At 68.7% G+C, this 44,900-nt stretch carries 51 protein-coding genes and 1 tRNA gene (1 of these 52 only partly in view); 24 read left to right on the top strand and 28 right to left on the bottom strand.

Annotation, left to right across the window (positions count from 1 at the left end; genetic code table 11):
* Positions 1 to 153: 153 nt before the first annotated feature.
* On the bottom strand, positions 154 to 978 hold the full coding sequence (locus tag PSV23_RS11230; RefSeq protein WP_300468927.1) for a sulfite exporter TauE/SafE family protein: 825 nt from the start codon (positions 976 to 978) through the stop codon (positions 154 to 156).
* A gap of 113 nt (positions 979 to 1,091) precedes the next feature.
* Between PSV23_RS11230 and PSV23_RS11225 the strand changes: the two genes are divergently transcribed.
* Positions 1,092 to 1,973: a hypothetical protein gene (locus PSV23_RS11225; RefSeq protein WP_300468925.1), complete on the top strand. Its 882-nt coding sequence runs from the start codon at positions 1,092 to 1,094 to the stop codon at positions 1,971 to 1,973.
* 20 nt (positions 1,974 to 1,993) lie between these two features.
* Here PSV23_RS11225 and PSV23_RS11220 read toward each other — a convergent pair whose 3' ends face one another.
* The 3 genes from PSV23_RS11220 to PSV23_RS11210 form a co-directional block, all read right to left on the bottom strand.
* Positions 1,994 to 2,515, bottom strand: coding sequence for a methylated-DNA--[protein]-cysteine S-methyltransferase (locus tag PSV23_RS11220; RefSeq protein WP_300468922.1), 522 nt, complete (start codon positions 2,513 to 2,515; stop codon positions 1,994 to 1,996).
* Positions 2,512 to 3,300, bottom strand: coding sequence for an isocitrate lyase/phosphoenolpyruvate mutase family protein (locus PSV23_RS11215; RefSeq protein ID WP_300468920.1), 789 nt, complete (start codon positions 3,298 to 3,300; stop codon positions 2,512 to 2,514). The genes PSV23_RS11220 and PSV23_RS11215 overlap by 4 nt, the downstream gene beginning before the upstream one ends.
* 70 nt (positions 3,301 to 3,370) lie before the next feature.
* Positions 3,371 to 4,156, bottom strand: coding sequence for a hypothetical protein (locus PSV23_RS11210; protein WP_300468918.1), 786 nt, complete (start codon positions 4,154 to 4,156; stop codon positions 3,371 to 3,373).
* A gap of 149 nt (positions 4,157 to 4,305) precedes the next feature.
* Here PSV23_RS11210 and PSV23_RS11205 point away from each other — a divergent pair, with 149 nt between their 5' ends.
* Positions 4,306 to 4,503, top strand: coding sequence for a hypothetical protein (locus tag PSV23_RS11205; RefSeq protein WP_300468915.1), 198 nt, complete (start codon positions 4,306 to 4,308; stop codon positions 4,501 to 4,503).
* A gap of 43 nt (positions 4,504 to 4,546) precedes the next feature.
* Positions 4,547 to 6,922 (top strand): excinuclease ABC subunit UvrB, encoded by a 2,376-nt coding sequence (gene uvrB, locus PSV23_RS11200; protein WP_300468912.1) that lies wholly within the window; start codon positions 4,547 to 4,549, stop codon positions 6,920 to 6,922.
* Between the two features lie 110 nt (positions 6,923 to 7,032).
* Here the strand turns inward: uvrB and PSV23_RS11195 are convergent, their stop codons facing one another.
* Positions 7,033 to 8,724, bottom strand: coding sequence for a hypothetical protein (locus PSV23_RS11195; protein WP_300468909.1), 1,692 nt, complete (start codon positions 8,722 to 8,724; stop codon positions 7,033 to 7,035).
* Positions 8,725 to 9,553: 829 nt separating this feature from the next.
* Between PSV23_RS11195 and PSV23_RS11190 the strand changes: the two genes are divergently transcribed.
* On the top strand, positions 9,554 to 9,997 hold the full coding sequence (locus PSV23_RS11190) for a DpnI domain-containing protein (RefSeq protein ID WP_300468906.1): 444 nt from the start codon (positions 9,554 to 9,556) through the stop codon (positions 9,995 to 9,997).
* An 81-nt stretch (positions 9,998 to 10,078) separates the two neighbouring features.
* Here the strand turns inward: PSV23_RS11190 and PSV23_RS11185 are convergent, their stop codons facing one another.
* The gene (locus tag PSV23_RS11185; RefSeq protein WP_300468904.1) at positions 10,079 to 10,375 is read right to left on the bottom strand and encodes a helix-turn-helix transcriptional regulator; all 297 of its coding nucleotides are present in this window, start codon (positions 10,373 to 10,375) and stop codon (positions 10,079 to 10,081) included.
* A 543-nt stretch (positions 10,376 to 10,918) separates the two neighbouring features.
* Here PSV23_RS11185 and PSV23_RS11180 point away from each other — a divergent pair.
* The 4 genes from PSV23_RS11180 (at position 10,919) to PSV23_RS11165 (ending at position 13,878) form a co-directional block, all read left to right on the top strand.
* Positions 10,919 to 11,488: a hypothetical protein gene (locus PSV23_RS11180; protein WP_300468902.1), complete on the top strand. Its 570-nt coding sequence runs from the start codon at positions 10,919 to 10,921 to the stop codon at positions 11,486 to 11,488.
* Between the two features lie 147 nt (positions 11,489 to 11,635).
* Positions 11,636 to 12,280 (top strand): hypothetical protein, encoded by a 645-nt coding sequence (locus tag PSV23_RS11175; protein ID WP_300468898.1) that lies wholly within the window; start codon positions 11,636 to 11,638, stop codon positions 12,278 to 12,280.
* A gap of 297 nt (positions 12,281 to 12,577) precedes the next feature.
* Entirely contained in the window at positions 12,578 to 12,769 is a 192-nt protein-coding gene (locus PSV23_RS11170) for a KGG domain-containing protein (protein WP_300468894.1), read from the top strand.
* Between the two features lie 158 nt (positions 12,770 to 12,927).
* Entirely contained in the window at positions 12,928 to 13,878 is a 951-nt protein-coding gene (locus PSV23_RS11165; RefSeq protein WP_300468892.1) for a DMT family transporter, read from the top strand.
* A gap of 16 nt (positions 13,879 to 13,894) precedes the next feature.
* Here the strand turns inward: PSV23_RS11165 and PSV23_RS11160 are convergent, their stop codons facing one another.
* From PSV23_RS11160 to PSV23_RS11150, 3 genes are all read right to left on the bottom strand, one after another.
* On the bottom strand, positions 13,895 to 14,098 hold the full coding sequence (locus PSV23_RS11160; protein WP_055830853.1) for a cold-shock protein: 204 nt from the start codon (positions 14,096 to 14,098) through the stop codon (positions 13,895 to 13,897).
* A 203-nt stretch (positions 14,099 to 14,301) separates the two neighbouring features.
* Positions 14,302 to 15,060 (bottom strand): extensin family protein, encoded by a 759-nt coding sequence (locus PSV23_RS11155; RefSeq protein ID WP_300468886.1) that lies wholly within the window; start codon positions 15,058 to 15,060, stop codon positions 14,302 to 14,304.
* 49 nt (positions 15,061 to 15,109) lie between these two features.
* Positions 15,110 to 16,204, bottom strand: coding sequence for a serine hydrolase domain-containing protein (locus PSV23_RS11150; protein WP_300468884.1), 1,095 nt, complete (start codon positions 16,202 to 16,204; stop codon positions 15,110 to 15,112).
* A gap of 129 nt (positions 16,205 to 16,333) precedes the next feature.
* Between PSV23_RS11150 and ppk2 the strand changes: the two genes are divergently transcribed.
* On the top strand, positions 16,334 to 17,077 hold the full coding sequence (gene ppk2 / locus PSV23_RS11145; RefSeq protein WP_300468951.1) for a polyphosphate kinase 2: 744 nt from the start codon (positions 16,334 to 16,336) through the stop codon (positions 17,075 to 17,077).
* On the opposite strand, the gene gluQRS is transcribed toward ppk2, so the two are convergent.
* Both gluQRS and PSV23_RS11135 read right to left on the bottom strand, forming a co-directional pair.
* Positions 17,078 to 17,929 carry a tRNA glutamyl-Q(34) synthetase GluQRS gene (gluQRS, locus tag PSV23_RS11140; protein ID WP_300468948.1) on the bottom strand — a complete coding sequence of 284 codons (852 nt, stop codon included), beginning with the start codon at positions 17,927 to 17,929 and terminating at the stop codon, positions 17,078 to 17,080.
* Positions 17,926 to 19,059 (bottom strand): JmjC domain-containing protein, encoded by a 1,134-nt coding sequence (locus tag PSV23_RS11135; RefSeq protein ID WP_300468881.1) that lies wholly within the window; start codon positions 19,057 to 19,059, stop codon positions 17,926 to 17,928. The genes gluQRS and PSV23_RS11135 overlap by 4 nt, the downstream gene beginning before the upstream one ends.
* A 47-nt stretch (positions 19,060 to 19,106) precedes the next feature.
* Between PSV23_RS11135 and PSV23_RS11130 the strand changes: the two genes are divergently transcribed.
* From PSV23_RS11130 to PSV23_RS11120, 3 genes are all read left to right on the top strand, one after another.
* Positions 19,107 to 19,808, top strand: a complete 702-nt coding sequence (locus PSV23_RS11130; protein WP_300468879.1) for a DNA-3-methyladenine glycosylase — start codon at positions 19,107 to 19,109, stop codon at positions 19,806 to 19,808.
* Positions 19,805 to 20,455, top strand: coding sequence for a trimeric intracellular cation channel family protein (locus PSV23_RS11125; RefSeq protein ID WP_300468877.1), 651 nt, complete (start codon positions 19,805 to 19,807; stop codon positions 20,453 to 20,455). Before PSV23_RS11130 ends, PSV23_RS11125 begins: the two co-directional genes overlap by 4 nt.
* A gap of 133 nt (positions 20,456 to 20,588) precedes the next feature.
* Positions 20,589 to 21,149 (top strand): HNH endonuclease, encoded by a 561-nt coding sequence (locus PSV23_RS11120; RefSeq protein ID WP_300468875.1) that lies wholly within the window; start codon positions 20,589 to 20,591, stop codon positions 21,147 to 21,149.
* Positions 21,150 to 21,200: 51 nt separating this feature from the next.
* Here PSV23_RS11120 and PSV23_RS11115 read toward each other — a convergent pair whose 3' ends face one another.
* Positions 21,201 to 21,719, bottom strand: coding sequence for a hypothetical protein (locus PSV23_RS11115; protein WP_300468873.1), 519 nt, complete (start codon positions 21,717 to 21,719; stop codon positions 21,201 to 21,203).
* 115 nt (positions 21,720 to 21,834) lie between these two features.
* On the opposite strand from PSV23_RS11115, the gene PSV23_RS11110 reads away from it, so the two are divergent.
* Positions 21,835 to 22,611 (top strand): transglutaminase family protein, encoded by a 777-nt coding sequence (locus tag PSV23_RS11110; RefSeq protein ID WP_300468871.1) that lies wholly within the window; start codon positions 21,835 to 21,837, stop codon positions 22,609 to 22,611.
* 343 nt (positions 22,612 to 22,954) lie between these two features.
* On the opposite strand, the gene PSV23_RS11105 is transcribed toward PSV23_RS11110, so the two are convergent.
* The 3 genes from PSV23_RS11105 to rpmB form a co-directional block, all read right to left on the bottom strand.
* Positions 22,955 to 24,712: a M1 family aminopeptidase gene (locus PSV23_RS11105; RefSeq protein ID WP_300468869.1), complete on the bottom strand. Its 1,758-nt coding sequence runs from the start codon at positions 24,710 to 24,712 to the stop codon at positions 22,955 to 22,957.
* A gap of 296 nt (positions 24,713 to 25,008) precedes the next feature.
* Complete coding sequence (locus PSV23_RS11100) at positions 25,009 to 25,341, bottom strand: MmcQ/YjbR family DNA-binding protein (RefSeq protein WP_300468867.1); 333 nt, start codon at positions 25,339 to 25,341, stop codon at positions 25,009 to 25,011.
* An 82-nt stretch (positions 25,342 to 25,423) separates the two neighbouring features.
* A complete protein-coding gene (gene rpmB / locus PSV23_RS11095) occupies positions 25,424 to 25,720 on the bottom strand; it encodes a 50S ribosomal protein L28 (RefSeq protein WP_300468865.1) in 297 nt (98 codons plus the stop codon).
* A 217-nt stretch (positions 25,721 to 25,937) separates the two neighbouring features.
* Here rpmB and PSV23_RS11090 point away from each other — a divergent pair, with 217 nt between their 5' ends.
* Positions 25,938 to 26,399 carry a DUF3617 family protein gene (locus PSV23_RS11090; protein ID WP_300468863.1) on the top strand — a complete coding sequence of 154 codons (462 nt, stop codon included), beginning with the start codon at positions 25,938 to 25,940 and terminating at the stop codon, positions 26,397 to 26,399.
* Positions 26,400 to 26,403: 4 nt separating this feature from the next.
* Here PSV23_RS11090 and PSV23_RS11085 read toward each other — a convergent pair whose 3' ends face one another.
* Positions 26,404 to 26,772, bottom strand: coding sequence for a hypothetical protein (locus PSV23_RS11085; RefSeq protein ID WP_300468861.1), 369 nt, complete (start codon positions 26,770 to 26,772; stop codon positions 26,404 to 26,406).
* A 201-nt stretch (positions 26,773 to 26,973) separates the two neighbouring features.
* On the opposite strand from PSV23_RS11085, the gene PSV23_RS11080 reads away from it, so the two are divergent.
* A complete protein-coding gene (locus PSV23_RS11080; protein ID WP_300468859.1) occupies positions 26,974 to 27,273 on the top strand; it encodes a cytochrome c in 300 nt (99 codons plus the stop codon).
* A gap of 57 nt (positions 27,274 to 27,330) precedes the next feature.
* Here PSV23_RS11080 and PSV23_RS11075 read toward each other — a convergent pair whose 3' ends face one another.
* From PSV23_RS11075 to fdxA, 3 genes are all read right to left on the bottom strand, one after another.
* Positions 27,331 to 27,894 carry a CarD family transcriptional regulator gene (locus tag PSV23_RS11075; RefSeq protein WP_300468857.1) on the bottom strand — a complete coding sequence of 188 codons (564 nt, stop codon included), beginning with the start codon at positions 27,892 to 27,894 and terminating at the stop codon, positions 27,331 to 27,333.
* 255 nt (positions 27,895 to 28,149) lie between these two features.
* Positions 28,150 to 28,899, bottom strand: coding sequence for a DoxX family protein (locus tag PSV23_RS11070; RefSeq protein WP_300468855.1), 750 nt, complete (start codon positions 28,897 to 28,899; stop codon positions 28,150 to 28,152).
* 64 nt (positions 28,900 to 28,963) lie between these two features.
* Positions 28,964 to 29,305, bottom strand: a complete 342-nt coding sequence (fdxA, locus tag PSV23_RS11065; RefSeq protein ID WP_056619504.1) for a ferredoxin FdxA — start codon at positions 29,303 to 29,305, stop codon at positions 28,964 to 28,966.
* Positions 29,306 to 29,467: 162 nt separating this feature from the next.
* Here fdxA and PSV23_RS11060 point away from each other — a divergent pair, with 162 nt between their 5' ends.
* A complete protein-coding gene (locus tag PSV23_RS11060; RefSeq protein WP_300468851.1) occupies positions 29,468 to 30,094 on the top strand; it encodes a YceI family protein in 627 nt (208 codons plus the stop codon).
* A 3-nt stretch (positions 30,095 to 30,097) separates the two neighbouring features.
* Here the strand turns inward: PSV23_RS11060 and PSV23_RS11055 are convergent, their stop codons facing one another.
* Both PSV23_RS11055 and PSV23_RS11050 read right to left on the bottom strand, forming a co-directional pair.
* Entirely contained in the window at positions 30,098 to 30,379 is a 282-nt protein-coding gene (locus tag PSV23_RS11055; RefSeq protein ID WP_300468849.1) for an RNA-binding S4 domain-containing protein, read from the bottom strand.
* On the bottom strand, positions 30,376 to 32,877 hold the full coding sequence (locus PSV23_RS11050) for a helicase-related protein (protein ID WP_300468946.1): 2,502 nt from the start codon (positions 32,875 to 32,877) through the stop codon (positions 30,376 to 30,378). The genes PSV23_RS11055 and PSV23_RS11050 overlap by 4 nt, the downstream gene beginning before the upstream one ends.
* A gap of 297 nt (positions 32,878 to 33,174) precedes the next feature.
* Here PSV23_RS11050 and PSV23_RS11045 point away from each other — a divergent pair.
* A tRNA-Arg gene (locus PSV23_RS11045) sits at positions 33,175 to 33,251 on the top strand.
* 56 nt (positions 33,252 to 33,307) lie between these two features.
* Here the strand turns inward: PSV23_RS11045 and PSV23_RS11040 are convergent.
* Together PSV23_RS11040 and PSV23_RS11035 are read right to left on the bottom strand one after the other, a co-directional pair.
* Positions 33,308 to 34,720 carry a hypothetical protein gene (locus PSV23_RS11040; protein WP_300468846.1) on the bottom strand — a complete coding sequence of 471 codons (1,413 nt, stop codon included), beginning with the start codon at positions 34,718 to 34,720 and terminating at the stop codon, positions 33,308 to 33,310.
* The gene (locus PSV23_RS11035) at positions 34,717 to 35,397 is read right to left on the bottom strand and encodes an ATP-binding cassette domain-containing protein (RefSeq protein ID WP_300468844.1); all 681 of its coding nucleotides are present in this window, start codon (positions 35,395 to 35,397) and stop codon (positions 34,717 to 34,719) included. Before PSV23_RS11035 ends, PSV23_RS11040 begins: the two co-directional genes overlap by 4 nt.
* 617 nt (positions 35,398 to 36,014) lie before the next feature.
* On the opposite strand from PSV23_RS11035, the gene PSV23_RS11030 reads away from it, so the two are divergent.
* On the top strand, positions 36,015 to 36,797 hold the full coding sequence (locus tag PSV23_RS11030; RefSeq protein WP_300468842.1) for a hypothetical protein: 783 nt from the start codon (positions 36,015 to 36,017) through the stop codon (positions 36,795 to 36,797).
* Between the two features lie 170 nt (positions 36,798 to 36,967).
* Here PSV23_RS11030 and PSV23_RS11025 read toward each other — a convergent pair whose 3' ends face one another.
* On the bottom strand, positions 36,968 to 37,375 hold the full coding sequence (locus PSV23_RS11025; protein ID WP_300468840.1) for a DUF983 domain-containing protein: 408 nt from the start codon (positions 37,373 to 37,375) through the stop codon (positions 36,968 to 36,970).
* A 130-nt stretch (positions 37,376 to 37,505) separates the two neighbouring features.
* Between PSV23_RS11025 and PSV23_RS11020 the strand changes: the two genes are divergently transcribed.
* Complete coding sequence (locus PSV23_RS11020; protein ID WP_300468838.1) at positions 37,506 to 38,015, top strand: CinA family protein; 510 nt, start codon at positions 37,506 to 37,508, stop codon at positions 38,013 to 38,015.
* A gap of 62 nt (positions 38,016 to 38,077) precedes the next feature.
* Complete coding sequence (locus PSV23_RS11015) at positions 38,078 to 40,948, top strand: hypothetical protein (protein WP_300468836.1); 2,871 nt, start codon at positions 38,078 to 38,080, stop codon at positions 40,946 to 40,948.
* Between the two features lie 12 nt (positions 40,949 to 40,960).
* On the opposite strand, the gene PSV23_RS11010 is transcribed toward PSV23_RS11015, so the two are convergent.
* From PSV23_RS11010 to PSV23_RS11000, 3 genes are all read right to left on the bottom strand, one after another.
* Entirely contained in the window at positions 40,961 to 41,239 is a 279-nt protein-coding gene (locus PSV23_RS11010) for an HU family DNA-binding protein (RefSeq protein ID WP_055830800.1), read from the bottom strand.
* Between the two features lie 118 nt (positions 41,240 to 41,357).
* Positions 41,358 to 42,167 carry a flagellar type III secretion system pore protein FliP gene (gene fliP / locus PSV23_RS11005; RefSeq protein WP_300468943.1) on the bottom strand — a complete coding sequence of 270 codons (810 nt, stop codon included), beginning with the start codon at positions 42,165 to 42,167 and terminating at the stop codon, positions 41,358 to 41,360.
* 167 nt (positions 42,168 to 42,334) lie between these two features.
* Entirely contained in the window at positions 42,335 to 42,604 is a 270-nt protein-coding gene (locus PSV23_RS11000; RefSeq protein WP_300468941.1) for a flagellar biosynthetic protein FliO, read from the bottom strand.
* Between the two features lie 127 nt (positions 42,605 to 42,731).
* Here PSV23_RS11000 and flgB point away from each other — a divergent pair, with 127 nt between their 5' ends.
* The 3 genes from flgB to PSV23_RS10985 are packed head-to-tail and all read left to right on the top strand — an operon-like array spanning position 42,732 to position 43,880.
* On the top strand, positions 42,732 to 43,139 hold the full coding sequence (gene flgB, locus PSV23_RS10995) for a flagellar basal body rod protein FlgB (protein ID WP_300468832.1): 408 nt from the start codon (positions 42,732 to 42,734) through the stop codon (positions 43,137 to 43,139).
* A gap of 11 nt (positions 43,140 to 43,150) precedes the next feature.
* The gene (gene flgC, locus PSV23_RS10990) at positions 43,151 to 43,570 is read left to right on the top strand and encodes a flagellar basal body rod protein FlgC (protein ID WP_300468830.1); all 420 of its coding nucleotides are present in this window, start codon (positions 43,151 to 43,153) and stop codon (positions 43,568 to 43,570) included.
* A 10-nt stretch (positions 43,571 to 43,580) separates the two neighbouring features.
* Positions 43,581 to 43,880, top strand: coding sequence for a flagellar hook-basal body complex protein FliE (locus PSV23_RS10985; protein WP_300468828.1), 300 nt, complete (start codon positions 43,581 to 43,583; stop codon positions 43,878 to 43,880).
* Between the two features lie 6 nt (positions 43,881 to 43,886).
* Here PSV23_RS10985 and PSV23_RS10980 read toward each other — a convergent pair whose 3' ends face one another.
* Positions 43,887 to 44,762, bottom strand: coding sequence for a 2OG-Fe(II) oxygenase (locus PSV23_RS10980; RefSeq protein WP_300468826.1), 876 nt, complete (start codon positions 44,760 to 44,762; stop codon positions 43,887 to 43,889).
* A gap of 116 nt (positions 44,763 to 44,878) precedes the next feature.
* Between PSV23_RS10980 and PSV23_RS10975 the strand changes: the two genes are divergently transcribed.
* Positions 44,879 to 44,900 carry the beginning of an amidohydrolase family protein gene (locus PSV23_RS10975; RefSeq protein WP_300468824.1) on the top strand. 1,301 nt of this gene lie beyond the right edge of the window, so 22 of the gene's 1,323 nt are visible here — the first part of the coding sequence; its start codon is at positions 44,879 to 44,881; the stop codon falls past the right edge of the window.

The following is a 44,900-nucleotide window of genomic DNA, read 5'->3' as shown; positions in this document are numbered from 1 at the left end:
AGCCACCAGCCACCAGCCACCAGCCACCAGCCACCAGCCACCAGCCACCAGCCACTAGCCACTAGCCACTAGCCACTAGCCACTAGCCACCAGCCACCAGCCACCAGCCACCAGCCACCAGCCACCAGCCACCAGCCACTAGCCACTAGCCACTCAAACCGCCTTCACCACCACCGATAGCGCGGTCGCCAGCAGGTAGACCGCGAAGGCCTTGCGCAGGACCCGCTTGTCCAGGGAGTGAGCCAGTTTCGCTCCCCATGGCGCCACGGCGGTCGTCAACACCGCCATCACGATCGCCCCGGGCACGTTGATGTAGCCAAGCGAGAAGGGCGGCCGTCCCGCGGCGTCCCAGCCGAACGCCACGAAGCCCAGCGTCGCCGCCGCCCCAATGGCCACGCCGAAACCGGATGCAGTCGCCACCGCCTGATGGATGGGCCGTCCGCACAGGGTCATCATCATCCCGCCGAAACTGCCGCCGCCGATCCCCATCATCGCCGACAGGCCGCCGATCAGACTTCCCAGCCCGCGCCTCGCCCAGCCCGTGGGCAGGTCCGAAGCCAGGGTGAAGCGCTCGGGCATCAGCCCCAGCTGCGCCGCGATCAGGGCCAGGCAGACGCCATAGACGACGGCCAGCCCCTCCATGGAGGTCACGCCCGCCACCGCCGCCCCCATCAGGGCCCCGACCCCGACCCACGGCGTCCAGGTCCTCAGCACGTCCTCGTCCACCGCCCCATGCGACCGGTGCGCCCTCAGCGACCGCCAGCTGGTCGCCACGATGGTCAGCAGCGACGTCCCGATCGCCGTGTGCAGATTGCCCTCGCCCCCGACCCCCAGCACCTCGAAAGCGTAGAAGACCGCCGGCACGATCACGGTGCCGCCGCCCACCCCGAACAGGCCCGCGACGATCCCGCCCGCCAGCCCGGCCGCGATCAGGGCGGCGAGCAGCAGGAGAACGTCAGGGAGGGGGAGGGCTATCATGGGTTCTGTCTAGTCTGAATCGCGCTGAAGAGGACCGGCGACTCTCCGCAACCTTCACCGCCGAACTTCGTTCTCACCGCACAGGGACACACCCACCCGGAAAGACACCTCCCATGACCTCCATCAAGCTTCTCGCGGCCTCGGCCGCCGCCCTCACTCTGGTCGCGGGCGCCGCCTCCGCCCAGACTCCCTACAGCCAGACGCCGTACAGCCAGACCCCGTACGGCCAACAGCCCCAATCCGACCCGATCGGAGCCATTCTCGGCGCCCTGTTCGGCGACCGGCTCGGCGTGTCGACCACCCTCGACAGCGAGTGGTCGCGTGGCCGCCGTCCGCTCAACACCCAGCGCGCCCAGTTCGAAAGCCGGCTCGACGCCGACGTGCGCTCGGGCGCCATTTCGTCTTCGGCGGCCCGCAGTCTGAGCGCCGAATACGGCGATCTGGTCACGCTTGAGGCCCGCTACACGGCCGACGGCCGGGTCACGACCCAGGAACGCGCCGATCTGACGGAACGCTATCGCGCCTTCTCCACCCGCTATCAGGCCGGGGGCCAGGACGGTTATGACGACGGCTACGACAGCTGGCGTCCGCTGGCCGAGAGCCGCGCCTCGTTCGATGCTCGCGTCAACGCCGGCGTGCGCAACCGCACCCTGACCCGCGCCCAGGCTGCCCGTCTGTCGACCGACTTCGACGCCTTGGTCCGGCTTGAGGCCGGTTACGAACGCAATGGCCTCGACTCGCGCGAGCGTCAGGATCTCGAAGCGCGCTGGGCCGATCTGAACCGCCGCGTCGGCGACAACTATGACGACGGCTATGACTCGGGCGACGACTACCGCTCTGATCCGCACGCGCAGCAGATGGAGGCGCGCATCGCCGCCGGCCTGCGCAGCGGTGAGATCAGCCGCACCGAGGCCGCCAGCCTGCGTCTGGAACTGCGCGACCTGACGCGCCGCTGGGCCGACCTTGAGGCCCGCATCGAACAGGCGCGACGCTAGGCTGCAGGACAGGGCGCTGCTCAGATGAGCAGCGCCCCTTCGTGCCTCAGCAACCAGCCCTTGCGTTCCAGCCCGCCGCCGAAGCCGGTCAGGGAGCCGTCGGCGCCGACCACGCGATGGCAGGCGAGGATCAGCGGGATCGGATTGCGGTTCAGCGCCACGCCCGCCGCCTGGGCCGCGCCCGGCTCGCCCGCGCGTCTGGCCATCTCGCCATAGCTGATGGTCACGCCGGCCGGCACCTCGGCCAGCGCCTTCCACACCCGCGGCTGGAAGCTGTCGCCCGACGCCGCCCCCTCCAGCGACCACGGCACGCGATTCAGGGCCGCGCGATCGCCGCTGAAATAGGCCGCCAGATCACGCGCCACCGCCGCCGATGTTTCGCCATCCGACAAGGCCGCGCCCGGATATTCCCGCCGCATCGCCTTGATGAGTCCGTCGCCGAAGCTGACGCCCCGCACCACACCGGCTTCGTCGCAGGCCAGCGCCAGCGGCCCGATCGGGCTGTCGATCCACGACAGGATCAATCGGTCCGGCGCGCTCATTCCGACGCCGGCATCAGGGCGTTGACCTCGCCCCAGCCCAGGGCCCCTTCGCCCAGCGGCTCCGACCGACCGTCCGCCAGAAAACCCTCGGTCAGCGCCGCCGCCCGGCCCCAGATCGCCCCGACGATGCCCGATCCCGCGCTCAGCCGCCGCACGCCCAGACCCTCCAGCGTCTTCGCGTCGGGCAGGCCGGGATAGGCCAGCAGGTTCAGCGGCAGGGTGGTCGCCTGCACCATCGCCGCTATATCGGCCGCGTCCGTAAGCCCGGGCGTGAACAGGCCGTCCGCCCCCGCCGCCGCATAGATCGCCCCGCGCCGCGCCGCCTCGGCCACCCGCGTTCCGGGCTCGCCCACGCCCCTCAGCCACACGTCGCAGCGGGCGTTGATGAACAGCTCCGGTCCGACCGCCGCCCGGATCGCCGCGATCTTGGCCGCCAGCCGCTCCGGCGCGCCGCCGCCGTCCTCGATATTGATCCCCGCCGCCCCGGCCCCTACCAGCCGCTTCGCCTGCGCCGCCACCGCGGCCGGATCGTCGGAATAACCGCCCTCGAAATCGATCGAGACCGGCAGTCCCTGCGCCGCCCGCACGACGTCCACGCAGACCTGCACCACCCGATCAACCGGCAGGGCGTCCCCGTCCGGCCAGCCCAGCGCCCAGGCCACGCCCGCGCTGGTCGTGGCGATCGCCTTCGCCCCCTTCGCCCGCATCAGCGCCGCGGACCCTCCGTCCCAGGCGTTGGGCAGGATCAGCAGGCCGGAACGGTGCAGGTCGTGGAAGGCGGTCATGGCGTGTCTCCGTCAGGGCCGTCCACCTCACGCCGATGCGGCGGGATTGTCCGGCGGTTTTCGGACGCGCTCACCGGGGGGCGGCGTCCGCGGCGGCGTAGGCCGCGATCTCGATCATCCGATAGGTCGGCGTGGCGTTGATGCACGCGCCTCCAACGCTGCGGCGCGGTCGCCCGGCCTCCGCCATGTCGGCGATGATGGCCGAACTGTCCTGCGGGCACAGCCGCCGGCGCGAGCCGTCGATCCGACGGTTCAGCGGCAGGTCGTGCGGCCACCAGTCGGGGTCCCAGGCGCGGCAGGGGTCGCGCCACGCCGCCTCCATCTGCGCCGTCTTCTGCGCCGACAACCGGCCCTCGTGGGGCGGCCAGTATCGCTCATCGGCCGTGCGGCTGTCGTTCCGGGCCGCGTACCAGACGTCGATCTCTTCGCGGGTCAGCCCCGGCGGCGGCGGAGGCGGCGGGGCCGGCGGCCCCTCGTTGACGCTGTGTCGCCAGAACCACCAGGTCCCGTCCGCCTCGCGCCACACCACCGAGCGGTGGTCCGAGCTGTGGCCCCCGCCCGGCGGCATCCGTGCGCGGATCACCACCGCCGCGTCCTCCGGCGGCCGCCGCGCCGCCCAGTCGGGGATGCGCACCACGTCCAGCATATCCACGACAGGCCCCCCGATGGCGACCGGCAGCCGGGCCCGCTCGCGTTCCAGCGCGCGGAAGTCGACGTCGCGCACCGCCGCGCACTCGGCCTGGGCCGGCCGTCCGGCCGCCGCCGCCGCAGGCGGAACAGGCGTCCCCGCCGCGCAACCCGTCGTCGCCTGCAGCAGCCCCAGCGCCAGAACCGCCGCCCTCCTTCCCGTCCGCATACCCGTACCCCCCCCGTTGAGAGGCCAGCTTCGCCGACGATCGCCCCCGCGGCAACCATGGGTCTCCCGGCGGAACAGGCGCACCGGCTCGGCGTTACGGTGAAGCTCCGACCGGCCTCCCGCCGCGTCGCGCATCAGGACATCGCCCCATGCCCCTTCGCCGCGCCGGCCTTCCCCTCACGGCCCCGTCCGTGCCCCTGTTCGCCATCGCCGTGGTGCTCGCCGTCCTGGCCATGCTGGTCCAGTACGGCGGCGTCGCCATTCCGGTGATCAGCGAGCATGTGTTCAACACCTTGGCCGTCGCCTTCGCCGTCCTGACCGCCGGCGTCCTGCTGCGCAACGCCTGATCCGCCCCTAGCCGAGCCGGGTCTCGCCCCCTAAGTTCTGTTCATGGCCCGTTCCCCCCAGTCGCCCAGGACCGTTGGCGCGAAGTCCGGCAAGCCCGTCCACGTCCCCGGCCAGTCGGCGGAGATGTCGGCGGGCCTGTCCGAGGCCCACGCCCCCTTCATCTTCGACCCGGCGACGGCGAAGAACCGGGCGCCGATGTTCGCCCCCGTCACCGGCCCGCGCCTGACCCCGGAAGAGGCCCCCGGCAAGCCTTCCGACTGGACCCCGCACCGCCCCGACCGTCCCGCCGGCCGCAAGCACATCCCGTTCCGGCTGGAGACGAAATACACTCCCGCCGGCGACCAGCCCGCGGCCATCAGGGAGCTCGTCGCCACCGCTGAGACCGGCGAGCGCGATCAGGTCCTGCTGGGCGTCACCGGCTCGGGCAAGACCTTCACCATGGCCAAGGTCATCGAGGCCACCCAGCGCCCGGCCCTGATCCTGGCCCCCAACAAGACCCTCGCCGCCCAGCTCTATTCCGAGTTCAAGAGCTTCTTCCCCGACAACGCGGTCGAGTATTTCGTCAGCTACTACGACTACTACCAGCCCGAGGCCTACGTCCCGAAGTCGGACACCTACATCGAGAAGGACAGCTCCATAAACGAGCAGATCGACCGCATGCGCCACTCGGCGACGCGGGCGATTCTGGAGCGGGACGATGTGATCGTCGTCGCCAGCGTCTCCTGCATCTACGGCATCGGCTCGGTCGAGACCTACACCGCCATGACCTTCACCCTGAAGGTCGGCGACCAGATCGACGAGTCGAAGCTTCGCGCCGACCTGATCGCGCTGCAGTACAAGCGCAACGACGCCGCCTTCGAGCGGGGCATGTTCCGCAAGCGCGGCGACGTCATCGAGATCTTCCCCGTCCACATGGAAGACCGCGCCTGGCGCATCCAGCTGTTCGGCGACGAGCTGGAATCGATCCAGGAGTTCGACCCCCTGACCGGCAGGAAGACCGCCGACCTGACCGAGATCACCGTCTACGCCGCCAGCCACTACGTCACCCCGCGCCCGTCGCTGAACCAGGCCGTCACCGGCATCAAGGCCGAGCTCAAGGAGACGCTCGACTGGATGGTCGAGAACGGCAAGCTGCTCGAGGCCCAGCGCCTCGAACAACGCGTGCGCTTCGATCTGGAGATGATGGAGGCCACCGGCTCCTGCGCCGGCATCGAGAACTACAGCCGCTGGCTGACCGGCCGCGCGCCCGGCGAGCCGCCGCCCACCTTCTTCGAATACATCCCCGACAACGCCCTGCTGTTCGTCGACGAGAGCCACGTCACCGTCGGCCAGATCAGCGGCATGTACCGCGGCGACTACCGCCGCAAATCCACCCTGGCCGAATACGGCTTCCGCCTGCCCAGCTGCATCGACAACCGCCCGCTCAAGTTCGACGAATGGGACGCCATGCGGCCCCAGACCCTGTTCGTCACCGCCACCCCCGGCCCGTGGGAGATGGAGCGCACCGGCGGCGTCTTCACCGAACAGGTCATCCGCCCCACCGGCCTGATCGACCCCCCGGTCGAGATCCGCCCGGTCAGCGGCCAGACCCGCAACCAGGTCGACGACGTCATCGACGAGGTGAAGGCGGTCGCCCGCGCCGGCTACCGCTCGCTGGTCACCGTCCTGACCAAGAAGATGGCCGAGGACCTGACGGAATACATGCACGAACAGGGCGTCCGCGTCCGCTACATGCACTCCGACGTCGACACCATGGAGCGGATCGAGATCCTGCGCGACCTGCGCGTGGGCTCGTTCGACGTCCTGATCGGCATCAACCTGCTGCGCGAGGGCCTCGACATCCCCGAGTGCGGCCTGGTCGCCATCCTCGACGCCGACAAGGAGGGCTTCCTGCGCTCCGAGACCAGCCTGATCCAGACCATCGGCCGCGCCGCCCGCAACGTCGACGGCCGCGTCATCCTCTACGCCGACCGCATGACCGGCTCGATGGAGCGCGCCATCGCCGAGACCAACCGCCGCCGCGAAAAGCAGGAGGCGTACAACGTCGAGCACGGCATCACCCCGGAGTCGGTCAAGCGCGACATCCGCGAAATCCTCGCCAGCCCCTATGAGTCCCGCGCCCTCGACAAGCTGACCGCCCCGGGCATGAAGGAGGAGAGCAAACCCTTCACCGGCTCCAACTTCCAGGCCGCCCTCAAGGACATCGAAGGCCGCATGCGCAACGCCGCCGCCAACCTCGAATTCGAGGAGGCCGCCCGCCTGCGCGACGAGATCAAGCGCATGAAGCTGATGGACCTGGAGTTCGCCAATGAGGTCCTGACCGCCGAGGGCGAGACGGTCGACAAGACCGCGCCGAAGCGCTGGCGGGCCGACGCGGCGGCGGAGAAGGCGGAGGCGTTCCGGAAGGGGCGGCTTTAGTCAGGGCTGCGGTCGCGTGCATGGGCGGTGCGAGTGTGCGCATGAAGCCGATGCATTTGGGGTTCGCGATGCGCATGGTGGGAACGGAGTGAGGCGGCTTACATTGAGCTTCAGCCGCCGGTGTCGGTGTTGAGTGCTGTGATGAATGTCTTAAGCCAGGCAACGTTTCCTGCCTCGGCCAGAATTAACAGTTCGCTCTTGTTTTCAATCATCCAGCCACTCAACGAGCGGGCTTCATTAGTTTGAATTGCTCTTGCTAGGCGTCGGGATATGGGTTGTCCTGTTTCCCGGGCCCTCTGCGCGATGGCACTGGCCGCTTGGGCGGCAATGTTTTCAGCCGTTAGTAGGGCACCTACCTCCCCTTCAGCCGACCCGGTTTCGATGCCGCCGACGTAGGAACTAATTCGGTCTCTGGCCCTGCCAGACACGATGTCAGATCGCTCTTGCGAAAGTTCGAGGATTTCCACAGCAGCTTGAGTGCTCGCGGAACTTCCAGCCCGTGATTGGCTCTTGGTCTTGTATTCTCCCCAAATCCGAAACTGGAGAAGAAGTCCTTCAACCATTGGAAAGAACGTGGCCGCCTCAGCGGCCGCGCTTTCCGAAATAATGTCACTCGCGAGGGAGATTCTATTTTCGAGACTGTTTACCTCGGTGCCCAGTTGCACGACGAGGTCATCGTCAAAATTTCCTTCCCCCATCTCAGTGAGTATGTTCTTGATCCGAACGGCTCGATTGCTGAACGTGGGGATCGTGTTGCTGAAACCAGTGTAGCTGGTCAGGTCCTCTAGGGCTCCGAGGGCGCTGCGGACCGCGCCGAGAACGCGAGGTTCGTTCGGTTGCATCTCGGATTCGTCAAGTAGGTCGATACCGCCCTCCACCGTTTTGAACCGGAGAGGGGCGGGCTGCTGGTGAGGCACGATGATACCGAGGGTCGCGGTTTCATCCTCGGCGACAATCGGCGCGTATGCTTCTAGAAACGCGTCCGCCAAGACCTCCGAGATGACGCCGCGCTTTATTAGGGAGCGCCCTAGAGGGTCGACCCCCCGTTGCCAGATCCCGAATGCAGCATTCACTGATGCTTCCGACCGACTGAGATAGGCTGAGGCGCTTGAGATTAGTTCATCGAGTTTTATGTATGGACGCTCTTTTGCGTCGATAACTGAGTTGGAACCAATCCATCTAGGTTTGTTGCCCTCACTGGCGACCACCATCTTGATATTGTGTTTGCTGTGATAAAATAGCCAGAGCAAGATAAGGTCTTCGAAAGTGGGGGAGTGGCCCCAAATAGCTACAATGTTGTATTGTAGCTGAAGATTTCTAAAAGGCGTAAGATAGCTCTCAATGTCATCTTCAATGCCTGTCTTGACGCGTCGCGTGGCGGAATAAAATGGCTTCATAAGTGCCACTAGCTGTTGCCAAGTAGCAGCTGCGGCAAAATCAAAAATATCTTCGAAGACAATCGGTGAAGAATTCTGGATGTTGATTGTCGGTTTTGAAGGTACGCTGCGCCATAAAAATGACTCTACCTTGTATCTATTTCTAGCATACTGATAAGATAGGCGGGCGCTGTCAGCACGAACGGAATATCTAGTGCTCCCTACCAAAGCTCCGCCGTTATAAACAATAGCAAGAGAGTCGGCGTAATGGTGAATTTCCTCTCGTATTGCGTGCCCCCAAATCACGCCCAACCCCCTTACGGGGAGAGTGTTGATCATGTCTTGTATGCTGGAGAATGACGGCCGCGTCACTGGAATGGGCGTGTCACCATCCTCAATACGCAATGCTTCAATGATCAAGGGCATAGAGTATTACACGCTATCAATTATAGATATGTAGGTTACTAATGTGAGTGGGCGTCGGCATTGTTTTGCTAAAGCGTTCTTTAGGGATATTGCGGCGTTCTCGAAGTTCATGGCTCGGACGTCGCAATCTAATTGACTCGATCTAATTGAGTCCATCAAGGCATCTTTACTCTCGATAAACGCGATGATTCTCGCTGAGAGGTGAGGGAAATATATGTCGCAGCTGCAAGAAAGAGTGCTGTAGTCTGCGGCTGTCTTTGAATTGGACGCTTCTGTGGGTGTGCGTGGTTGGGTGCCGAGTTTCTTCCACAAGATATAGTCAGCGGAAATTTCCCGGTAAAATCGATCAAGAGCAAAATAGGTTTGCTCTGCTCGCTCTCTCAGAAACTGAGCGCGCTCCTTCCGATAGTTGAATGAGTACGTCAGGAACGCACCTAAGGATCCGCTCAGAATCCCTATAGCGATTGCCAGCCACCAAGGAGCTTGCACGATAACCTATCCCCCACAGAAACCGTACATCCATATCAGCGCCTATCGATCGAGCAACTGGGGATAGTGTTCGACGGGCGACTTCGCTGGAAGTGGCGGAGTTCGACGCTGCCGGCTGCGCGGGCGCGCTGACGTTTGGGGAGAGGAGGCGGTCGACCTCGCCTACTACGGTGGCCCCGACATCCACTGGAAGGAGCAGGGCGTGGTCGAGTTCGACGCCCGCCATGTCGTGGCGCTCAACGCTAACGGCGACGAGATCGAGAGTTACTCGCGCGGCAAGGGCTGACCCCTGACCCGCCACCCGCTACGGTGGGCGGATGGGACAGGACGACAATCACTGGTGCGAGCTCGGCTTCGCGAACCGGCCGTAGTCTTCAAGGGGCCGACCCAGACCGCGCGGTCGGTCACCGAGGCCTGGGTCGCGCTGCACGGCTTCTGTCCCAACTGCGCCGTCGACCGCCTGCCGCAACTGCCGAACAATTCGCCCGTCGCCGACTTCCGCTGCGACGCCTGCGGCGAGGAGTATGAGCTCAAGGCCAAGCGCGGCAGGCTGGGGCGCTCCATCCCGGACGGCGCCTTCAGCACGATGACCGCCCGGCTGGCGGCGGCGAACAATCCCAGCCTTTTCGCGATGAGCTACGACCGCGCCGCCGCGCGGGTGACGGACCTGATCCAACCTTTCGTCATCCTCCGGCAAGCCGCGCCTTCGCGGCGCAGACCGGGGGACCCAGCGGCGCGCGAGCGCGAACCTGTCGCGGACACCGGCCGCCACCAGCGTGCGTGAACAGGTCGCCTTCGGCGCCGCTGGGTCCCCCGGTCTCGCTCCGCTCGCCGGAGGATGACGAAAGGAGGGGATGGTACCGCCCTAAACCAGCTCCACCTTCAGCCCCCGCCCCACCACCTTCGCGGCGCGGCTCAGGGTTTCCAGCGTCACGTTGAATTCCTCCGGGTCCAGCACCCGGTTCAGCTGCGCCCGGCTGGTGTCCATTTCGGCGGCCATGGCGGACAGGGTCATCTTCCGCTCGGTCATGGCCTGACGCAGCTGGAGCGCGATCACGCTCTTGATGGCGCGCAGGGTGACCTCTTCCCGAATGCCTTCCTCGTCGAGGAAGTCGTCCAGGGTGTCGAGGTCGGACGGGTCGCGGAAATTCATCCCGGTCATGGGGCGACTGTACCACAAATGATGCGACGCGTCCCTTCTCCCCTTGCGGGAGAAGGTGGCAGGCGAAGCCTGACGGATGAGGGGTCACGCCGGCGGGGCCGGTGAGCGATCCACGGGCGGTCGATGACTCTCCGTCCGAGAGACCCCTCATCCGACCTCGCTCCGCTCGGCCACCTTCTCCCGCAAGGGGAGAAGGGACTCAGACGCCCCCCCTCCACCCGCCCGCGATTGACAAGCCGCCTGCACAGGCAGACCACATCACACGGGTCGGCGACCCTCTTCGCCCGCCCCTTCTCTCATGGCGGGAACGCCTTCAACGCTCCGCCAGGCAAGGCCGGGCCCGAGACCAGCCTTCAGTTCCTCCAGACAGGCGCCGCGACCCTCGCCGGCCTGACCCTGGATCGCCCTTGAGTGCGTGCCAGCGCGACCCGAGACCGCCTGTCCATCGCCGCCGTCATCGAGGGCGGGCGTCCGACGGGCGGACCTGTCTGAAGGAGGACTGACATCCCTCGCTCCCGAAACCCGTCCCGAAGGAGAATTGCGATGAAGACCTCTGTTGGCGCCCTCGTCCTGCTCGGCGCCGTCATGACCGCCGGCCTGGCCCTGGCCCAGACGCCTCCGCCGGCCCGCGGCGCCCCGGCCGCGGCTGAACCCGGCCAGACGCGGGCCACCGTCAGTCAATCGGGCGCCATCCTCGCCACGGAAAGGGCCGCGCCCGTCTGTACGCCGGACTCCGCCGGCGGGGCGCTTCGGTCGGGCGCCGCGGCGACGCCCGTCAACGGCGTCGGCGGTCAGGGCGGCGGCCGGTACGCCAGAGGCCGCATGATCAACAACAGCGAGACCGACAACAGCGCGACTCCGGACCGCGCCGGTGAGACCTCGAACCGTGATCACATCGACCAGGACGCCCAGGCCGAAATCCGGACGCGTCGATCCTCCCCCGCAAACCCGACGGGCCCGGGGGCAGGGGAGCCCGCCGCGGGTCTGAGCTACACCACCGGCGACTTCACCGCGCCGCAGATGCTGCGGGCCGGCGATCCCCGCGGGCCCGGCGCGGACGACCCCGCCCCCGCCGCGCCGGCCTGCGCGCCGACCCCGGGCGTCCGCCGCTGAGCACAGGGTGGAGGGGCGGGACTCCCACACCTCCCCCTCCACCCCTCCCGCCCCCGAATTCCGCCCCTTCCGCCCCCGCTACGTCCGTTCCTGACGCATCGCGCCCCCATAATCCGCGCTCACACACGGAAGGGGGACTGCAACATCATGCCGACACTGCAACATCCCGGGACCCGCTACGTCACCGTCAGCCCCGACTGCTGGAGCCTGATCCGCGGCGCCTATCTGTCCGGCCTCTCGGCCCGCACCGTAGCCGGCCGGTTCGGCGTCTCCGAGGGGGCCCTGCGCAAACGGGCCGCGCGCGAGGGCTGGACCAAGCGCGCCTTCGCCGCTCGCGCCACGCCCTGGCCGGGCGCGCCCGAACGGCCTCGAACGGCGGCCGGCGCCGGATCGGCCGGGACGGCTGCGCCTTTTGCGGCAAAGGCCGGCGAACCCGACGCCCCCCTGACCGAGGACGACATCGTCGCCGCCTGGACCGCGCCGATCCAGATCCGGCCCGGCGACCTCGCGCGGCGGGCGCTGGCCTCGGCCGCCGAGGCGGTGCGGGCGGGGCGCGGCCTGACGGCCCTGCGGCTGGCCCGGGCGGCGTCCGAGATCGCCCGTCTCGACGCCCTGTTCGAATGGGTCGAGCTGGACCCCGCCGAGGAGGAGGCCCGCGGCGCGGAGGGTCAGCAGATGGCCCGCCGCTTCCTGCGCGAACGGGCGCTGGGGCTGGCCCGCGACCTCGCCCTCGGCCGCCCCCTCCCGCCCGAATACGACGAGTTCGCCGCCCCGCCGGAGCTGGACGCATGAGGGTCGAATGTCTCGAGAAGGGCGGATTTCGCATTTTCGCGCGGGCCGGAGACATTGGCCCTGTCCGGGCCGGGCCTGCAATTTTCTCCGTGCATCCCCGCGAAGGCGGGGACCCAGGCTTGGGCCCCACCGCTGGCGTCGGCCCGGGCGCCGGTCAGCTCAACCCGCCTCGCTGTCGTTTAAACCTGGGTCCCCGCCTTCGCGGGGATGCACGGTGTTTGTACGGGAACAATCCGCAACTCCCATTGCGACGGAAGCGCGGCGGAGGGCCGTTCAACCGGACGGAGGTAGACGCCCATGACCGATGTGAAATCCACCGGCCGCCCGCGCGGCTTCGCGGCCATGTCGCCGGAGCTGCGGCGCTCGATCGCGGCCAAGGGCGGCGCCAGCGTCGCCCCCGAACGCCGGACCTTCTCGAAGGACTCGAACCTCGCCCGCGCCGCCGGGCAAAAGGGCGGCCGCAGCCGGGGCGACAAGAGCAGGGGCTGATCCCCGACAGACCTTCTCCCCTTGGGGGAGAAGGTGGCCCGGAGGGCCGGATGAGGGGTAAGGCGGCGTCAGACTGGCTGGCCGCAGGTCCGCGCCCGACACCCCCTCATCCGTCTCGCTTCGCGAGCCACCTTCTCCCCCGGAGGGGAGAAGGGACGATGACGGGGCCCGTTCGATCCCTCTATACCGACGCCATGCCTTCCTCCCGCGCCTCCGCCCTGATGGTTCTGATCGCCTCGGCGTGCGTGCTGGCGTTCGCGCCCATCCTCGTGCGGCTGACGGAAACGGGGCCCGCCGCCGCCGGCTTCTGGCGCTTCGTCTTCGCCCTGCCGTTGCTGCTGTTGCTCACCGCCAGACCCCAATCCCTGGGCGGGGGCGCGGAAGGCGTCGGCAAGCCGTCGAAATGGATGGCGCTGGCGGCCTTGTTCTTCGTGCTGGACCTGTCGTTCTGGCACTACGGCATCGTCATGACCTCGGTCGCCAACGCCACCGTGCTGTGCAACCTGACGCCGGTCGTGGTCACCCTGTTCGGCTGGGTGGTGTTCAGGGACCGGCCGCGGCGGCTGTTCGTGGCGGCCATCGGCCTGGCCATGGGCGGGGCCTTCGCCATGTCGGCCGGGGCGGACGGAAACCAGGGGACCAATCCGCCGCTGGGGGACCTGTTCTCCCTGTCGGTGGCGCTCTGGTACGCGGGCTATTTCCTCGCCGTGAAGGCGGCGCGGGCGACGGCGGGGGCCATGCGGATCATGCTGTGGTCGACGGCGCTGGGCACGCCGCTGCTGCTGGCCGTGGCCGTGGGGCTGGGCGAGGATCTGTGGCCGGCGACGGCGGCGGGCTGGGCCGCCTGCGCCGCCATGGGGGTGATGCATGTGCTGGGCCAGGGGGGCGTGGCCTGGTCGCTGGGCCGGCTGCCGGCCTCGCTGACGGCGGTGACCATCCTGATCCAGCCGGTGGTGGCCTCGGGGCTGGGCTGGCTGATCTTCCACGAGACCATGACGCCGGTGCAGATGGTCGGCGGGGCGGTGGTGCTGGCCGCCGTGGTGCTGGCGCAGTGGTCGGCCAGAACGAAAACGGGCGCGGGGGCCGAAGCCGCCACGCCCGTTCCGTAATGCTGTCAGTCGTGGATCAGAGGATTTTCAGGTCGATCGCCGACGTCTTGCCGCGCTGGGATTCCAGCTCGTATTCGACCTTGGCGTTTTCATCCAGGCCTTGCAGGCCCGCCTTCTGGACCGCGGTGATATGGACGAAAACGTCCTGTCCGCCGCCGTCAGGCTGGATGAAGCCGAAACCCTTGGTCGGGTTGAACCACTTGACCGTACCGGTCGCCATATTGCGTCTCCGTGAACGCGCTTGCCAGGCAGGCGTCCCGACGGGACACCCGTCAGCCCATCTGGACGAGCTCATTCAGCGAAGGAGCGGGCACGGGTGTGGAGGCCGCGCGAAATCCGGACTGCGGCGACTTTTTCTCGCGCAATTCCGGGGCGGTCAACCGCAAACACACCGTGGCGTTGCGCGAACGTCGTTACCCGCCCTTACGCGCAGAGGCTGCGCGGAGCCCCGTCCAGATGCAGGTGATTGCGGTGGGCCTCGTTGTAGTCTGGCGTCAGAACCGTCGAGAACGCCTTGCAGGCGCCGTCGCGGATCCGCTTCAGGAAGCCCTTGCCCTCCGCCCCCCGAGGACCGGTTCCGTCCCAGTCGGTCAGCACCGAAACCTTGCGGCCGTCGGCCAGGGTCATGCCGCCGATGTCCAGGGCGTTGGCCCGGGCATGCTCGCTGGGACGGGCGGCTGTGTCGGTCTGGCCGTAGATGCGGCGGCAGCTGTAGGTTCCCACGTCGTTCATCCGCGCCACCCGGCTGCCGAACGCCGCCTCGGCCGCAGGCTGCAGCACCTGACGCTCCCAGATGACGTACCGCACCGCCAGCGGGCACTGCATGACGGGATTGCCGGCCAGGGGGGTGACGTCGCCGCCCGTGATCCTGACCGCCCCGCGCACGACGCAGAAGCCGCCGTCGTCGCGGTCCTCGGCCCGCTCGACGGTGACCCCGGCCTCGCGCAGCACCTGGATGCAGGCGTCGGTGACGGCGGCGGTTTCCTCGGGGGCGGCGGTGCGGGCCAGTTCGAAATCGGCCACCTTGGCGCCGGTCGCCTGGCCAATGGGATCGCTGAGGTCCAGCGGCTTCCACGGCAGGTCCTGGCCCGGGGCGAAGGCGTTCAGCAGGGCGAACGCGGCGCACAGGCCGAGCATCAGCTCCCACAACAGATTCCAGAAATCGGCGAAGTCGCGCTTCATTGCCGGACCAGCCTTAGCGGTCCCCCGTGACGAGCGAAAGCGCGGCGGTTCAGCCCGGGGCGTAAAGCGTGGTCAGGGCCTCGACCATGGCGTGGTTGGCCGGCTGGCCCCGGCCGTGGTGGTTGGCGACCGACAGGACGGCGACGCCTCGCGCCGGCAGAACCCGCGCCGTCACGTGCCACAGGGTGTTGGACCCGTCATGGCCCAGCTGCGGCCCCGGCTGCACGCCCCAGCCGTATGCATAGGCCGGGGGCGCACCGGCGTGCGGCGTCGTCAGCCGCGCCATGGTCCCGGGCCGCAGCAGGCCGCCGCCCTCGGTCAGGTAAAGGCGCAGGAATTTGCCGTAGTCCGTCACCGTCATATGCATGCGACCGGCGGGGCCGAAGGGCGGCGGGTTGTCGGCGATGCCGGCGGGATCGACGGGAGCCGGCTGATCGCCCACCGATTGGTGACCCCAGGGATTGTCGCCCTTCGGCGCGCCGTGCCCGACCGAGGCCATGCCCAGCGGATCGAAGACCTCGGACTGAATCGTCGCTTCCCACGCCGCGTCCACCAGCCGTTCGACGGCGGCGCCGGCGAGGATGTAGTTGCCGTTGCCGTAGGCGAAGGCCCCGCGGGTTCCCGTCGGTGTCCTGCCCAGGGCCATGGCGGCGAGCTCCACCCGCTGGTCGCGGGTCGAACGGGTATCGGCATGGGCGGCCATCATGACCCCGCGGGTGATCAGGTCGCGGTCCGCCAGGCCCGAGCGGTGGCCCAGCAGGTCGTCGATGGTCACCGCCTGCAGCGCTGGATCGATCGCGACGCCGGGGAACAGCTCGGACAGGGTCGCGCCCCATTTCGCCCGGCCCTGTTCGACCAGCCGGGCGTACAGCACGGCTGTCATCGCCTTTCCGTTGGAGCCCAGGTGCCAGAGTTGATCCAGCGTCGCCGGCTCGTCGGCGCCCGCGCGCCGGACGCCGCGCACGCCCGACCAGATCGGGCCATCGCGGCCGACGACGGCTGCGGCCATGGCCGGCGGCGCGTGCCGGGCGAACTGCGCGTCAAGGGCCGCGTCGGCCTGGCCGTCCCGGTCGTCCCGCGCCAGGACGCCCGCCAACGGCAGGACGGCGAAACCCCCCAGAAGGGCGCGGCGCGTGGCGATCATGGTCGGAGTTCCCAAAGGCATCCCCATCATGGTCCCGGGCGCCGGTGCGGGCACGTGAGAAGCGTTTAATGATCACGATGCATGGGCCCCCGCTTGCTGAACCCGGGCCGACGGGTCCACGGTGAGGGCATGGGAAAATCAAAAGATTACGACGCCGAACTGCTGGAACTGCAGGTGCTGCTGGTCGAGACCCAGGCCTGGACGATCCAGGAGGGGCGAAAGACACTGATCGTGTTCGAGGGCCGCGACGCCGCGGGCAAGGACGGCGCCATCAAGCGGATCACGGAATTCGCCTCGCCGCGCCAGACGCGCGTGGTGGCCTTGCCGAAGCCGACGGACCGCGAGCTGACGCAGTGGTATTTCCAGCGCTATGTCGCCCATCTGCCCGCCGATGGCGAGACCGTTCTGTTCAACCGGTCCTGGTACAATCGCGCCGGCGTCGAGTCCGTCATGGGGTTCTGCAAACCCGAGCAATATGCCCAGTTCCTCAAGGACGCTCCGCGGTTCGAGCGCACGCTCGTTGATGACGGCGTCACCCTGATCAAGTTCTGGCTGGATATCAGCAAGGAAGAACAGGCCCGCCGTCTGGCCGAGCGTGTTCAGGACCCGTTGAAGCGTTTCAAGGTTTCAGCGCTGGACGCCGAAGCCCAGATCCGATGGGACGCCTACAGTGTCGCCCGCGACCGGATGCTGGAAGAGACGGACAGCCGCGGCGCCCCCTGGACTGTCGTCGCCACCGACGACAAGAAGTCGGCCCGGCTGAACATCATTCGCCATATCCTGCACACGCTGGGCGGGCCGGGCGCCAAGAGGAAGCCGGACTCCGATGTGGTCTTCCACCCCGCACGGGCCAAGGGTCGGCTGGCCCCCTGATCAGAAGCCCAGCCCGGCTCTCAGCGTGGCGGGGCTGACGCCTTCCGCCCGCAGTTCGCCCAGCGTCACCGACCGGTCGCGCTTTGCGTAGCGCCGGCCGTCTTCGCCAACCAGGAGGGAATGATGGCGGTACACGGGCGTGGGCCAGCCCATCAGCGTCTGGATCAGCACCTGGATATGGGTCGCCTCGAACAGGTCCTGGCCGCGGATGACATGAGTCACTCCCTGCAAGGCGTCATCGTGAGTGACCGCGACGTGATAGGCGGTCCCCGCATCCTTGCGGGCCAGGACCACATCGCCCGCCGTCCCGGGCCGCGCCGGGATCAGGCCGCGTTCGCCGGCCGGCCCGCGACCCTCCTCGACGAAGGTCAGGGCGTCCCAGGCGCGCGGGCCCAACAGATCGCGGGCGCGATCCAGCGACAGTCGCCAGGCGAAGGGACGACCCTCGGCGAGGAAGGCGGATTCCTCATCCGCGGGGTGCGGGCCTGGCCGCGCCGCTTCGGCGGGTCCGTGCGGCGCGTCGCCGATGGCGTCCAGGATGTCCTTGCGAGTGCGGAAGCAGCGGTACAGAAGACCGCGCCGGCCCAGTACGTCGACGACGGCCGCATAGTCGGTCAGATGATCCGACTGCCGTCGCACCGACTGCTCCCAATCCAGACCCAGCCAAGCCAGGTCGTCCAGTAACGCCGCTTCGAATTCGGGCCGGCAGCGTGTGGGATCGATGTCCTCTATCCGCAGCAGGAACCGCCCGCCCGCCGCCCGCGCCGCCGTCCAGGCCGTCAGGGCCGAAAAGGCGTGGCCCCGGTGAAGCCGGCCAGTCGGCGAGGGCGCGAAGCGGGTGGTGAACATCAGATCCGCTTCAACGCTCCCACGCGCTCCGCCTCGGCGAGGGCCTGTCTCAAGGCGTCTTCGGGCACGAAATCGAACTGGCCGATCATGTCTTCCAGAGCGACGGACGGCTGGGTCATCGCCCAGTCCAGGGCCACCGCCGCCGGTCCGGTGATCCGGGGGCTGGCCAGGCCGGTCCGCTGGAAACGCGTCACGATCATGCGATCCGGCAGGGCATAGGGCTCACCGCGCGGGAGCAGGCGCTCCTGGGCCATGGCGATCTCGTCCCGGAAGGCGACGGAGCCGGCCAGGGCCGCCAGCTTGCCGCCCAGGGCCGCGAGTTGCGCCTGCAGCGGACGGCCTCCGTCCTCGACGGCGGGGTGCAGCCAGGCGCGGAACTGCGGATCCTGCATCGCCGCCGATTCCAGCAGACGAAACAGGATGCGGCCGTACAGCGGCGTGATCGAGAAGGTCACGTGCAGCGAGGCCCCCTCGGCGGTGCGGGCGTCGTGATACCAGCCCCGCGGCAGATACAGGACGTCGCCGGGCCGCATATGCACCTCCTGCATCAGGGGCCCGCGCGTCCGGGCGAACCATCTCTGGGCCTCGACGCGATCCGTGGGGAGGTCGACCGGGGAATCCGCGCGGTTGCCGTAAAGCCGCCAGGTCTTCTCGCCCTCCACCTGGACGGCGAACACATGGTGCGGATCGAAGTGGGTCTCGAACGCGTGAACACCCCCGAAGGAGCAATAGACATTGGCGCCGACAAGCCCCGCGAAGGTCGAGGAAAGCGCGCGGGATACAGTCTTCAGCTCGGGCGTCAGTTCATGAACATCGCCGCAGATGAGGCTGGCTCCTATGGCGAGGAGCGGCTGCACCTTGGCGGGCGAGGGCCGCAGCGAGCGGCCTGACTGGGTGGTGACGTCGATGCAGTATTGTTCGGGCGGTATCGGCTCGCCGTTGTGGACCAGTTTCAGGGTCTGGGCGGTCCAGATCGAGGTCTGGTCCAGCAGCAGGTTGAAGCGGTCCCAGTCCAGAAGGCTCCGCTTCCCCGCACCCTCGCCGGCCGGAATGTGCAGCGGTTTCCGGTCGTCATAGTCCGCATGGAATTCTGCCGGGGTGATCGGATGCAGCAGTTCGTTCAGACTGGTCATGGCGAACACGAATAAATCGCGCCCAAGCCCCTGTCGATGAGGTCCGAATGGTCGCCGCTCCCACCGCTGAACAGATCGCCGGGGCGCGCGCCGCGCTGGCCGATCTGGATCCCGCCCTGGAACGCGCCCTGGCCCAGACGCCTGTCTTCGACTGGCGGCTGCGCACCGGCGGCTTCGAGGGCCTGTTCCGCATGATCGTGGAGCAACAGGTTTCGGTCGCCTCGGCCGCCGCCATATGGGCGCGCGTCGTGCAGGGGCTGGAAGGCGAGGTGACGCCCGAAAAGGTGCTGGCGACGGAAATCGAGGCCCTGCGCGGTCTCGGCCTGTCGATCCAGAAGGCGACCTATGGACACGAGATCGCCCGGGCGCACGCCGACGGCCGCATCGACTTCGATCACCTGGAGCGCCTGTCGGATGAGGAGGCGGTGGAGCGGCTGGTGGCCATCAAGGGCGTGGGCAAATGGACAGCCGAGACCTTTCTGATGTTCTGCGAAGGCCGGCGGGACGTCTTCCCCGCCGGCGACATTGCCCTGCAGGAGGCGATCCGCTGGGCCGACGGGGCGCCAAGCCGACCGCGTGAAAAGGACGCCTACGCCCGCGCGGAGATGTGGCGACCGCACCGCAGCGTTGCGGCGCATCTGCTTTGGGGATGGTATGGGGCGGTCAAGCGCGGCGAGGTCGTGCTGGAGGAAGGTCCGCCCTTCAACCCGGCGAGCCGCGCGCGCGAGACGAGAAAGCACCCAGAGTGACCCCGATCGTGGACCCCGCCCTCGCCAATCCCGAGACCGTGCTGGGCGCCCTCGACTTCGCGGGCGTCGCGGTCTTCGCGGCCACCGGAGCCCTGGCGGCGGCGCGGCAGCGACACGACCTTGTCACCTTCGCCTTCTTCGGCGCGATCACGGGCGTCGGCGGCGGCACCCTGCGGGACCTGCTGATCGGCGCTCCGGTCTTCTGGGTGCAGGACTGGCGCTATATCGCCGTCTGTCTCGCGGCTTCGCTGGTCGTCTGGATGCTGGGCGCGCGGACGTGGCGGTTCCGGGCCCTGCTGTGGCTCGACGCCCTGGGCCTGGCCGCCTACGGCGTGATGGGCGCAGCCAAGGCCGAGGCCTATGACGTCGCGCCCCTGATCTGCATCGTCATGGGCGCGTTGACGGCCTGTTTCGGCGGGGTGGTGCGCGACCTGCTGGCCGGCGAGCCCTCGATCCTGTTGAGGCGGGAGATCACCGTCTCGGCGGCGCTGCTGGCCGCGACCGTTTTCGTCGTCGCCCGGGTCGCCGGACTGGACGCCTGGCCCGCGGCCCTGATCGCCGCGCCCTGCGGGTTCGCCCTGCGCGCCGGGGCCCTGATCTGGGGCTGGAGTCTGCCCGCCTTTCCCGGGACCCCGTCGCGCGGCTGAGCGTTGCGAAACCGTCGCCGACCGGTCATCGCCAAGCCGTCGAATCAAGACTAGGCTTCAATCACAGCCATGGAAGGAGACACGTCTTCAGTCCGTTCGCGTTGATAATCGTCACTTGCAGGGCGAGGATCTGATGCAGGTCCTGAGCCGCCCTCCGTCCGGCTGGCCCGCGCTGGTGCTGAACGCCGACTTTCGCCCGCTGTCCTACTACCCGCTGTCGATCTGGCCGTGGGAGGAAGTGGTCAAGGCGGTGTATCAGGACCGCGTCGATGTGGTCTCCACCTACGACAAGGTCGTTCGCAGCCCGTCGATGGAATTCGTCCTGCCCAGCGTGATCGCGCTGAAGAACTATGTCGATCAGGACCGGCAGCCGGCCTTCACCCGTTTCAACGTCTTCCTGCGCGACGGCTTCACCTGCCAGTATTGCCACGCCACCGAACAGCTGACGTTCGACCATGTGGTGCCGCGGTCGCGGGGGGGGCGCACCACCTGGGAGAACATCGTCGCCGCCTGTTCGCCCTGCAATCTGCGCAAGGGCGGCCGCACGCCCCAGCAGGCCGGCATGCCGCTGCGCCGCGCGCCGCATCGTCCCAATGCGTGGCAGCTGCAGGAGTTCGGGCGCCGCTTCCCGCCCCACTATCTGCACCAGAGCTGGCTCGACTATCTGTACTGGGACATCGAGCTGGAGCCCTGATCGCAAGCGGAAGCCCGCGCCGATGGCGCGGGCTTCCTGTCTTTCGCTGGTCTAGCGGCGGCGGTTGAACTGGCTCTCGGTCCAGCCGGTCACCAGCACATCGCCATCCGCGGATACGCTGCCGGCCGGGACGGTGCGGGTGGCCCCGTCCGCCGAGCGGACCACGAAGGCGGTCGCCCGGCCCGCCGTGTTGCGCGTCACGTCCACGACCGAGCCCAGCATGGCGCCGTCCGAACTATGGACCATGGCTCCGGTCTGGATGGCGGCGTCGACGGCGGCTCCATCACGATTGGCGCGGGCGTCGGCGCGAGCATTGGCGTTGGCGTTCACCCGGGCGTTGGGCCGGGCGTCACGCGCGGTCTCACGCGCATCCCGCAGGGTGTCGCGGGTCGTGTGAGCGCCGTCGCGCGCGATGGAACCGACCCCATGGGTGATTGATCCGGTGTGCGGAACGCCGACGCCGACCGAGCCGCCGATCTGTCCGCCAAGACCGCCGGCGATCTGGGCGGAAGCGCCGCCGGCGACAAGCAGGGCGGCGGTGAACACGGTCGCTGATACAAGCGTTTTCATTGTGTTGGTCCTCACGTAATCAGGCCCCTGCCCATCCCGGAGAACGATCGGCCGCGCGGGGGGTTCCTGTCGTGGGGCTGTTCGCCTCCACCGCCGCTCCGATCACCGAGGCTTCATGAAAATCCGTGTCCGCGCCGATCTGGTCTACCGTTTCGACCCGCCGACGGACGCCATCTACAAGATTCAGGTGGCGCACTGGCCGGGTCAGACCGTGCTCGAGGAGAGCCTGACGACGACGCCCGCCATCGACTTCATCCAGGACGAGGACGAGGAGTTCGGGGCCCGCACCCTGCGCGCCCATCTGTCGGGCGAGGTGGCGCTGACCTATCAGGCGGTGGTCGACAACGGCGTCCTCAAGGGGCTTCCGCCGGTGACGGTGCAGCATGACTGGAACGAGCTGCCGGCCGAGGTCCTGACCTATCTCAATCCCAGCCGCTATTGCCCCTCGGACCAGTTCGGGCGGTTCGCCGAGCGGACCTTCGGCGGCACGGTCGGCGGCGATCGGGTGCTGAAGATCCTCGAGTGGATCAAGGCCGAGATCGACTATGAGCCGGGCGCCTCGGACAGCGAGACGACGGCGGCGCGGACCTTCATCGACCGGGCGGGCGTGTGCCGCGACTTCACCCATATGGGCATCACCCTGTGCCGGGCGTCGGGCATTCCGGCGCGGGCGGTCAGCGCCTTCGCGCATCAGCTGAGCCCGCCGGACTTCCACGCCATCTTCGAGGTCTGGCTGTCGAACGGCTGGTGGCTGGTCGACCCGACGGATCTGGCGCCGGTCGAGGGACTGGTGCGCATCGCCTGCGGGCGGGACGCGGCCGACATCGCCTTCCTGACCACCCAGGGGTCGTGCCAGCTGGTGCGCCAGTCGGTGACGGCGGAAGCGGTCTAGCCTCAAACGACAAACGGTCGAGCGGGGCTGGGGTGGCGCGGTTTCAAAATCCGGGGCGCCAGCCGCGCCAAGGCGCCAACAGCCAAAAGAACCGGGAAATCCGTCTGTTACCGGAAACGGGGGCCGTCATCTGAGCCAGGACCGTGCCAGATTATCGGAAATTTCCGCCCTGGGAGGCGGTTGAAGCCGCCGCGTTCCGTTGTTTCGATTTTCAAAGACCAGGGCGAGGATCGGGCGCTCCACGGTCTGACATGGGATGGACCGGCCGTCGGTCAAGACGGCAGGAGGAATAAATTCCTGGTCCGGACAGGTCCGGAGAAGGCGTCCTGACCGGCGACGGGGCCTAGCCCGGCGAGCCCGCGGCTTGCCAGGCCTCAATGAAGTCGAGCCGACGCAGGACCTTGTTGTCCGGGTCGATCAGCACATGGGCGTCGGCCGGGGCGGCGATGCGGCCGCGGCCGCCGGTCATGGCCACCGTCTGGCGGCGGCCGTCGATCTCGATCTCGACCGGCATGGGGAAGTCCCCGCCGTCGCCCGTAGTCCATTCCAGAACGAGGTCGCCCCCGTCCCGCGTCTGCCTCAGGTCGGGCAGGGCGGCGTTGTAGAGATAGCCGCGGAAGAACCAGGTCAGGTCGCGGCCCGCCTCCTCATTGACGATGGCCAGCAGTTCGTCGGTCGTGCCGTAGCGCGGCTGGAACTGGCCGGGCCGAGGCTCGGCCGTGCCGTAGACGATGCGCGTCACCGAGCGGAAAAAGGCCTCGTCGCCGATCAGCATCCGCAGCGAATGGGCGATCAGCGAGCCCTTGTTGTAGATGTCCAGGCCGGGGCCGACGTCGCCCTTGTAGACCTCGTCCTCGGACTTGATCGTGCCGGAGACGACCGGGAATTTGTTGATCAGGTCGCGGCGGTGCTCGAGCAGGCTGGCCTGCATGAAGCGGTCGCCGTTCAGCCAGCGGTCGTAGAGCGGCTGCATATAGCTGCCGAACCCCTCGTGCAGCCACATGTCGTCGGCGTTGCGGTTGGTCAGCTGGTTGCCGAACCACTCGTGGCTCAGCTCGTGGTGCAACAGCCAGTCGAAGCCCCGCCCGTCGAGTTTGTATTCGTTGCCGTAGGCGTTGATCGTCTGATGCTCCATGCCCAGGTGCGGCGTCTCGACCACGCCCATCTTCTCGTCGCCGAAGGGGTAGGGGCCGACCGTGGCCTCGTAGAAGTCCATCATCGGGGCGAACTGGGCGAACAGGGCCCGGGCCCTGGCCGGGTCGTCAGACCGCAGATGCCAGTAGGACATGGGAACGGTGTTGCCGAAGCGGCTGCGGTAGTCGGACTTCAGCTCGACGTAGGGGCCGATGTTCAGGGCGATGGCGTAGGTGTTGGGATGGGCGGCCGACCAGTTCCAGGTCGTCCAGCCGTCGCCATGGTCGACCGTGCCGAGGAAGCGACCGTTGGACGGGGCCGAAAGATTCGACGGCACGGTGATGTGCAGATCGACCCGCTTCGGCTCGGCCAGCGGACTGTCGATACAGGGCCAGAACAGGTCGCAGCCCTCGGGCTGGACGGCGGTGGCGATCCACGGCGTCCCGTCCGCCGTATTGGCCCAGACGAAGCCGCCGTCCCAAGGGGCGTGAGGGGCCGTGCGCGGCTGACCCGCGTAGGCGATCCGCACCGAGACCTTTTCTCCGGCGGCCAGCGGGCGGGGCAGGGGGATGGTCATCCGGCCCTCGGGATTGGTCCAGTCGCCCGGAGCGACCTCGCGCCCGTCGACCTGGACCGACGAGACGGTCAGCAGGGTGTCCAGCTCGACCACCACGGCGGTCAGCGGAGCGGTGGCGGTGAAGTCCAGCACGGCGACGGCGTCGATGGCCTTGTCGTCCGGGAGGACCTTGATCGACAGGTCGGCCCTGTCGAACGCCATGGCCAGCTGTTCCGGCGTGCGCGGCTGGTCGGTCCCGAGGGTGAAGGGGGTCGATTCACGCACCGGCGCGACGACGACGGCGGGTTCGGTCGAGGGCGGCACGGTCGTCCCCGCCGGCGCCGTGGCGCAGGCGGCGAGGGAGAGCAGGGAGGCGCCGGTCAGGGCGGCGCGGCAGGCGGTGAAGGACACGAACGGCTCCCCGAGGACTGGGGCCCAGCCTAGACGGGCGGGTGGGCCGCGCAACCCGAAAGCCCGAGGCTGTATTCACCTCGGGTGTTGGTGACCGCAGCTTCCTTCCCCTTTCGTCATCCTCCGACAAGCAGCGCCTTCGCGGCGCAGATCGGGGGACCCGGCGGCGCCGAAGGCGGGCTGTCCACGCACCGTGTCCGCGACAGGGTCGCGCTCACGCGCGCCGCTGGGTTCCCCGGTCTCGCTGCGCTCGCCGGAGAATGACGAAAGTCTGGAGGGCGAGCATGGAGTCCGCCCTACAGGCCCCGCGCCTTTCGCTGGGCTCTTGTCGCGCGCCGGGCCCAGGCCTTGTCGACCTGTTCGCGCAGGCGATCGTCGTCGGCGGCCTCGTAGCGCACCAGCACCGCCGGCCAGCCCTCGAAATGCGGCGTCTTGAAGTACGTCTGCGGCTCGGTCTCCATCAGAAGGTCGATGTCGCCATGATCGAGCGACAGGGAGACGGCCTCGGGCAGGCGGGTGTCGTTGATCAGCAGCTTGCCCCGCAGGCGCACGCAGCGGGCCCCGTGCACGGTCGATTCCTCAACCTCGGGCAGGGACAGGGCGTAGGCGTACATCTCGTCGCGGGTCATGGCGGCAGTTTGCCACCTCGCGGCCAAAGAAAAAGGCCGGCGTTTCCGCCGGCCTCTTCAAATCTTCAGCAGCGTCGCCCGATCAGGCGGCGGCTTGCTCGGCCAGCTTGGCCTTCACCTGGCGCTTGATGCGCTGGGCGGCGGTCGAGAGCTGCTCGTCCCTGGCCTTGACGATGAACGGGTCCAGGCCGCCCTTGTAGTCGAGGGTGCGCAGGGCGGCGTTCGAGATCCGCAGGCTGAACGACTGGCCCAGGGCTTCCGAGGCGACCTTGACCGTCTTCAGCGACGGCAGGAAGCGGCGCTTGGTCTTGACGTTCGAGTGGCTCACGCTGTGGCCGACCATGGGGCCGATACCGGTGAGTTCGCAGCGACGCGACATCTGACTATCCTTGACGGAGCGGCCCGCGGAAGGATGCGGTCGCATGAAACAAAGGCGCGCAGGGACGGGGTCCCCGCGCGAGAGGGGGCCGTATAGTGGAAGTCACCGCGCCGCGTCAAGGCTTGTGGCGGTCGTCAGCGCGTTCAGCTGCCGTTCAAATCCCGCCATATATCGTCTCTATCCATGCGGTGAAGCTCCGCCGCCGAAGGTCCGTCCCATGAAGATGCCCGTCCTGATCCGCACCGCCCCCGTCCTCGTCGGCGCCTTGCTGATGGCCAGCGCGCCGATGGCCGGCCCGGCCGCGCCGGTCCAGTCCGCGTCCCAGCCCGTGCTGCCCGGATACTGGGAATACACGGCCCGCGCGCTGGGGCAGGGCGACACGGAAACCAAATGCGTCCGCCCCAGCGAGATCAACCGCTTCTTCGGCGGCCTGTCGACGCGCCACTGGCAATGCACCTATCCGGTGCGTGAGGTCGGCGACGGCAACGCTCATTTCGAAGGCGTTTGCCAGGACCGCAAGGGGCGGCGCGTCAACGTCCGCCTGAACGGCTCCTACCAGCAGGAGAGTTTCTCGTTCCGCGGGGGCGCGCAGATCGCCCGCGGCACCCCCTATATCCCGGCCAGCATCACCGCGCGCCGCCTGGCCGCCCAGTGCCCGGCGAACGCCGAATATTTCTAGGCGGTCAGACCTCGGCCACCCGGGCCACGACATAGGTGTGCTGTTCGCCGGAGGGCAGGGTCAGGCTGACGTATTCCCCGGCGACGAACCGCTCTTCGCCGAAGCGGAACCCGCGAGCATCGGCGGAGTCGCTCCCTTCGAGGTCCAGGGTCCAGCTGCCGCCGGGGCCGTGCTGGAGGCGGCCGGTCCCGATCGTCTGGCCGTCAGAGAAATGCCGCACATGGCCGCGCTCCGGCTCGGCGCGCAGGGCCTCTCCGTCCAGCCGGCCGTCGGCGTCCAGCGGCGCGACGATGTCATAGCCTTCCGTCGGGTCGCCCGCCGGATGGCCGGGCTCGCGCGCGAGTTCAAGTCGGACGTGGTGGAATTGGGTCATGGGGGGTGCTCTCGCGCTGGAACCGGATGTCGATATCCGCAGCATAACGCGTGACCGTGCTTTCCGTCTTGCTATGGATCAAGCGGGACGCGGGTCCGTTGTGCTAAAGGAAACCGGCCGGACAGGGAGATCGAGACGATGACGGGTCGACTATGTATCTTGCTGGGAGCGTTGGCGCTCGCAGGCTGCGCCGGGGAGGCCGTGCGCCAGAACGGAACCGAGCCCGTCATCATGGGATCGGCGGACCGGGGCGCGGTCCTGGTGCGACAGAACTGCGCGGGTTGCCACGCCGTTGAACGGTCCGGGGACAGTCCGATGGCCGCCGCGCCGCCGTTCCGCGACATGGGCGTGCTGTACCCCGTACGGGATCTGCAGGAGGCCTTTGCCGAGGGGCTGGTCACGGCCCACCCCGCCATGCCGGCGTTCGAATTTCAGCCGGGCCAGATCGCCGATGTGATCGCCTACCTCGAAAACGTCTCCGGGACCGGCCCGGGCCGGTGAATTGCAAAAGGCCCGGGATCGCTCCCGGGCCTTTCGTCATTCGGCGAGGTCGCCGGATCAGGCGGCTTCGGCCTCGGCCTCGGCTTCTTCCGCGGCTTCGGCGGCGGCGATGACGGCCTTCTTGGCGCTCAGCGACTTGGCCAGCAGCTGGACGGCGGCGTCCTTGTCGATGCGGTTGGCGGCGGCGACTTCGCGGGCCATGCGGTCGAGGGCCGATTCATAGAGCTGACGCTCCGAATAGGACTGTTCCGGCTGGCTGTCGGCGCGGTGCAGGTCGCGAACCACCTCGGCGATCGAGATCAGGTCGCCCGAGTTGATCTTGGCTTCGTATTCCTGGGCCCGACGCGACCACATGGTGCGCTTGACGCGGGCGCGGCCCTTGAGGGTCGTCAGCGCCTTGATCACGACGTCGTCGGCGGCCAGCGAGCGCAGGCCGGCGGTCTTCGCCTTCTTGGTCGGGACGCGCAGGGTCATCTTCTCGTGGTCGAAGGTCACGACATAGACCTCCAGCGACATGCCCGCGACTTCCTGGGTCTCGACGGCCGCCACCTTGCCGACGCCGTGCGCCGGATAGACGACCGCGTCGCCAACCTTGAATTCCAGACCAGTCTTGTTCGTCATGTCATTCCTTTCCCGACGCAGGGTGGATGAGACGGCAACGCAAGTGACGGCTGCGCTCTCCATCGACGGCGGACCGTCGGCGGCGCAGCTGTATCAGTCGTCAGGAGCGGAAACGGATCACCAAACCTCTGGCCGACTCCGCCTTCGTGGGCGGAGTTCTGTCGCAAACGCGGGCGGCGCGAAGAAATCGCTTACCGCCCGACCCAATGACAGGAACATATCACAAAATTGCAGAAATTCAAAACGTCCACAGCGTCAGCGTGACCGGGACTGTAAATCCCCACCGGATCGGTGCAGGGCCCCGTTCACCGTCCACGCGACCCCCGTCAGGGCGAAGGCCAGCGCGCCTGCGACCCATTCGCTGCGTTCGCCCGGCGCGGCCAACAGTCGCGGCGCGTGCACGAGGACGATCCAGGAGGCGAACATGGCTCCGACCAGGGCCGAGGCCGGTCGCGCAAGCACGCCCGAGGCGATGGCCAGTCCGGCGGCGATATTCGCGGTCCCGGTGAACAGCGGCCAGATCGCCCGGCCCGGCATCCAGTCCGGGATCATTCCGGCTACGGCGTCGGCATAGAGCCAGTGCACGGCGCCGAAGACGATCAGCATCAGGCCCACCGCGATCCGGGCCGCCAGCCGGAAGTCGGTCCGAGCCGGCGCGGCCACCAGCATGCAGGCCGCCAGCAGACCCAGCACCTCCATCGCCGAGACCCATCGCACGGGGTCGGCGGGTTCTGCGACCAGTCCCGGCGCGTGCACGAACAGCAGCACGGTCAGCAGGCCCCACAGAACCAGTGCCGCCTTCGCCGAGACCCGATTCCAGGCCAGTCCGATGCCGCCCAGTACAAGAATGGCGCTGTTCAGCCAGACCCAGGGGACCTGCAGATCGAACGGTTGCAGCCCGTCGATCGAGTGCTGGAAATACAGGCCGACCAGTCCGAAACCGATCAGCCCCGCCGCCAGCATCCATCGGCCCGGCGCGCCGAGGTTCGCATCAACATAGCGCATGACGACAGCCCTCCCATGCGCACTACATCACGTCAGACGCGACCGGGCTTGCAAGAAACGGCGTTCAGGAACCCTTGCCGGGCTTCTCGGAGAAGTATTTCTCGAACTTGCCGGTCTCGCGCTCGAACTGTTCGGCGTCAGCCGGCGGCGTGCCCTTGACGGTGATGTTGGGCCAGACCTTGGCGTATTCGGCGTTGACGATCAGCCATTTGCCGTCGGGCTCGTCCTCGGTGTCGGGCACGATGGCGTCGACCGGGCATTCCGGCTCGCAGACGCCGCAGTCGATGCATTCGTCCGGGGCGATGACGAGGAAATTCTCCCCCTCGTAGAAGCAGTCGACCGGGCAGACCTCGACGCAGTCCATGAACTTACATTTCACGCAGGCGTCGGTGACGATGTAGGTCATGGGCGGAGCGAGGGGTTCCTGGGGGGAGGCCGGGGCTGCGCAGATGACTCCGCGCACCCCAAGTGTCAACAGAAGTCGACGCCGCAGCCCTTGCCGGAACGCTTCGCGGCGCTATCTGTTACAGTTCTGATTGCAGATAGCCCTGTTTCCGAAGGAGCCACCATGACTCGCCTCGCCCTCACCGCCCTCGGCGGCGTCGCCGCCCTCGCCCTGCTGACTTCCGGCGCCGTCGTCGCCCGGACCCAGGCCACGCAAGCGCCCGCCGAAGTCCGCGCCGGCGCCTACGCGCTGGATTCCGCCCACGGCAAGATCACCTGGTCCGTCAACCACCTCGGCTTCTCGACCTACTACGGCCAGTTCGTGAACGTGCAGGCGACGTTGAACCTGGACCCCGCCAACCCGTCCGCCTCGACCCTCACCGCCACCATTCCCCTGACCGACGTGGACCCGAACTCGGACGGGCTGAAGGCTCACCTGCAGACGGCTGATTTCTTCGACACCGCCAACCATCCCGTGGCCACCTTCGTTTCGCGCTCGGTGACCGTCGATTCCGACGACGCCAACGAAGCCACCGTCATCGGCGACCTGACCCTGCGCGGCGTGACCAAGCCGGTGACCATGGAGGTCGAATTCAACCAGGCCGGTCCGTCGATGGGCAATACCTACAAGACCGGCTTCGACGGCGAAGCCACGATCAAACGCTCCGACTTCGGCGTCAACTACGCCCTTCCGGCCGTGTCCGACGAGGTCAAGCTGCACATCGAGGGCGAGTTCGTCCTGCAGCAATAGCGGTCAGTCCGCCTCTGTCAGGACATACAGGGCGCGGGCCTCTTCGGCGGGCCCGCGCCGTTCGCCGAGCGATTCCACCTTGAGATCGACCAGCCGGCCGCCGATGGCGAACACCAGGCTGTCTCCGACGTGAACGCAGCGGCTGGGCTTGTCGAGGCGCATCTGCCGGCCCTGGTGAGTCAGCCGCACCACGCCGCGCTCCACCATGGTCGCGGCGAGTGAGCGTGTCCTGGCGAAGCGCGCGCGCCACAGCCAGACATCGACCCGGCACCCCGTTTCGCTCATGCGGTTCCGGTCGAGGCGGGGCGGGCGCGGCGCGGCCGGCGGCGTTTGGGACGGGCCGCCAGCGCCGGCGGAGCGGTCAGCGCCGACAGGATGGCGAACGGGGAATCCTTCACCGGCCGGGTCCGGGACGCGTCCCGGTCCGGCTGTTGGGCGCGGGTGGCCTTCACCGCCGCCGCCAGGGCCCTGGCTTCGTCCAGCGTCACGCCCAGTTCGGTCAGGTCGGCGTCGCTCAACAGGCCCTTTCCCCTGGCCCGCCGTTCCGTCAGCGCCTCCAGCAGTTCGACCGGGGCCGCGAATCGGCCGGCGGCGCGCAGGCCGAACGCCGCCAGGGCGCGGGGCGATGGCGGCGGCTCCGACAACAGCGACAAGCGCGCCGCGCGCGGCCCCAAGGTCTCGCCGGCCACAAACGCCTGGGCCAGCGCCCGCGCCCGGCTTTTCAGCAAGACCGGCAGCCAGACCGAATGAAGTCCGATGCGCACGCCGAACGTCTTCAAGGTGCGCCGTTCGACCTGGCTGAGCGCCGCCAGGTCGCGGTCCACGTCGCGCCGGTCGATGACGCCGCCGGCCTCCAGCAGACGGAAGGCGACCCCGCGCGGCAGACCTTTCAGCGCCCCGCTCTCGATGGCCGTCTTCAACCGCCGCAGCGGCCGCAAGGCCCGGCCCGCCTCGCCGGCCAGCCAGGCCTCCAGCCGCCGTTGGGCCCGCTCACGCGCCGCCGCCGGGCCCAACTCGCCCAACAGCCGCACCCGGGGGGCGAACCAGTCGCCGCCGGTGACCTGACCGGCCTGGACGCCCCCCCACAGCACCGCGCCGTCGGGGGTGACCGCGAACGCCTCGTCCCCATCCGCCGCCAACCGGCCCAGCCGGCGCGCGATCTCGGGCGTCACCGCCTGCCGCGCGGCGTGACGCAGGGCGCGGTCCTCCAGCGCGGACGAACCCTTGTCGATCTGGAAATCCACGCCGCTCAGCCGACCGACGGCGTGGCCCTCGACGACCACGGCCCCTTCGGCGTCGACGTCCGCGACCGCGTCCTCGCGCACGTTCAGGGCCCGCATCAGGGCGGTGGTGCGCCGGTCCACGAAGCGCGCGGTCAGCCGCTCGTGCAACACATCGGACAGACGCTCCTCCAGGGCCTTGGTGCGGTCGCGCCACCCTTGCGCCTGATCCAGCCAGTCGGGGCGGTTGGCGATGTAGCTGAGGGTGCGCACGCCGCTGAGGCGGGCCGATAGCTGGTCGATCTGGCCGTCGTCGCGGTCCAGTTCGGCGAAGCGCGGCGCGATCCAGTCTTCCGTCAGGCGGCCGCGCCTGCCGGTCAGGGCCTGGAAGATTTCCTTCGACAGCCGGCCGTGCTCGTCCAGCGTCGTCTTCTGGAAGTCGGGCAGCTGGCAGGCCTCCCACAGCCGCATGATCGCGCCGCGCGACCGGCCGATGCGGGCCACCTCCTCGTCCTTGATCAGGCGGCGCAGCAGGGTTTCGTCCAGCGCCGGCCGGGTCAGGCCCAGACCCGTCCGGCCCGGGGTGACGACCAGCGACCGCAGCAGGTCGGGCAGGGTGTCGAAATCCAGCCGGGCGTTGCGCCATTCCGCCCCCTCGACCGGATCGAAGCGGTGCTCGACCACCTGTTCGACCAGGTCCGGATCCAGTTCCAGCGACTCGCCGGTGACGCCGAAGGTCCCGTCGCGCAGGTGACGGCCGGCGCGGCCGGCGATCTGGCCGATCTCATGGGCGTGCAGCCAGCGGGTGCGGCGGCCGTCGAATTTGCGCAGGCCGGCGAAGGCGACATGGTCGACCTCCATGTTCAGACCCATGCCGATCGCGTCGGTGGCGACCAGGAAGTCGACCTCGCCCGACTGGAACAGCTCGACCTGGGCGTTGCGGGTGCGGGGCGACAGGCTGCCCATCACCACGGCCGCGCCGCCGCGCTGGCGCCGGATCAGCTCGGCGATGGCGTAGACCTGCTCGGTGCTGAAGGCGACAATGGCGCTGCGGGCGGGCAGGCGGGTCAACTTCTTCGACCCGGCGTAGCTCAGGGTCGACAGGCGCTCGCGCTTCACGATCTCGACGTCGGGAACCAGCGCCCGGATCAAGGGCGCCATGGTTCCGGCCCCCAGGAACATGGTCTCGAACCGGCCTCGCGCGTGCAGCAGCCGCTGGGTGAAGACGTGGCCACGCTCGGGATCGGCGACCAGCTGGATCTCGTCGACGGCCAGGAACTCGACCGACCGCTCCATCGGCATGGCCTCGACGGTGCAGACGAAATAGACGGCCCGCGGCGGGACGATCTTTTCCTCGCCGGTCACCAGGGCCACGGCCGCCGCCCCGCGCCGCTTGACGATCCGGTCGTAGATCTCGCGCGCCAGCAGCCGCAGCGGCAGGCCGATCATGCCCGAGGCGTGGCCCAGCATCCGCTCGACCGCCAGATGGGTCTTGCCGGTGTTGGTGGGCCCCAGAACCGCGACGACGCGCGAGGGGGCCTGTCCTGTGCCGCGGTCGCTCATGATGTGGAAAAGGTGGCTCTTCCCGCCCGGTTCCTCAAGCGCCGCCATACGCTTTCCGCGAGGTGTGAACGGCCAGGGCTGTTTCGGCGGAACAGGGGCGAAACGAATCAGGACCGAATCACCGACACGGCCCGATTCGGGGTTTGTTCACCCCAAGATATTGTATCTTAACGGCTCTTAAGCACAACGCGAAAGGCGGCGCGCGGGCGTCCTCAAAGCGTGGTCCGGTCGCGCGCGGCGGAAATCGCATCTGGCGGCTTCCCCGCCGCCGTCCCAGCCGCTAGGTCAACGCGGCGTGGCCCCGTAGCTCAGCCGGATAGAGCAAGGCTTTCCTAAAGCAGAGGTCGGGGGTTCGAGTCCCTCCGGGGTCGCCATCTCCTGCCGGAGCAAGTCAGACCGGCCCGCAACAGCGCGGGGTTCGGGGGTTCCGTCAGCCGGCCGCCGCCCCGCCCGCGTTCAGGTAGAAATACCAGGCGATCAACAGCACCAGTCGCGGCGCCGTCGCCGAGCGGGTCAGGGCGCCGAGGATGATGGCGGTCGCCGAGGTGGCGGCGCCGACGGCGGCGGCTTCCAGCAGGACCCGTGTGTCGCCGGCCATCAGCCCGCTCGCCGCCGCCGGGGCGGCCATCGCCAGCGCCAGCGCCGTTCCGGCCAGCACGAAGGCGATCCGGCGCGCGGCCGGGGAGAGGGCGGCGGTCGTGGTCAGGGCCAGCAGGCCCTTCTGCTCGCTGCGGCCCGCATGGGCCGTGGTCGCGAACACGAGCAGCAGCATCGCCGCCGGCCCGGCTAACGTCGACCAGGGGGCGAACAGGCCGGCCGCAGCCACCACGGCCATGGCCAGCAGGCCCTTGCGGTTGCCGGCCATCAGCCGGGCCTCGGCGACGATCAGCGCCACGCCCGGCAGCATTCCGGCGCGGGCGGGCCTGGCGCCGGGATCGGCGGGTCGCGCCCGACCGGGCTCCAGGAATTTGAGCCAGGCGGCGGTCTTGCGGGTCTTGCCGGCGGCATGGGGCGCATAGATCAACCCCGCCAGCAGCGGGATCAGGGCGGCCATGCCCAGCCAGCTGAGGCGAGCGGCCAGATAGCCGTCGGCCATGACGCCGCTCATGACGTCCAGGTGGATCGGCGCGCTGCCGGGCGGGATCTCCGCTCCGCCGATGATGAAGTTGTCGGTCCCGCCCTGGCCGTAGCTGATCGGCGACATGAAGCCGGGCAGGTCGGTCATGTTGGCGGCGTATCCGCCGGCCTGTCCGCCGACCATCACCAGCACCAGCGAGCCCATCCAGAACACAAAGAACAGAACCTCGCCCAGCGGGCCGCGGGTCCAGCGGCGGGCGTCGAGGAGCAGACGCAGGGAGGCGACCATGGCCACCGGCGGGGCCGCGATGACCCACAGGGTCAGGATGATGCTGGCGGGGTCGACCTCGTTCAGCGGCAGCAGCAGCACGGCCAGAAGACAGCCCGCCGCCGTCGTCGCCGCCAGCACCGCGGCCAGCACGGCGATGTCAGCCAGCCAGCGGCCATAGGCGATGGAGACGCGGCCGGCGGGGCTGACCTCTTCCACCTGCCAGGGCTGGCGACGGGTCGCGTTGGACCGGAGGTAGATGAAGGCCACGGGCAGCAACAGGGTGGCGATGACCACCCCCAGGGTGACGCCCAGCACCGGCGAGGTCAGCCACGGCACGCGGTTGTCCACCGCGATCAGCGTCGCATCCGCCCCCCGCGCCGCGATCATGAACCGCGCCCCGACCGGCGCCACCAGCAGCAGGATCCACAGCCCCATGCTCCGGCCGTAGCGGGCCAGCGAGGTGGTCAGGGACGATCTGACGACGGCAAGGCTCACGCGGACGCTCCGGCGACGGGGGCCAGCTTGCCGCCCTCGACCCGCAGCACGGTCCTGCCGCCGCTGATGGAATCCGCAAGATGGGAGGTCATGATGACCACGGCGGTCTGCGCCGCGCGGCTGATCAGGGCGCCGACCCGCTCGCGCGACTCGCCGTCCAGTTCGGCCGTGGGTTCGTCCAGCGCCAGCAGGCGGGGCGATCCGAGCAGGGCCTGGGCGAACACCAGCCGCCGGCGCATGCCGCCCGAGAAGGTCGAGATTCTGCCGTTGGCGTCGCTGCCCAGGTTCAGCGCGTCGAGCAGCATGCGGAACTGGGCGTCGGCGTCGCGCGTGTTCAGGCCCTTCAGGGCCGCCATGTGCAGGCCGAATTCGCGGGCGGTCAGATCCTCCGGCAGGTCCACCGCCTGCGGGGCGTAACCCAGCGAACGCCGCAGCTGGCCGCGGGCGCCCGGCAGGGCCTTGCCCTCCCAGTACAGCGTGCCGGCGCTGGGCCTTTCCGCCGTCGCGCAGAGCCGCAGCAGGGTCGATTTTCCCGCGCCGCTGGGCCCGGTCAGCAGGGTCAGGCCACGGGGGAAGGTGTGGCTCACGTCCTGCAGCACCGGCTTGCGGCCATACCGCCTCGAAACGTCTTCAAGGCGCAGGGACGGGGTCGTGTCGCTCATGACGGGATCGGACATCTGCGAGATCCAGCCGACCCCAGGGACCCTGTATGAGCGGGAGCGCCGGCGGCGCCAGTTAATCCTCGGTCATGACATCCCGGTAAGGCGCGGTTCCGACACCTCTTCCATTTCGCGAAACCCGCCGGCTGGATGGCGTCGACCATCCACAGGTTTTGGTCGGCTGAAAATGGTTTCCCTGTTTACCGGACTTTGCGCGACAGGCCCGTCATTACGCACGTTCCGGTAGAGATAAGTATAGTTTTCTATCTTTCAGCGCGTCTCCATTCACCTTTTCTCAGCGGCGGCGAAGTTGTCGCCTTGGAGATGTGATAGTTTTATGGATTGATTGATAGTTTCGCGCTTTATATTTGCTCTCTATAGAAGTAAATGCGTCGCCGCCTGCTAGCAAACTTGATTCTACTGCCAAAATACGAGAGCGATATCTGAATCGATCACTGTAAAATTGACCGGGCCGACCGAAAAATTTATCGAAAATTGTAGTCATTTACGTATTTTTAAATATCATTACTGTATTAATGTCGTCGTTTAACCAGACGGGTAAGGTTTGAGTTAATCTATCAGCGTTCATTGAGACGTGACGGAAAGGTTCAAATCGGGGCTGGCAGGACATGCATGTGGGACGGGGCGACGGCGGGTATGGGCGTTTGCGCGAGGAAGCGGACCCGGGGGCGACCCCGCAACGGCGGGCCTTCGGCACGCCGTACGAAAGCATCACCTTTTCAACGGCGACCCGCTCACGCTGTGAGCTGACCGTCACCCTGGCCTCGCAGCCGGTGTTCGACCTTGCGTCCTCGACGCCGATCAGCCAGCGCCTGAAACGCACCATCCGGCGCTGTGGCGAACGCTCGATCTTTGAACGGAAGACGCTGGAGCTCGACGACCTCCACCAGATCGACGTCCTGACCATCGAGCACGGCATGCGTCTGTTGCGGCTGGGGCCGGGCGACACCGGGATCGTGCCGGCTTTCTGGCGGACACTGACGGCCGGACGCGGTCCCTATGCGCTGCAATGCGCCGCGGTTCAGCACAGTTCGGAACCCGGAAGCCTTCTGATCGAGGTGTTCGGCGGTCTCGAACACACGCCCGTGGACATCATCGACGAGGCCCTGGCGCATTTCCAGACCCGGACGCGCGGGGTCGTGCTGCATATCGCGCCCGACATCGACACCGCGCGGCGTCTGAACGGCGTCCGCGCCCATTGCCTGGCCATCGATTTCGCCGGGGTGGCGCACGAAGGCGCCCGCGACTGGCTAAGCGCGGCTGAACTGGTGGCGGTGGCGCGGCAGATCTGCAGTCAGTTGCTGCTGGTCAATCTTCGGCCGGATCGCGCCCTGGCGGCCCAGGCGGCCGGGGCCACCCACGCCGTCTTCTCGGTCCTGGAGCCGAGGACGCTCTAGCCCGGAAGCCTATTTCCGTTTGCGCGTCAGGATCATGCGGACGCTCATGCCGAGCACGACGACGGGCACGAGAACGAGCAGCCACGACAGTATTCGCTCGACGTCCATGGCGCGCCCCTCCTCGAGGCCCGCGCACGGAGCGCGCCGGCGCGTCCGAAGTCAAACGGCGATCAGCGCCACTTCGACCCTTCGCCATGTCCGCCTATGCTCTCGAACTCGGGCGGGGCGGCCTTGTGGATATATTGCTCGGACACCAGCCAGCCCTTCAGCGGCCGCAGCACGCCGAGGCAGCCCAGCACCAGCAGCGGCATGGTCACCACCAGGTGCACCCAGATCGGGGGGTGGGCGCTGAACTCGAACCACATGAACAGGACCATGCCCAGGACGCCGACCAGGCTCATGCCGAAGAAGGCCGGGCCGTCGGCCGGTTCCGCGAAGCCGTAGTCCAGGCCGCAGGCGGGGCAGGCCTCCCGGATGGTCAGGAAGCCCTTCAGCAACGGCCCCTGGCCGCATCGCGGACAGCGGCAGCGCAGGCCGGTGGAAAGGGTGTTCAGGCGTGGATACTCGATATCGGGCACGATCTGGGTCCTGACAGGAAGCCGTGGGGTTTGATGTCGGCGCGCGGGGGTCGGCATGCAACCGGCGCATTGTCGCGGGGAACCCCGGGGGGCGCGGGGAACACCGGGCGGTCCTCGCCGTTTCCCGCCCATGACCGAGACGCTGGGATCCGCCGTACCCGCCGACATCGAGGCGCTGGTCGATGCGGTGCTGAAGGCCGCCTCTGACCACGGCGTCACCCTGGCCACGGCCGAAAGCTGCACGGGCGGCCTGGTCGCCTCGATGCTGACGGACGTCGAGGGCCGGTCCCACGCCTTCGAGCGCGGCTACGTCGCCTATACGGACGAGGCCAAGGCGGAGGAGCTGGGCGTCCCCCGCCGGTTGATCGATCAGAACGGCGCCGTCTCCGAGCCTGTGGCGAGAGCCATGGCAGAGGGCGCCCTGAGGGACTCGCGCGCCGGCGTGGCCGTCTCGGTCACGGGCTTCGCCGGTCCCGCCGGGCCGGACGACGAACCGGGACGGGTGCATTTCGCCCTCGCGGCGGCCGGGGCGCCCACGGTGCATGAGGAGCATCATTTCGGCGACATCGGCCGTGGGCCGGTGCGGCTTGAGTGCCTGCGCGTCGCCTTGCGGATGATGCGGAACGCGCTTCCCGACTGACCGGGCGTCGGTCACCAACCGTTAACCGCGTTGTAAGGCCGGTCGCGCGAGGGTGCGCGCGTATGTCCGGGGTCCCCGTCAGCAAGCGCGTTCTCAGAACCACCGTGGCCGCCGCCGCGGCGGGCGCGGTCGCGTTCGCGCCCATGGCGCCGCTGGCCCAGGAGGCCGGCGTCCCCGTCGATCCGATCTCGATCCGCATCGGCGCCAACGCCGAGTTCACCCGCATCGAATTCGCCGGCGTCATCGGCGCGCGGTCGCGGGTCCGCCGCGAGGGCCGCGACGTCATCGTCCGCATCGGCTCGACCGCCGCGCCCGACGTATCGCGGCTGAAGGTCGATCCGCCCAAGGGCGTGGACAAGGTCGAGACCCGCGCCGTTCAGGGCGCGACCGAACTGGTCCTGACCCTGGCCGAGGGAGCAGACTTCCGCAGCGGTTCGGCCGACGGCGCCGTCTATCTGAACCTGTTCGCCTCGGCTCCGGACGCGCCCGCTCCGCCCGCCGCCCCGGCGCAGACCGTGGCCGTGGTCGCCCGATCCACCCCCGCCAAGGTCTCGATGACCTTCCAGTGGGACAGGCCGGTCGGCGCCGCCGTCTTCCGGCGCGGGTCGGCGGTCTGGGTCGTGTTCGACACGCCCGCGCGGCTCGACATGTCCGGCGCCCGGCAGCTGGGTCCCGTCTCGGACGCACACTGGACCGCCGGCCCCGACCATGTCGCCGTCCGCATCGCCGCGCCCGAAGGCCTGGCGGTTTCCGCCGTCGCCCAGGGTTCGAACTGGACCGTCGTCATCGGCGGCCAGCCCGTCGCGGTCGAGGGCGTGGCCGTCGACCGCGACGACACCGGCGAGCCCGTCCTGGTCGCTCGCATGGCCGGAGCCACGCGCGCCGTCTGGCTGACCGACCCGCTTGCCGGAGACCGGTTCGCCGCCGTCACGGCCCTGGCGCCCGGCAAGGGCTTCGCTGACCGCCGCCGCACCGTGGATCTGGCCCTGCTGCCCACCGCCCAGGGAATGGCGGTCGAGACCACGTCCGCCGATCTGGGCATTCAGGCCGAGGGCGATCGGGTCATCTTCAGCCGCCCCAACGGTCTGATCCTGTCGCCGCCGTCGGCCGCGCTGGACGCCGCCGCCGATGAGAGCGGAGCTCCGCGGAAGGCGAAATTCCCGGCCCTGATCCTGGCCGAATGGGCCGATGTCGGCCACGCCGGTTTCTCCGCCCGCTATCGCCAGCTTCAGGACGCCGCCGCCCGGGAAGCCATGGCGGCCGGCGACGATCCGCGCGCGCCAGCCGAGGCGCGCTTCGCCCTGGCCCGGTTCCTCGTCGGCTCGGGCCTCGGCTACGAGGCCGTCGGCGTGCTCAACACCATCGTCGCCAGGGCCCCCAATATGGTCGGCGAGCCGGAGCTGCGCGGCCTGCGCGGCGCGGCCCGCGCCTCCATCGGCCGGATGGAGGAGGCGGAAGGCGATTTCGCCGCCTCCGCCGTGGCCGGCGACCCCGCCTCCGCCATGTGGCGCGGCTATATCGCCTCGACCCAGGGCGACTGGGCCGCCGCCCGGCAGGCGTTCGCCGCCGGGGCGGTCGCGGCCGACGCCTTCCCCGCCGTCTGGCGCGCCCGCTTTGGCGCTGCCCACGCGCTGGCGGCGCTGGAAACCGGCGACCTGCCCTCGGCCCGCGCCCTGCTGGCCTACAGTTTCAGCCAGGACGCGCCCGCCGCCGATCAGCTGACCGCCCACCTCGTGCAGGCCAGGCTGCTGGAACTGGACGGCCAGTCGGATCGCGCCCTGGCCGTCTATACCGCCGTCAGCCGTGCGCCACTGGACGCCGTGTCCGTTCCCGCCAAGCTGGGCGTCGTCCGCCTGTCGCTCGCCAAGGGAAAGATGAAGGCCGGCGACGCCGCGACGGAACTGGAGGCCCTGCGCTGGCGCTGGCGGGGCGACGCCACCGAACTGGCCGTCATCCGGCAGCTGGGCCAGCTCTATCTTTCGCAAGGCCTGTATCGCGAGGCCCTGACCGCGTTGAAGGGGGCCGGACCCGGCCTGAACCGGCTGGAAGGCGCCGCCGACATCCAGGCCGATCTGGGCGCGGCCTTCCGCATGCTGTTCCTCGAGGGCGGGGCCGACGGCCTGCAGCCCGTGCAGGCCCTGGGCCTGTTCTATGATTTCCGCGAACTGACCCCGATCGGCGCCGACGGTGACGAGATGGTGCGCCGTCTGGCCCGGCGGTTGGTCGATGTCGACCTGCTGGACCAGGCCGCCGAACTTCTGAAATACCAGGTCGAGAACCGGCTGGAGGGCGTGGCCAAGGCCCAGGTCGCCACCGATCTGGCCACCGTCTATCTGATGGACCGCCAGCCCGAACCGGCGCTGCAGGCGATCTGGGGGTCGCGGACCACCATCCTGCCCAATGCCCTGAACGCCGAGCGGCGCGCGCTGGAAGCCCGCGCCCTGACCCAGCTGGGACGTTACGATCACGCGCTCGAAGTGCTGGGCGGCGACGCCTCGCCCGAGGGACGCGACGTTCGCGCCGAGATCTTCTGGAAGCAGCAGAAATGGATCGAGGCCGCGGCCCTGTATGACGCCCGCCTGGGCCAGCGCCATGCCGATCCCGCGCCCCTCACGGCCGAAGAGGAGGCGCGCCTGCTGCGCGCGGGGATTGGCTATTCGCTGGGCCGGGATGGCGCGGCCCTGAACCGCCTGTCGCGGAACTATCGCCCGTTCATAGCCGGCGCGCGTGCGAAATCGGCCCTGTCGGTCGCCCTGGACGACGACGGCGTCGCGCCCGGTGATTTCGCGGGCCTGGCCGCCTCGGCAGACACCTTCGCGGGTTGGGTCACGGCCATGAAGAGCGATCTCAGAACGAAAACGGACGGGAACCGCGCCGCGGCCCCCGCCCGTCCTCAAGCTGCGGCGGCGGCCCCTGCGAGGCCCGCCGCCTGAACCTGACGGTTCTTACTTGTTCACCGCATCCTTGAGCGGCTTCGACACGCGGAAGCGCACGGCCTTGGAGGCGGCGATCTTGATCGTCGCGCCGGTGGCCGGGTTGCGGCCTTCACGGGCGGCGCGGGCGGCGGTGTCGAACACGCCGAGGTTGGAGATGCGCACGTCGCCGCCGCCGGTCAGCGACTTGTGGATGTTCTTGACGAGGGCGTCGAGCATGCGGCCAGCGTCGGCCTGGCTGACACCGGCGTCCTTGGCGACGGAGGCGATGAGTTCTGCTTGGGTGGTCATGTGGGTCGTTTCCCGATGAAAGCTCGCCCCGATTCAGGGGCGATGACGGACGGATTGACGCCGCTTTTTATTCCCTTGGCAAGCGACTTCGCGGCTGTAAGCCCCACGGGCTGGGGATTTACCCGGTACCGGACGCTCTCTGGAAGCTTTCGACGAGGCTTCCGGCCACCAATCTCCAGCCGTCCACGAGCACGAAAAAGATCAGCTTGAACGGGAGGGAAATCACTACCGGAGGCAGCATCATCATGCCCATGGACATGAGCACGCTGGCGACCACCAGATCGATCACAAGGAACGGAACGAAAAGGAGAAATCCGATTTCGAAGGCCTTCTTCAACTCGCTGATCATGAAGGCCGGCGTGACCACTCTCAGGGGCAGGTCGGCGGCCGCCGTCGGGGCCTCCAATCGGGACAGCCGGACGAACAGCGCGAGGTCGTCGCGGTCCACCTGGGCCAGCATGAAAGTCTTCACAGGTTCCGACGCCGCATCGAAGGCCTGGGGCAGCTCCATCTGCTGATCCAGCAGGGGTCGGATGCCCGAATCATAGGCGTCCTGCCACGTCGGAGCCATCACGATGGCGCTCAGGAACAGGGCCAGGGACACCAGAACAGCGTTCGGCGGCGACTGCTGCATGCCCAGGGCGGTGCGCAGCAGCGACAGCACCACGACGATTCGCACGAAGCTGGTGGTCATGATCACGATCGACGGCGCCAGCGACAGCACGGTCATCAGGCCGACCAGCTGGACCACGCGCTCGGTCAGGCCCGCGCCGGTGCCGAGGTCGACATTGATGGCCGCGCCGGGTCCGCCGGCTGCGGCGATGTCCTGGGCCAGGGCCGCCAGCGGCCAGAGCAGACAGGCCAGGGTGGTGATCAGCGACAGCAGGGCCGCGCGCTTCAGTTCGGCGCGGGTGGGCAGGACGAACAGCGCCTGCGTCTCCCTCCCCCTCCGGGGGAGGGGCGTCGGCGCGCAGCGGCGACGGGGTGGGGACGGCTCGGCGAGGCGGCCGCTGGTGTTCGTGTCGCCAAGCCCCTCCCACCCGGTCGCTGCGCGACCACCCTCCCCCGGAAGGGGAGGGAGAACGTCCGTGCGTTTCACTTGGCGTCCCCGCGCGGCTCGATCAGCTCGCGCCCTTCGCCGAGCATCAGCAGCCGCTCCTCGCCGTCGACCGAGACCAGCACCAGCCGGCGGGCAGGGTCCAGCATCAGGGTCTCGACCACCTTCATGCGCTTTTCGCCGCGCTCGGCGCTGAGGCGCGCCAGCAGCGCCGGGGCGTACCGCCGGGCCGCCCACGCGGCCAGGCCGATGATGCCCAGGGTGAAGGCGAGCGCGAACAGGGCTCGCAGCAGGTCGAGAAAATTCATGCCCCAGCCTTCGGCGATCATGGTTAACGCCGCGTTGAGATAACGTCCCGTTAACCATGCACGCGGCAGTTACTGCCTATCTACTGTGGGCGGTCGGCGCCCGGTCCGCTTGCAAGGGGCGCCAAACGTGGGTTTCACCGACCTGCCGCTGCTCGGCCAGATCAAGGGCCGCCTGTCCTGGCTGGACGAGCGTCAACGGGTCATCGCCCAGAATGTCGCCAATGCCGACACGCCCGGCTACGTCAGCCGCGACCTGAACCAGCCGACCGATTTCGCCGCGGCGATGCGCGAGGGCGGCGGCGGGGTCCGCATGACCCGCACCAGCGCCATGCACATCGCCCCCGCGGGCCAGACTGCCCGCTTCCAGACGCAGTCCGCGCCCGATTCGGAGACCACGCTCGACGGCAATTCCGTCGTGGTCGAGGAGCAGATGCTCAAGATGGCCGAGAGCCGCATGGCCTATGATGCGGCCATCGGCTTCTACCAGAAGTCCATGCAGATGCTGCGCATGGCCGCCCGCGCGCCCGGCCGATGAGGAGCTGACCGATGCCTGACCCCATCCCCCCGCGCAACAGCGCCATGGCCGTCGCGGCCAGCGCCCTGAAGGCCCAGCAGTCGCGCATGCGGGTGATCGCCGAGAATATCGCCAACGCGCAATCCACGGCGCAGGTGGCGGGCGGCCAGCCCTACCGCCGCCAGATCCCCGTCTTCCAGGCGCGCGAGATCAACGGCGCCACGGGCGTGACCCTGGCCGAGGTGCGGCCCGACATGGGCGATTTCCGCACCGAATACGATCCGGGCCATCCGGCGGCAAACGCCGAGGGCTATGTGCTGCGTCCCAACGTCGACACCCTGGTCGAGGCCATGGACATGCGCGAGGCCCAGCGCGCCTACGAAGCCAATCTGAACATCATCGAGACCGCGCGCTCGATGGACAGCCGCACCCTCGACCTGCTGAAGAAATAGGGCCTGAGCGATGAACCCCTTGATGGCGGCCAAGGCCTATGCGGCGATCCAGGACGGCGCCTCGCCGGTCGGGGGCGGCGCGAACGTCGGCCAGTCCGGCTTCGCCGACATGCTGACCAGCGTCATGGGCGACATGACGCAAAGCTCGCGCGCGGCCGAGACCCAGATGGCCTCGGCGGTGCAGGGGCAGGGCAGTCTGATCGACGTGGTCACCGCCGTGTCCTCGGCCGAGGCCTCGCTGGAAACCGTCATGGCCGTCCGCGACCAGGTGATCCAGGCCTATCAGGAGATCATGCGGATGCCGATCTGACGCCCGTCAGGTCCTGCGCGCCCGTCCCCTGAGCCACTGCGACAGCACCCATTTCTCGCCCTTGGTCGGCGGCAGACCCGCGTGCCGGGTGCGCCGGTCGATCGAACCGTCGGGCAGGGTGTTGGCCCACAGCAGGGCGTCGCCCTTGCGGCCCCGGTGGCGCAGGCCGCCGGCCTCGAATGCGGTCTCGCCGCCCTCGAAATCGTCGTTGAGGAAGACCAGCAGGGTTGCGATCCGCTGGCCGCCCGCGGTCAGATCGGCGGCGTATCCGGGCGTCGCCGGATCCAGCCAGTCCACGTGCCAGTCGAACGTCTGGCCCACGGCGTAGTGCAGCACCTGGGTCCACTCCAGCCCCGGCACGGGCAGGCCCACCGCCCGCGCGATCCGCTCGCGCACCAGGGCCAGCACCACGTCCATCCGCCCGAGGTCGAACTGCGCCGCGGTGTTTGTGCGCACGCTCTCGCGCCGTCCCTCGCCGGTCGCGAGGTCATAGACCAGGGCCGGTTCCGCCAAGGCCCGGGCCCGCGCGATCATCCAGTCGCAGACCGCCGGAGCCAGAAATCCGTCGATGGCGAAGATCGCCGGCCCCTCTGACAGCACGCGCGGGCGCGGCGCGGTCAGCCAGCCGGCGATATCAGCGTCCCGGGCTGCCTTGAGCCAGTCGTCCGGCGCCGAGGTTCCGGCCAGCAGGGCAGTCTGATCCCGCGCGGGTTCGAACCCGAGGTTCGCGGCCCGGGCCAGCAACTCCATCGCCCGATTCCAGTCGGGCGCGACGCCCAGCCCCATGCCGGTCAGCACGGCCAGACGCGCCGCCGCCGCGCCGTCGCCGGCTTCGGCGGCGCGGGCGAGTGCGGACGGATCGGTGTCGACAGGCGTGTTCACGCTTCCGTTCTAGGTCGGACACGGGGAGGGGCCAAGCTTACGAAGAATTCACAGACCGCTTCGCATCCGATCGGTGTTCTGTCAGCCTCTCCCCGGCGCAACGGATCGGAGACTGCATGACCCGCCTGACCCTCGCCG

This window comes from Brevundimonas sp., assembly GCF_029946145.1.
Taxonomy (GTDB): domain Bacteria; phylum Pseudomonadota; class Alphaproteobacteria; order Caulobacterales; family Caulobacteraceae; genus Brevundimonas.
This window is presented reverse-complemented; position numbering and strand designations above follow the sequence as displayed.

What these genes read in the sequence shown, in the direction of transcription:
- fdxA (WP_056619504.1), bottom strand. Translation starts at nt 29,305, where the DNA reads ATGACCTACATCGTCACCGACGCCTGCGTGAAATGTAAGTTCATGGAC.
- PSV23_RS11205 (WP_300468915.1), top strand. Translation starts at nt 4,306, where the DNA reads ATGCCCCTTCGCCGCGCCGGCCTTCCCCTCACGGCCCCGTCCGTGCCC.
- PSV23_RS11215 (WP_300468920.1), bottom strand. Translation starts at nt 3,300, where the DNA reads ATGACCGCCTTCCACGACCTGCACCGTTCCGGCCTGCTGATCCTGCCC.
- PSV23_RS11120 (WP_300468875.1), top strand. Translation starts at nt 20,589, where the DNA reads ATGCAGGTCCTGAGCCGCCCTCCGTCCGGCTGGCCCGCGCTGGTGCTG.
- PSV23_RS11195 (WP_300468909.1), bottom strand. Translation starts at nt 8,724, where the DNA reads ATGCCCTTGATCATTGAAGCATTGCGTATTGAGGATGGTGACACGCCC.
- PSV23_RS11155 (WP_300468886.1), bottom strand. Translation starts at nt 15,060, where the DNA reads ATGAAGCGCGACTTCGCCGATTTCTGGAATCTGTTGTGGGAGCTGATG.
- PSV23_RS11220 (WP_300468922.1), bottom strand. Translation starts at nt 2,515, where the DNA reads ATGAGCGCGCCGGACCGATTGATCCTGTCGTGGATCGACAGCCCGATC.
- PSV23_RS11015 (WP_300468836.1), top strand. Translation starts at nt 38,078, where the DNA reads ATGTCCGGGGTCCCCGTCAGCAAGCGCGTTCTCAGAACCACCGTGGCC.
- PSV23_RS11135 (WP_300468881.1), bottom strand. Translation starts at nt 19,059, where the DNA reads ATGACCAGTCTGAACGAACTGCTGCATCCGATCACCCCGGCAGAATTC.
- PSV23_RS11100 (WP_300468867.1), bottom strand. Translation starts at nt 25,341, where the DNA reads ATGACCCGCGACGAGATGTACGCCTACGCCCTGTCCCTGCCCGAGGTT.
- PSV23_RS11020 (WP_300468838.1), top strand. Translation starts at nt 37,506, where the DNA reads ATGACCGAGACGCTGGGATCCGCCGTACCCGCCGACATCGAGGCGCTG.
- PSV23_RS11055 (WP_300468849.1), bottom strand. Translation starts at nt 30,379, where the DNA reads ATGAGCGAAACGGGGTGCCGGGTCGATGTCTGGCTGTGGCGCGCGCGC.
- PSV23_RS11075 (WP_300468857.1), bottom strand. Translation starts at nt 27,894, where the DNA reads ATGACGAACAAGACTGGTCTGGAATTCAAGGTTGGCGACGCGGTCGTC.
- PSV23_RS11090 (WP_300468863.1), top strand. Translation starts at nt 25,938, where the DNA reads ATGAAGATGCCCGTCCTGATCCGCACCGCCCCCGTCCTCGTCGGCGCC.
- PSV23_RS11150 (WP_300468884.1), bottom strand. Translation starts at nt 16,204, where the DNA reads ATGATCGCCACGCGCCGCGCCCTTCTGGGGGGTTTCGCCGTCCTGCCG.
- PSV23_RS11170 (WP_300468894.1), top strand. Translation starts at nt 12,578, where the DNA reads ATGACCGATGTGAAATCCACCGGCCGCCCGCGCGGCTTCGCGGCCATG.
- PSV23_RS11085 (WP_300468861.1), bottom strand. Translation starts at nt 26,772, where the DNA reads ATGACCCAATTCCACCACGTCCGACTTGAACTCGCGCGCGAGCCCGGC.
- PSV23_RS11210 (WP_300468918.1), bottom strand. Translation starts at nt 4,156, where the DNA reads ATGCGGACGGGAAGGAGGGCGGCGGTTCTGGCGCTGGGGCTGCTGCAG.
- PSV23_RS11060 (WP_300468851.1), top strand. Translation starts at nt 29,468, where the DNA reads ATGACTCGCCTCGCCCTCACCGCCCTCGGCGGCGTCGCCGCCCTCGCC.
- PSV23_RS11180 (WP_300468902.1), top strand. Translation starts at nt 10,919, where the DNA reads ATGAAGACCTCTGTTGGCGCCCTCGTCCTGCTCGGCGCCGTCATGACC.
- PSV23_RS11165 (WP_300468892.1), top strand. Translation starts at nt 12,928, where the DNA reads ATGACGGGGCCCGTTCGATCCCTCTATACCGACGCCATGCCTTCCTCC.
- PSV23_RS11230 (WP_300468927.1), bottom strand. Translation starts at nt 978, where the DNA reads ATGATAGCCCTCCCCCTCCCTGACGTTCTCCTGCTGCTCGCCGCCCTG.
- flgC (WP_300468830.1), top strand. Translation starts at nt 43,151, where the DNA reads ATGCCTGACCCCATCCCCCCGCGCAACAGCGCCATGGCCGTCGCGGCC.
- PSV23_RS11225 (WP_300468925.1), top strand. Translation starts at nt 1,092, where the DNA reads ATGACCTCCATCAAGCTTCTCGCGGCCTCGGCCGCCGCCCTCACTCTG.
- PSV23_RS11050 (WP_300468946.1), bottom strand. Translation starts at nt 32,877, where the DNA reads ATGAGCGACCGCGGCACAGGACAGGCCCCCTCGCGCGTCGTCGCGGTT.
- PSV23_RS11160 (WP_055830853.1), bottom strand. Translation starts at nt 14,098, where the DNA reads ATGGCGACCGGTACGGTCAAGTGGTTCAACCCGACCAAGGGTTTCGGC.
- PSV23_RS11070 (WP_300468855.1), bottom strand. Translation starts at nt 28,899, where the DNA reads ATGCGCTATGTTGATGCGAACCTCGGCGCGCCGGGCCGATGGATGCTG.
- PSV23_RS11130 (WP_300468879.1), top strand. Translation starts at nt 19,107, where the DNA reads ATGGTCGCCGCTCCCACCGCTGAACAGATCGCCGGGGCGCGCGCCGCG.
- PSV23_RS11010 (WP_055830800.1), bottom strand. Translation starts at nt 41,239, where the DNA reads ATGACCACCCAAGCAGAACTCATCGCCTCCGTCGCCAAGGACGCCGGT.
- PSV23_RS10985 (WP_300468828.1), top strand. Translation starts at nt 43,581, where the DNA reads ATGAACCCCTTGATGGCGGCCAAGGCCTATGCGGCGATCCAGGACGGC.
- PSV23_RS11035 (WP_300468844.1), bottom strand. Translation starts at nt 35,397, where the DNA reads ATGTCCGATCCCGTCATGAGCGACACGACCCCGTCCCTGCGCCTTGAA.
- PSV23_RS11175 (WP_300468898.1), top strand. Translation starts at nt 11,636, where the DNA reads ATGCCGACACTGCAACATCCCGGGACCCGCTACGTCACCGTCAGCCCC.
- uvrB (WP_300468912.1), top strand. Translation starts at nt 4,547, where the DNA reads ATGGCCCGTTCCCCCCAGTCGCCCAGGACCGTTGGCGCGAAGTCCGGC.
- PSV23_RS11185 (WP_300468904.1), bottom strand. Translation starts at nt 10,375, where the DNA reads ATGACCGGGATGAATTTCCGCGACCCGTCCGACCTCGACACCCTGGAC.
- rpmB (WP_300468865.1), bottom strand. Translation starts at nt 25,720, where the DNA reads ATGTCGCGTCGCTGCGAACTCACCGGTATCGGCCCCATGGTCGGCCAC.
- ppk2 (WP_300468951.1), top strand. Translation starts at nt 16,334, where the DNA reads ATGGGAAAATCAAAAGATTACGACGCCGAACTGCTGGAACTGCAGGTG.
- PSV23_RS11115 (WP_300468873.1), bottom strand. Translation starts at nt 21,719, where the DNA reads ATGAAAACGCTTGTATCAGCGACCGTGTTCACCGCCGCCCTGCTTGTC.
- PSV23_RS11000 (WP_300468941.1), bottom strand. Translation starts at nt 42,604, where the DNA reads ATGAATTTTCTCGACCTGCTGCGAGCCCTGTTCGCGCTCGCCTTCACC.
- PSV23_RS11110 (WP_300468871.1), top strand. Translation starts at nt 21,835, where the DNA reads ATGAAAATCCGTGTCCGCGCCGATCTGGTCTACCGTTTCGACCCGCCG.